The 57,671-nt window shown below is 40.8% G+C and carries 53 protein-coding genes, 1 tRNA gene and 1 pseudogene (1 of these 55 running past the window's edge); 30 read left to right on the top strand and 25 right to left on the bottom strand.

Features of this window, described 5'->3' with window-relative positions:
- From ORI98_RS11210 to ORI98_RS11190, 6 genes are all read left to right on the top strand, one after another.
- On the top strand, nucleotides 1-309 hold the final stretch of the coding sequence (locus ORI98_RS11210) for a cytochrome c (RefSeq protein WP_371931157.1). It extends 333 nt beyond the left edge of the window; 309 of the gene's 642 nt are visible here — the last part of the coding sequence; the start codon falls outside the window, past its left edge; its stop codon occupies nucleotides 307-309.
- 9 nt (nucleotides 310-318) lie between these two features.
- Complete coding sequence (locus tag ORI98_RS11205; RefSeq protein WP_371931156.1) at nucleotides 319-1,374, top strand: c-type cytochrome; 1,056 nt, start codon at nucleotides 319-321, stop codon at nucleotides 1,372-1,374.
- 88 nt (nucleotides 1,375-1,462) lie between these two features.
- Nucleotides 1,463-1,720 carry a cysteine-rich CWC family protein gene (locus ORI98_RS18155; protein ID WP_371931155.1) on the top strand — a complete coding sequence of 86 codons (258 nt, stop codon included), beginning with the start codon at nucleotides 1,463-1,465 and terminating at the stop codon, nucleotides 1,718-1,720.
- Nucleotides 1,721-1,811: 91 nt separating this feature from the next.
- The gene (locus tag ORI98_RS11200; RefSeq protein WP_306135265.1) at nucleotides 1,812-2,351 is read left to right on the top strand and encodes an SRPBCC family protein; all 540 of its coding nucleotides are present in this window, start codon (nucleotides 1,812-1,814) and stop codon (nucleotides 2,349-2,351) included.
- A gap of 197 nt (nucleotides 2,352-2,548) precedes the next feature.
- Complete coding sequence (locus ORI98_RS11195; protein WP_306135264.1) at nucleotides 2,549-3,913, top strand: sodium:alanine symporter family protein; 1,365 nt, start codon at nucleotides 2,549-2,551, stop codon at nucleotides 3,911-3,913.
- A gap of 60 nt (nucleotides 3,914-3,973) precedes the next feature.
- Nucleotides 3,974-4,363: a hypothetical protein gene (locus ORI98_RS11190; RefSeq protein WP_306135263.1), complete on the top strand. Its 390-nt coding sequence runs from the start codon at nucleotides 3,974-3,976 to the stop codon at nucleotides 4,361-4,363.
- A gap of 182 nt (nucleotides 4,364-4,545) precedes the next feature.
- Here the strand turns inward: ORI98_RS11190 and ORI98_RS11185 are convergent, their stop codons facing one another.
- A complete protein-coding gene (locus tag ORI98_RS11185) occupies nucleotides 4,546-5,901 on the bottom strand; it encodes a flavohemoglobin expression-modulating QEGLA motif protein (RefSeq protein WP_306135262.1) in 1,356 nt (451 codons plus the stop codon).
- Between the two features lie 226 nt (nucleotides 5,902-6,127).
- On the opposite strand from ORI98_RS11185, the gene ORI98_RS11180 reads away from it, so the two are divergent.
- Entirely contained in the window at nucleotides 6,128-7,093 is a 966-nt protein-coding gene (locus tag ORI98_RS11180; RefSeq protein WP_306135261.1) for a general glycosylation pathway protein, read from the top strand.
- A 97-nt stretch (nucleotides 7,094-7,190) separates the two neighbouring features.
- Here ORI98_RS11180 and ORI98_RS11175 read toward each other — a convergent pair whose 3' ends face one another.
- The 5 genes from ORI98_RS11175 to ORI98_RS11155 all read right to left on the bottom strand — a co-directional run bounded on the left by ORI98_RS11175 (nucleotide 7,191) and on the right by ORI98_RS11155 (nucleotide 10,459).
- Entirely contained in the window at nucleotides 7,191-7,367 is a 177-nt protein-coding gene (locus tag ORI98_RS11175; protein WP_306135260.1) for a PA3496 family putative envelope integrity protein, read from the bottom strand.
- 421 nt (nucleotides 7,368-7,788) lie between these two features.
- Nucleotides 7,789-8,475, bottom strand: a complete 687-nt coding sequence (locus tag ORI98_RS11170) for a TorF family putative porin (RefSeq protein WP_261298860.1) — start codon at nucleotides 8,473-8,475, stop codon at nucleotides 7,789-7,791.
- A 304-nt stretch (nucleotides 8,476-8,779) separates the two neighbouring features.
- Nucleotides 8,780-9,052 carry an HU family DNA-binding protein gene (locus ORI98_RS11165; RefSeq protein ID WP_188840938.1) on the bottom strand — a complete coding sequence of 91 codons (273 nt, stop codon included), beginning with the start codon at nucleotides 9,050-9,052 and terminating at the stop codon, nucleotides 8,780-8,782.
- Between the two features lie 124 nt (nucleotides 9,053-9,176).
- A complete protein-coding gene (locus tag ORI98_RS11160) occupies nucleotides 9,177-9,974 on the bottom strand; it encodes a response regulator (RefSeq protein ID WP_261298859.1) in 798 nt (265 codons plus the stop codon).
- Nucleotides 9,975-10,051: 77 nt separating this feature from the next.
- Nucleotides 10,052-10,459 carry a hypothetical protein gene (locus ORI98_RS11155; protein ID WP_261298858.1) on the bottom strand — a complete coding sequence of 136 codons (408 nt, stop codon included), beginning with the start codon at nucleotides 10,457-10,459 and terminating at the stop codon, nucleotides 10,052-10,054.
- Between the two features lie 65 nt (nucleotides 10,460-10,524).
- Here ORI98_RS11155 and ORI98_RS11150 point away from each other — a divergent pair, with 65 nt between their 5' ends.
- Nucleotides 10,525-11,034, top strand: a complete 510-nt coding sequence (locus ORI98_RS11150) for a DUF4240 domain-containing protein (RefSeq protein ID WP_306135259.1) — start codon at nucleotides 10,525-10,527, stop codon at nucleotides 11,032-11,034.
- Between the two features lie 45 nt (nucleotides 11,035-11,079).
- On the opposite strand, the gene ORI98_RS11145 is transcribed toward ORI98_RS11150, so the two are convergent.
- Entirely contained in the window at nucleotides 11,080-11,376 is a 297-nt protein-coding gene (locus tag ORI98_RS11145) for a hypothetical protein (RefSeq protein ID WP_306135258.1), read from the bottom strand.
- Nucleotides 11,377-11,670: 294 nt separating this feature from the next.
- Between ORI98_RS11145 and ORI98_RS11140 the strand changes: the two genes are divergently transcribed.
- A complete protein-coding gene (locus ORI98_RS11140) occupies nucleotides 11,671-12,213 on the top strand; it encodes a DUF3016 domain-containing protein (RefSeq protein ID WP_261298855.1) in 543 nt (180 codons plus the stop codon).
- On the opposite strand, the gene ORI98_RS11135 is transcribed toward ORI98_RS11140, so the two are convergent.
- On the bottom strand, nucleotides 12,210-13,958 hold the full coding sequence (locus ORI98_RS11135; RefSeq protein WP_306135257.1) for a GGDEF domain-containing protein: 1,749 nt from the start codon (nucleotides 13,956-13,958) through the stop codon (nucleotides 12,210-12,212). The genes ORI98_RS11140 and ORI98_RS11135 overlap by 4 nt on opposite strands.
- Nucleotides 13,959-14,382: 424 nt before the next feature.
- Here ORI98_RS11135 and ORI98_RS11130 point away from each other — a divergent pair, with 424 nt between their 5' ends.
- A complete protein-coding gene (locus ORI98_RS11130; protein ID WP_306135256.1) occupies nucleotides 14,383-15,561 on the top strand; it encodes a BamA/TamA family outer membrane protein in 1,179 nt (392 codons plus the stop codon).
- A gap of 224 nt (nucleotides 15,562-15,785) precedes the next feature.
- On the opposite strand, the gene ORI98_RS11125 is transcribed toward ORI98_RS11130, so the two are convergent.
- On the bottom strand, nucleotides 15,786-16,097 hold the full coding sequence (locus ORI98_RS11125; RefSeq protein WP_306135255.1) for a prephenate dehydrogenase: 312 nt from the start codon (nucleotides 16,095-16,097) through the stop codon (nucleotides 15,786-15,788).
- A gap of 86 nt (nucleotides 16,098-16,183) precedes the next feature.
- Here ORI98_RS11125 and ORI98_RS11120 point away from each other — a divergent pair, with 86 nt between their 5' ends.
- Nucleotides 16,184-17,095 (top strand): TraB/GumN family protein, encoded by a 912-nt coding sequence (locus ORI98_RS11120; protein WP_306135254.1) that lies wholly within the window; start codon nucleotides 16,184-16,186, stop codon nucleotides 17,093-17,095.
- A gap of 30 nt (nucleotides 17,096-17,125) precedes the next feature.
- Nucleotides 17,126-17,749: a chemoreceptor glutamine deamidase CheD gene (locus ORI98_RS11115; RefSeq protein WP_261298850.1), complete on the top strand. Its 624-nt coding sequence runs from the start codon at nucleotides 17,126-17,128 to the stop codon at nucleotides 17,747-17,749.
- Between the two features lie 10 nt (nucleotides 17,750-17,759).
- Here the strand turns inward: ORI98_RS11115 and ORI98_RS11110 are convergent, their stop codons facing one another.
- Nucleotides 17,760-18,527, bottom strand: coding sequence for a methyltransferase domain-containing protein (locus ORI98_RS11110; RefSeq protein WP_261298849.1), 768 nt, complete (start codon nucleotides 18,525-18,527; stop codon nucleotides 17,760-17,762).
- Nucleotides 18,528-18,777: 250 nt separating this feature from the next.
- Here ORI98_RS11110 and ORI98_RS11105 point away from each other — a divergent pair, with 250 nt between their 5' ends.
- Nucleotides 18,778-19,614, top strand: a complete 837-nt coding sequence (locus ORI98_RS11105) for a MaoC/PaaZ C-terminal domain-containing protein (protein ID WP_261298848.1) — start codon at nucleotides 18,778-18,780, stop codon at nucleotides 19,612-19,614.
- A 67-nt stretch (nucleotides 19,615-19,681) separates the two neighbouring features.
- Here ORI98_RS11105 and ORI98_RS11100 read toward each other — a convergent pair whose 3' ends face one another.
- Both ORI98_RS11100 and ORI98_RS11095 read right to left on the bottom strand, forming a co-directional pair.
- Nucleotides 19,682-20,572 carry an aldo/keto reductase family oxidoreductase gene (locus tag ORI98_RS11100; protein WP_261298847.1) on the bottom strand — a complete coding sequence of 297 codons (891 nt, stop codon included), beginning with the start codon at nucleotides 20,570-20,572 and terminating at the stop codon, nucleotides 19,682-19,684.
- A gap of 124 nt (nucleotides 20,573-20,696) precedes the next feature.
- Nucleotides 20,697-22,352 carry a mechanosensitive ion channel family protein gene (locus ORI98_RS11095; protein WP_306135253.1) on the bottom strand — a complete coding sequence of 552 codons (1,656 nt, stop codon included), beginning with the start codon at nucleotides 22,350-22,352 and terminating at the stop codon, nucleotides 20,697-20,699.
- Nucleotides 22,353-22,578: 226 nt separating this feature from the next.
- On the opposite strand from ORI98_RS11095, the gene ORI98_RS11090 reads away from it, so the two are divergent.
- Nucleotides 22,579-22,899, top strand: coding sequence for a hypothetical protein (locus tag ORI98_RS11090; RefSeq protein ID WP_306135252.1), 321 nt, complete (start codon nucleotides 22,579-22,581; stop codon nucleotides 22,897-22,899).
- 5 nt (nucleotides 22,900-22,904) lie between these two features.
- On the opposite strand, the gene ORI98_RS11085 is transcribed toward ORI98_RS11090, so the two are convergent.
- Entirely contained in the window at nucleotides 22,905-23,030 is a 126-nt protein-coding gene (locus tag ORI98_RS11085) for a hypothetical protein (RefSeq protein WP_261298844.1), read from the bottom strand.
- Nucleotides 23,031-23,249: 219 nt separating this feature from the next.
- Here ORI98_RS11085 and ORI98_RS11080 point away from each other — a divergent pair, with 219 nt between their 5' ends.
- From ORI98_RS11080 to rraB, 6 genes are all read left to right on the top strand, one after another.
- A complete protein-coding gene (locus ORI98_RS11080) occupies nucleotides 23,250-23,537 on the top strand; it encodes an ABC-type zinc uptake system zinc chaperone (RefSeq protein ID WP_371931158.1) in 288 nt (95 codons plus the stop codon).
- 119 nt (nucleotides 23,538-23,656) lie between these two features.
- Nucleotides 23,657-24,895, top strand: a complete 1,239-nt coding sequence (locus ORI98_RS11075; RefSeq protein ID WP_306135250.1) for a hypothetical protein — start codon at nucleotides 23,657-23,659, stop codon at nucleotides 24,893-24,895.
- Complete coding sequence (locus ORI98_RS11070; protein ID WP_261298841.1) at nucleotides 24,879-25,787, top strand: metal ABC transporter solute-binding protein, Zn/Mn family; 909 nt, start codon at nucleotides 24,879-24,881, stop codon at nucleotides 25,785-25,787. The genes ORI98_RS11075 and ORI98_RS11070 overlap by 17 nt, the downstream gene beginning before the upstream one ends.
- A 3-nt stretch (nucleotides 25,788-25,790) precedes the next feature.
- Entirely contained in the window at nucleotides 25,791-26,573 is a 783-nt protein-coding gene (locus ORI98_RS11065; protein WP_261298840.1) for a metal ABC transporter permease, read from the top strand.
- A 142-nt stretch (nucleotides 26,574-26,715) separates the two neighbouring features.
- Nucleotides 26,716-27,450 carry a 1-acylglycerol-3-phosphate O-acyltransferase gene (locus tag ORI98_RS11060; protein WP_306135249.1) on the top strand — a complete coding sequence of 245 codons (735 nt, stop codon included), beginning with the start codon at nucleotides 26,716-26,718 and terminating at the stop codon, nucleotides 27,448-27,450.
- Between the two features lie 55 nt (nucleotides 27,451-27,505).
- Nucleotides 27,506-27,940: a ribonuclease E inhibitor RraB gene (gene rraB / locus ORI98_RS11055; protein WP_306135248.1), complete on the top strand. Its 435-nt coding sequence runs from the start codon at nucleotides 27,506-27,508 to the stop codon at nucleotides 27,938-27,940.
- 82 nt (nucleotides 27,941-28,022) lie between these two features.
- Here rraB and ORI98_RS11050 read toward each other — a convergent pair whose 3' ends face one another.
- Nucleotides 28,023-28,988, bottom strand: a complete 966-nt coding sequence (locus ORI98_RS11050) for a sensor domain-containing diguanylate cyclase (RefSeq protein ID WP_261298837.1) — start codon at nucleotides 28,986-28,988, stop codon at nucleotides 28,023-28,025.
- Nucleotides 28,989-29,006: 18 nt separating this feature from the next.
- A complete protein-coding gene (locus ORI98_RS11045; protein WP_261298836.1) occupies nucleotides 29,007-30,002 on the bottom strand; it encodes a response regulator in 996 nt (331 codons plus the stop codon).
- 381 nt (nucleotides 30,003-30,383) lie between these two features.
- Here ORI98_RS11045 and ORI98_RS11040 point away from each other — a divergent pair, with 381 nt between their 5' ends.
- A complete protein-coding gene (locus ORI98_RS11040) occupies nucleotides 30,384-31,190 on the top strand; it encodes a crotonase/enoyl-CoA hydratase family protein (RefSeq protein WP_261298835.1) in 807 nt (268 codons plus the stop codon).
- Between the two features lie 78 nt (nucleotides 31,191-31,268).
- Here ORI98_RS11040 and ORI98_RS11035 read toward each other — a convergent pair whose 3' ends face one another.
- Entirely contained in the window at nucleotides 31,269-32,135 is an 867-nt protein-coding gene (locus ORI98_RS11035) for a DUF3530 family protein (protein WP_306135247.1), read from the bottom strand.
- Between the two features lie 158 nt (nucleotides 32,136-32,293).
- Nucleotides 32,294-35,197 carry an RNA polymerase-associated protein RapA gene (gene rapA / locus ORI98_RS11030; protein WP_261298833.1) on the bottom strand — a complete coding sequence of 968 codons (2,904 nt, stop codon included), beginning with the start codon at nucleotides 35,195-35,197 and terminating at the stop codon, nucleotides 32,294-32,296.
- 302 nt (nucleotides 35,198-35,499) lie between these two features.
- On the opposite strand from rapA, the gene ORI98_RS11025 reads away from it, so the two are divergent.
- The 3 genes from ORI98_RS11025 to ORI98_RS11015 all read left to right on the top strand — a co-directional run bounded on the left by ORI98_RS11025 (nucleotide 35,500) and on the right by ORI98_RS11015 (nucleotide 43,350).
- On the top strand, nucleotides 35,500-36,894 hold the full coding sequence (locus ORI98_RS11025; protein WP_306135246.1) for a PhoH family protein: 1,395 nt from the start codon (nucleotides 35,500-35,502) through the stop codon (nucleotides 36,892-36,894).
- Between the two features lie 277 nt (nucleotides 36,895-37,171).
- On the top strand, nucleotides 37,172-40,879 hold the full coding sequence (locus ORI98_RS11020; RefSeq protein WP_306135245.1) for a response regulator: 3,708 nt from the start codon (nucleotides 37,172-37,174) through the stop codon (nucleotides 40,877-40,879).
- A 68-nt stretch (nucleotides 40,880-40,947) separates the two neighbouring features.
- A complete protein-coding gene (locus ORI98_RS11015; protein WP_306135244.1) occupies nucleotides 40,948-43,350 on the top strand; it encodes a zinc-dependent metalloprotease in 2,403 nt (800 codons plus the stop codon).
- Nucleotides 43,351-43,421: 71 nt separating this feature from the next.
- Here the strand turns inward: ORI98_RS11015 and ORI98_RS11010 are convergent, their stop codons facing one another.
- Nucleotides 43,422-45,230 (bottom strand): protein kinase, encoded by a 1,809-nt coding sequence (locus ORI98_RS11010; RefSeq protein WP_261298829.1) that lies wholly within the window; start codon nucleotides 45,228-45,230, stop codon nucleotides 43,422-43,424.
- Between the two features lie 172 nt (nucleotides 45,231-45,402).
- On the opposite strand from ORI98_RS11010, the gene ORI98_RS11005 reads away from it, so the two are divergent.
- Nucleotides 45,403-45,759: a hypothetical protein gene (locus ORI98_RS11005; RefSeq protein ID WP_306135243.1), complete on the top strand. Its 357-nt coding sequence runs from the start codon at nucleotides 45,403-45,405 to the stop codon at nucleotides 45,757-45,759.
- A gap of 75 nt (nucleotides 45,760-45,834) precedes the next feature.
- Nucleotides 45,835-46,494 (top strand): thiopurine S-methyltransferase, encoded by a 660-nt coding sequence (locus tag ORI98_RS11000; protein ID WP_306135242.1) that lies wholly within the window; start codon nucleotides 45,835-45,837, stop codon nucleotides 46,492-46,494.
- A gap of 104 nt (nucleotides 46,495-46,598) precedes the next feature.
- On the opposite strand, the gene ORI98_RS10995 is transcribed toward ORI98_RS11000, so the two are convergent.
- Together ORI98_RS10995 and ORI98_RS10990 are read right to left on the bottom strand one after the other, a co-directional pair.
- Nucleotides 46,599-47,630 (bottom strand): porin, encoded by a 1,032-nt coding sequence (locus tag ORI98_RS10995; RefSeq protein WP_306135241.1) that lies wholly within the window; start codon nucleotides 47,628-47,630, stop codon nucleotides 46,599-46,601.
- Nucleotides 47,631-48,046: 416 nt separating this feature from the next.
- Nucleotides 48,047-49,099: a porin gene (locus ORI98_RS10990; protein ID WP_306135240.1), complete on the bottom strand. Its 1,053-nt coding sequence runs from the start codon at nucleotides 49,097-49,099 to the stop codon at nucleotides 48,047-48,049.
- Between the two features lie 395 nt (nucleotides 49,100-49,494).
- Here ORI98_RS10990 and tcdA point away from each other — a divergent pair, with 395 nt between their 5' ends.
- On the top strand, nucleotides 49,495-50,295 hold the full coding sequence (gene tcdA, locus ORI98_RS10985; protein WP_306135239.1) for a tRNA cyclic N6-threonylcarbamoyladenosine(37) synthase TcdA: 801 nt from the start codon (nucleotides 49,495-49,497) through the stop codon (nucleotides 50,293-50,295).
- 243 nt (nucleotides 50,296-50,538) lie between these two features.
- Here tcdA and ORI98_RS10980 read toward each other — a convergent pair whose 3' ends face one another.
- Nucleotides 50,539-52,173, bottom strand: coding sequence for an ATP-binding protein (locus ORI98_RS10980; RefSeq protein WP_306135238.1), 1,635 nt, complete (start codon nucleotides 52,171-52,173; stop codon nucleotides 50,539-50,541).
- A 190-nt stretch (nucleotides 52,174-52,363) separates the two neighbouring features.
- Between ORI98_RS10980 and ORI98_RS10975 the strand changes: the two genes are divergently transcribed.
- Nucleotides 52,364-52,975: a superinfection exclusion B family protein gene (locus ORI98_RS10975; protein WP_261298822.1), complete on the top strand. Its 612-nt coding sequence runs from the start codon at nucleotides 52,364-52,366 to the stop codon at nucleotides 52,973-52,975.
- Between the two features lie 141 nt (nucleotides 52,976-53,116).
- On the opposite strand, the gene ORI98_RS10970 is transcribed toward ORI98_RS10975, so the two are convergent.
- Entirely contained in the window at nucleotides 53,117-53,254 is a 138-nt protein-coding gene (locus tag ORI98_RS10970; protein WP_188840902.1) for a DUF3149 domain-containing protein, read from the bottom strand.
- 316 nt (nucleotides 53,255-53,570) lie between these two features.
- Here ORI98_RS10970 and ORI98_RS10965 point away from each other — a divergent pair.
- A tRNA-Leu gene (locus ORI98_RS10965) sits at nucleotides 53,571-53,657 on the top strand.
- 128 nt (nucleotides 53,658-53,785) lie between these two features.
- Here the strand turns inward: ORI98_RS10965 and ORI98_RS10960 are convergent.
- The 3 genes and pseudogenes from ORI98_RS10960 to ORI98_RS10950 all read right to left on the bottom strand — a co-directional run.
- A pseudogene (locus ORI98_RS10960) lies at nucleotides 53,786-54,016 on the bottom strand (DUF1508 domain-containing protein); the annotation flags it as partial.
- 227 nt (nucleotides 54,017-54,243) lie between these two features.
- A complete protein-coding gene (locus ORI98_RS10955; protein ID WP_306135237.1) occupies nucleotides 54,244-54,939 on the bottom strand; it encodes an FRG domain-containing protein in 696 nt (231 codons plus the stop codon).
- 656 nt (nucleotides 54,940-55,595) lie between these two features.
- Nucleotides 55,596-56,477 carry a hypothetical protein gene (locus ORI98_RS10950; RefSeq protein ID WP_306135236.1) on the bottom strand — a complete coding sequence of 294 codons (882 nt, stop codon included), beginning with the start codon at nucleotides 56,475-56,477 and terminating at the stop codon, nucleotides 55,596-55,598.
- A gap of 280 nt (nucleotides 56,478-56,757) precedes the next feature.
- On the opposite strand from ORI98_RS10950, the gene ORI98_RS10945 reads away from it, so the two are divergent.
- The coding region (locus ORI98_RS10945; protein WP_306135235.1) for a DmsE family decaheme c-type cytochrome at nucleotides 56,758-57,671 on the top strand (914 nt) is incomplete at its 3' end.

Below are 57,671 nucleotides of genomic sequence, written 5' to 3'. Positions count from 1 at the left end.
GTAGAGGTTGGCTTGCATTATCGTGGCGATAAAGTTGTGATAGAAAACCCGGCAGAGAAACTCGCTTACCAAGGAGATTGGTCGCGCGATCTGCCTGCGTGTTTTTCATGTCATGGACCATCAGCCGTTGGTGCCGAACTATTTCCTCGTTTAGCGGGACAGCAAGCGAGTTACCTTAAAATCCAGCTTGAAGCGTGGCAGAAAGGAACGCGTAAAGGTGATGCCGATAATATGATGGCTAATGTTGCCAACAAATTAACCGCAGTAGAAATAGATCAACTTGCGCAGTATTTTGCCTCACTTAAGTAAGGATACACTATGAATTTTCAAGTAAAAAATATCTTAGGTGCAATGGTACTAATCGGTTTAAATACCAATGCTTTAGCAGGTGAGTTGCCAGACCGTCAACAAGCTTTACCTTCAGTGCAAAAGCAAGCCGAGCACCTATATTTACAGTCAGCGGCCTTAGCTGATATTCCCGCTGGTGAATTTGGCGATAAGGTACGTTTGGGTTATCAATTATTCGTTAACACTCAGCAGTTGCGCGATAAACATGTGGGTAATGAGCTAAATTGTGTTAATTGCCACTTAAATGCTGGTAACAAGGCTAATGCATCACCTTTGTGGGGGGCATATTTTGCTTATCCAGCCTATCGCAAAAAAAATGACAAAGTGAATAGCTTTGAAGAGCGCTTACAAGGCTGTTTTACTTATTCTATGAATGGCAAAGCACCAGAATCGGGCAGTAAAGAGTTAGTGGCATTGTCTGCTTATTCATATTGGCTGGGAATGTCTGGTTTAATGCTGCAACATAATGTGGCAGGTCCTGTACCTGAGTTAAGCGACAGTGAATTAGTTAAAGGGGCAAAGCGTGATGACTTTATTTTACCTGAGGCCATCTCAAGTAAAATGGATCAAAATGCTTTAGCGCAATTACCCGGTCGTGGTTACCCTGCAGTGCCTAAAGCTGAACAAGCTTATTCACCAGAGCGCGGCGCAAAGGTTTATCAGGCGCATTGCCAATCTTGTCATGGTGACGATGGCCAAGGGCAAATGATTGCTGGCATTGCCGCTTTACCACCGTTATGGGGACCGCAAAGTTACAACTGGGGGGCGGGTATGCATCGCGTAGGCACCGCCGCAGATTTTATCTATGAAAATATGCCGTTAGGTAAGAGTGTACAGCTTACTCCCCAACAAGCCTGGGATGTTTCGTCATATATTAACTCGCAAGAGCGCCCACAAGATCCGCGCTTTAAAGGTCAGGTTACTGACACTCAAAAGCAATATCATCAGCATGATGGCTATTATGGTAAAACGATTGCTGGTCAGGTTTTAGGTCACGACTCATCAGCTAACTTCCCTAAAAAATAACCAACGGAAATTAAATTAGATCTTCAACACGCCCTAAAATAATAAGTTTTATTTCTAGGGCGTTTACGTTTTTGCACGCCGTTATGGAGTGTTTGTATTGTCTGAAAATTGTTGTCCCATCTGCCAGCAAAATAATCAATGCTCCATGGCTAATGGTCAAAGTATTGCAACCTGTTGGTGCATGAATACGGGGTTTTCTGCCGTCGATTTAATTAAACAATATTTGCATCAACACCCTCAAGTTTCACTTAACAAACAACAATGCGTGTGTCGTGACTGTTTAGAAAAAATGGCCGCGTCCCAGTTAACAGCTCAAACGAGTGTGCAAATTTATATTTCTGAGTAATTCCCTCACATACATATTAGTTATTTGTTGTTAACGATATGTTGCTGAGTATACTCATACCGTTATTTGCCATATAAAAGAGAGCATGAGCATGTTGAAAAAATTTATCTTTGTATTGGCCATTATTGTGGCTATTCCGTTTGTTACCGCGTTATTTATCAAAAAAGATTATCAAGTCGAAAGAGTGGTCGTTATTAATCAGCCAGTTACTGAGGTTTTTGATTATGTAAAATACCTTAAAAATCAAGATAACTTTAGTAAGTGGGCGTCGATGGATCCCGATATGCAAAAAACCTATCGAGGTACTGACGCAACGGTCGGCTTTGTGAGTGCTTGGGCGAGTGATAATCCAGATGTAGGTGTTGGCGAGCAGGAGATTAAGGCGATTACAGCGGGGCAACGTATTGATTTTGAATTGCGTTTTTTATCACCATTTCAAGCAACCGAACCTGCCTATATGACCACGGCTGCCGTGGGTGATAATCAGACAGAAGTTCGATGGGGTTTTAGTGGTCACATGGATTACCCGATGAATTTGATGTTCTTATTTATGGATTTTGAAGCCATGATAGGTGCTGATTTACAGCAAGGCTTAGACACATTAAAAGTGATATTAGAAAAGTTACCCTGACCTTAATAAGTTAATAAATTAGCGGTAAACGGTTTGGTTAATGCAATTTTGAATGGCGGATTGTTGCAAAAAATACGTTAATCAGGGTACTCTAAAAAATTGCTGCAAATACGGCCTTAGATTCGATTTGTTAACAGCATAGATAAAGCATAAATAACTATAAAGATAATAACTTAGCTAATCATGAGGTTTTTTGAATGGAAGCGGTCACCAGTTTTGTAAGTACAATTAATGGCATTGTGTGGGGAATCCCCATGCTGGTAATGATTTTAGGGGTAGGCTTGTTCCTGTCGATTGGTTTGAAGCTCATGCCAATTTTGAAATTGGGGACAGGATTTAAATTGTTGTGGTCGGGCCGAACTGTCACTGATGAGAGCGAAAAAGGTGATGTGAGTCCTTTTAACGCCCTAATGACCTCGCTTTCAGCGACCATAGGAACAGGTAATATTGCTGGCGTGGCAACCGCAATTGTTATTGGTGGACCGGGCGCATTATTTTGGATGTGGTGTACTGCATTAGTTGGTATGGCGACTAAATTTGCCGAAGCCGTATTGGCTGTGAAATTCCGTGAAACAGATTCCAACGGTGATCATGTCGGCGGACCAATGTACTACATCAAAAATGGTTTAGGACAAAAGTGGGCCTGGCTAGGAACGGCTTTTGCTTTTTTTGGTATGTTTGCTGGATTTGGTATTGGTAATACCGTGCAATCTAACTCTGTTGCCGATGCATTAAGCAGTAATTTTAATGTGCCTAGCTGGGTCACAGGCTTAGTACTTATGGTTCTCGTGGGTGCCGTATTAATGGGCGGTATTAAACGAATTGCGGAAGTTGCGGGTAAGTTAGTGCCGCTAATGACGGTATTTTATATTACTGCGGGTTTAGCGGTTATAGTGGTGTATATTGATCAGATCCCTGCAGCATTTGAATTAATTATTCACAGTGCATTTAATCCAGTGGCCGCTCAAGGTGGTTTTGCTGGAGCAGCTGTTTGGGCGGCAATTCGCTTTGGTGTGGCCCGCGGTGTGTTTTCAAATGAAGCGGGTTTAGGTAGTGCGCCTATTGCCCACGCTGCCGCGAAAACCAATAACCCGGTAAAGCAAGGGCTAGTGGCTATGTTAGGTACGTTTATTGATACCATCATAGTGTGTTCGATTACCGGTTTAGCCATTATTGTCTCTGGCGCTTGGACATCCGGTGAAAATGGTGCGGCGTTAACTTCTTATGCTTTTTCCCATGCTTTACCTTTGGGTAATTATATTGTGGCAATAGCCTTAGCTATTTTTGCCTTTACCACGATTTTAGGCTGGAGCTTTTACAGTGAAAAATGTGTTCAATATCTATTCGGCGATAAAGCCGTAAAACCATTTCGTTTAATCTTCACCTTAGTGGTGCCTATTGGTGCGATTAGCTCATTAGAGTTTATTTGGTTATTAGCTGATACCTTAAATGCCATGATGGCGTTACCAAACCTTGTCGCGCTTATGCTACTGAGCCCTGTGGTCTTTGGCTTAACCCGCGAGTATTTTGTTAAACAAAAAGCGTTAAAAAAAGCTGTATAAGGGAATGATGCATATTTAATTGGGTTCAATTAAATATGCAGTTATAAGGATATAGGAATAATGCGAAAATTAAATAGTGTATTGATACTACTAATGTTGTCGGTTGTTGTTTTGGGCTGCTCTTCGCTTCGGTTTAATACCAACGTTTTAGAAATTGGCGAACGAAAGGTGAGAGCAAGTAAAGTGGAGGTGTATAGTCAGCAGTTTGTATTTAATCGTGAATATACAAATGTTGGTAATGTATCAGCCACGTATTGTCATGATGCACCTTTAAGCCAGCAAGATATCAAACCGATCCCCAGTGATGAAGTGCTGATAAAGTCTTTGAAAGCTCAGGTGCAAAGTCGAGGGGGAAATGCACTGGTATTTCATCAATGTAGGCGTTCAAATACCGGCCAATGTTCAGTATTTATCGATTGCACTGGTACTGGTTATTCAATCGATGTTTAAGTGTTAATAGAACTGAAAATGGGAATAACAGTTGTTATTCCCATTTTTTATGGCGTAATTAACTTGCAGGGTAGGTTAATGCTCTGCCTAGATGTTAATTCATCATGTTCATAAATGATGAACTCTCTTTTTAGTTAATATTCATATATTTGATTTTATCGTGATTTTATCTTTCGATAGACTTAATCCGAGTTATTGTCAAACTCCGCATCTTCAAACAACTCAGCTTCTTGAGTATTAATGGACACTTTACTGAATGAGCGAGCAAAGTGGCGCTGCACCCCTTTCAAATCAATATTGCCAATACCCGATGCAAACCCAAACCAAGCATATAATCCACTAATATCGGCAAACATTGGCGGCAGATATTTAGGTCCGGCAATAATACCTTCTTGATATGCTTGATATAAAACGGGGATATCTTCGATAGCTAACTTACCTAAAAATAGCATAGGGATCAGTTCTGGTAAGCCTGTGCTGATGGCGCTGCGGATAAAGTTAATGTTTTCAACATAACCGCGTACATATGAGATATCTTTGGTAAAAAAGCTGCCGCCTTGCACCATTCCCCCGCGAAAAACCCGCTGAGTGACGCGGTAGCTGTCTTTTGAGCTTAAGTGCAGATTTCTGAAATAGCGATAAACCTCGATAAAATCGGCACCCTGTTCAGCCATGTCTACCGCAGATACGCGGTCACTAATGCGTCTTGCTCGTCCAGGATTGGAACTTAGGGTAAGCATTTCCATTAACACCGCTAAACCCTCCTGTGAGGCCGTAACGCGAGGAGAACCTACACTTAGCCATGTTGCATGGGGTTGTGCCCGTCCATTGAGTGTGGTGCCCACATGCACCCAGCCTTCGTGTACCTCATAAACATTCATGTCAGATTCACTGAACATTGCACGGGTGTTTATTTTTACCGTATCACCACCAACAGCGGCATCAGACACAATACCGTCGCTGAGTTTTACGTGGATTTCATCCTCATGGAAGTAATTCACTAAACGCTGGCTGAGATGATCAACTGCCTGTGGGGCTGTAATAATTTTGGGGTGTTGTTTACTCATGTGCCTCGCGGCGGGCAATGAAAAAATGTGACTTAATCTATCGCCTAATTGGCGAAGGGTATTGCGATCGCCATGTAACTTATGACTAGCGCTGCCGTATAGCTCTTGGCTCAATTGACCAAAGGTTGGTTTACCACGATTTTTAAGCATATCAATAACAATGCGATATTGATCGACGTTCGCAATCAAAATTTTACCCAATTGATCTTTTTTTCCCAAACGCTTCTCAATCGCGGAGCGAAGATCTTTTAGCTCTTGTTGGGTTTTGTCGGTATTAAATGACAACGGAATTGAATCGTAAAAATTGGCACTGATCTCAGGGAGTACTTTGGTTTGTTTTGCCAAAAATTTATCTTCAATTTCACGGGGCCATTTAATCGTATCGAGGATTTTAATCGGCGTTTGTACACGAATTAATTCATCTGAAAAACGACGAATATCTTGTTGATAGCGAGATACAGCATCAGACATGGCATTACCTATGGAGTGATAAATCGTAGCGAATTTAATGAATATTCGCATTTATTGCGTGGATTAACCAATTGAAAATTTCTACATAGTTGGCGTTATTTCGGTGCAACTGCACTAGTTTCGCCTGCGTCAATGTAGTGCGCTAATTTTAACTTATTGATTTATTTTACTTAATTACTTGGCACATTCACTGCTTTAGCTATTCATCATGTTAAAGGAGTAATGTATGGCTGCAATGAGTTTTTTAAGTGTTATTGAGCGTTATCATGAACATGAGAGTGTTATTCATGAATTACTTGACTCTATTTTACTGGGATTAAGTGATGCAACACTGTTTCAAAATGGGTTATCAGATAAGGTTTTTAGCGAATTAGCTAAGAGCTACCCTTTTGTGCAACTACTGTATTTGCTAGACCAAGATGGCGTGCAAATTAGTGATAATATTCTGGTGTTAAACCAAAAAGTTAACCGAGAAAAATACGGTCTTAATACTGATCGTAGTCATCGTCCCTATTTTACTGGCTTAATTCACCAACAGGATAAACGTTACATCACCAGCCCGTACCTGTCTAATACCGGTGCAGGTTTATGTATTAGTGCCTCGAGGCGGCTAATCAACTCCGTGGGAGATACCCAGATTGTCGTCATTGATATTAACTTAACCCAACTCATTGAGTTCATGATGGGAGACAGTGCTAGACGCAAAATGATGCCTATTTTTAAGGGGGTTTATAGCGTGATAGTGTTGGGGTTATTCGTGTTAGTCAGTGTATTGATGTGGACTGTGATAAAAGATATTTATGTCCTATTTTCTCAACCTGCTAAAAACGACCCCTTGCTGCCTTTTGGGATCATTATCTTTCTTACGCTTGCATTGGCTATTTTCGATTTAGGAAAAACAATTTTGGAGGAAGAAGTGCTAATGCATAAAGATATTTTTCGACACAGTTCCACTAGGCGCACCATTACACGGTTTATTTCGACCATTTTGATCGCAATTTCCATTGAGGCATTGTTAACCATGTTCAAAGCATCTTTGGGAGAAAAGCAATATTTACAGCCAGCGATAATGATGATGCTTGCCGTAGTTGGATTATTAGTTGGATTAGGGATTTATGTGTATTTAGGAGCAAAGGCTGAACAGTTATTAACGCAAAATCAGCAGCATAGATATAACAAAACGTCAGGTTAAGCTTGAAATCTATTTAAACATCATCACACTACTCAGGGGATTGAGTAGTGTGAACTATTCATACTAAGGCGTGATGTTTGCTGTAAAGCACTTTAGGTTAGAAAAAATCGTCATCACCAATCGCTTTTCGCAATTGTGCTTGCTCAAGATAATCTTCTAGTCTGCGTTTCACTTGACGTTTGTGTTGTAAATTCTCATCGCTTTTACTGTTTCTAGGTGAAGTCATAGCTTCAATTTCAGTATCGTCAGGAACTCTTTCAGTAATATTAGCCATAATAAAACCCTCAAAACCAATGGTAAACCACAGAATTAAACCAATGAGCACTTTCTAACTAAAAAACAACGATTAGAAAAGCAAAATATATTGTCCGCAATGGGCAAATGTTTTGACCTTACCTGTTTGAGCTTAGCAGTTATTTTTGAGGGTGCTAAAAAATACGCCTCAAAGCGAAATGGCGAGTGAATGGCTTAGATGATGTTTAAACCCATTTATGTATATCAACATGGATGCATAACGATGACATAAAGGAGTTGAGTGAAGAGGATTCGTTCGTCAAAACCACAAAGCCTCTTTTTTAAATCATAATTGAAGCGGTTAAGTCTCAGTATTTGACTGTAAATAACAAACGCCACCCGAAGGTGGCGTTTAAGGTCAGATTGTCAGTGCGACCAGAGAATGCGAATAATGTTTCAGGTTAAAGATCGAAGCTGTATGAGTAACCTAATACCACTTTTACATCATCTTCATCTAAATCAGTATCAGAAGCCATAAAGGACACAGTACCTAGGTCGGTATCGGCACTTAATGACACATTATAATCAGAGTAGCTGTCGCCAAATAAGTCTTCTATAACATCGCCTTGTGAATAACCATAATGGATACCCAGACTTAACTTTTCAGTTAATGGAAAGCTGGCATTGGCCTGTAGATAGCCCCAATCCGTTTCGCTATCGGCACCCGATACGTCAGAATCTGCGTTGACAACATGTGAGTAACCCAGTTCTAACCACTTCCAACCGAGTAATAAAGTGACTTCACCAAAGTTGTAGTCACTATCTGAATCGGGGTAAGCATAATAAAGATAGCTGATATCGTAAGTGAAATCTTGAGCGAACTCACCACCATAACCCGCATAGAAATCCGCTTCGTAAGTTGCTGCATCACCAAAATCAACATTTGATGCCCATGTGCCTGCATAAAAACCAGACTCGTGTGCGTAATCAAGACCACCTTGAACCGCTACCGCATCGTCTGTTTGAGTGACACCGCGCCATAAGTAATTTGATGTGGCACCAATATTTGCTGAAACTTCAGCAAACGCTGTACTCGTTAATAATAACGTACTTGATAATGCGACGGCTTGAATTAGTGATTTGTTCATCTTTATCCCTCAAGGTTTTATTGTGCATTTTATGTCTTGTATGTCAGGGCAATACATAAAATGTTTGTTTGTCTGAGGTATGCAAAGCGAAGCTTGTGCCAGTTTTAAAAGTTAATATATATCAGACGCTTAATGTATAATCGGTTGGGTGACAATAGGTTTGTTGCTTTGTAATAGTGCGTCATTGCACTTTATGTGTGCAATTGATGGTGGTGTTCACTCAGGTCATGAGCGGATATGAACAATATCAAGGCATAAAAAAACCTCCATCAGGAGGCTTTTGAAAAATGCGTTTTACAGAATATTAGTTAACGCTATCTTTTAATGTCTTGCCTGCTTTGAACTTAGGTACAGTTGCAGCAGCAATTTGAATTTCTTTACCCGTTTGTGGGTTACGGCCAGTACGTGCAGCGCGTTGTGAGGTTTCAAATGAGCCAAAACCAACGATAGAAATTTTTTCGCCATTTTTCATTGCTTCAGTTACCGCGGCTTCAAATGATTTTAATGCACGGCCAGCTTCAGCTTTAGTTAAATCTGCGTTTTCAGCAATTTTTGCAATCAGTTCACTTTTGTTCATATTGGTATTCTCTGCTTTCCATAGAAATGTTTATTAAAAACGTGGTTAACATGCCATAAGCGTTGGCGGTTTAAAAGTATTTTGTCCGATATAAACCGAAAAAGAATACTAAATGCGCGCTAAACTACTCTTCCAACAGCTTATATAATATTTGTTTAACTAAATTGGGCTCAAATGGCTTGTCACAAAGGGCGTTGACCCCAGCGCTGGATACATTACTTAAATGGGTATCATTTGCTTCGGATGAGACCATTAAAATAGGAATATGCGACTGCTGGCTTTCGTTACGGATATATTGCGTTAAGGCTAATCCATCAACACTTGGCATGTTGTAATCGGTGATCACTAGGTCGTACATATTGTGTTGCATCAATGCAATTGCCTGAGCACCATCTTCGGCTTCAGTGATAATTTGAATACCTAAGTTGCCAATAGTGCGTTTAATCACGTTACGAGCCATACGGCTATCATCAACCACTAGCACACGTAGGTTGTGCACATCAAAATGACTCAGATCAAGTTCATCATGGCTAATAAGATCGATGGTTGAGTTTAACGCGCGGGCTAAATGATCAGCATTAAAAGGCTTAGGTAAAATAGCCACTACCCCAGATTGTCTAAAAATCTCAAGTTGTTCACGACGACATTCGCTGGATACCAACATAAATTGGATATCTTGAAATTCAGGCTTTTGTTTAATATACATCAATAAATCAGTAGCTTCGCCATCAGTAAAGTGCAATGCACTGGCGATTAAGTCTGGTTTGTGGCGAGTAATAATTGCCTTTGCTTCAGCCAAAGTGGTGGCCGTTTGAATGCTAATGACGCCTTCTTGTTGTAAACGAGACATAATAATTTTTCTTTGTGTCTCAGAAGGTTCTAGCAATAATATGGATAATTCACTTGGTGATAAATTGTGCATTTTGTACTCTTATTATTTTTTTAGCTTAAATAAACTATAGCATACGTATGTTAGCTTCTTGCCATGAAAAGGTGTCATCACGCTGTTGTCGAAATACCTTGAGTATTAAGGTATGCGCGGGTTTTAAGATGCAATGCTGCCCACCATTGTATGGCCAGCAAACCTATCGCACAGCCGACGGCAAGTGCTATGGGAATATTGTGCCCGGCAAATTCCAGTTTCACATCTTCAGGGGTAATTTGGTGCGCAATAACGGCTGTTGTACTTAGTGCTACAAACACTAAGGTTTGTAAGCCTAAATGAAAAAACAACACTACTTTTGCCCATCTTGCTTGTATCAAAAGACCCACTAATACCGGAAGTACACCCATAGTTAAAATATCAAATGAGGCGTATTGGGTGGCTCGCCAAAGTGCAATGAGGGTAAAGAGGCTGTATAGCACTATCAACAATAAAATACTAAATGGTCGCTTGTTTTGTGTCATTTTGTTCACTTGATGAGACTGATTTGCGGTAGAATATCGCAATTTTGTAGGCAGGGGGAAGTGCGATGACTGAAACACAATTTTGGCAGCTGGTTACGCGCAGTCATGCAGACCAATCGTCAGAGCAATTGGCATTGCAATTACAGCAATCATTAGCTGAATTAGATAACGAATCATTAAAAGCGTTTGATAAAATTTTCGGTCAACAATTACGCCGCAGTTACACCTGGTCAATTTGGGGCGCCGCTTACATTATCACTGGTTGTGATTCCGATTATGCTTTTGCTGAGTTTCGCTGCTTTATTCTGTCGTTGGGTCAGCAATGGTATGACAAGATTGTCAATGAACCTGATTGTTTAGGTGATTTAGCCGAGTGGCCTTTGAAGGATAATTATGCTTATCCTTTTGTTGAAGACTACGATTTGATCGCGGGTAAGCTTTATGAGGACCGCACTGATGAGGAATTACCTTTTGTTCCGTCAGGCAGTAAAACGCCAGCGGGGAAAAAGTTCTCGACTAAACCTAAAATACTTAAGCAAACGTACCCTAAGTTAAGTGCACGATTTCCATTTTAACAAAAAGCCCTGAAATATCAGGGCTTTTTGTTATAAGACTTTGGGTTAACGACGACAAGTTGATGTTTCGTTATCGTAGGGTAGATCATACTGTTGACAAATTTGTGCCACATATTGGCTTTCAGCTTTGGCTACTTGTTGCGTTAACTTCTTTTCTAATTTCAATTCATATTGCTGTTCGTTTTGCATGACTTGTTCATTTAGCTGTGCGGTATGTTGTGCCAGAGTGTCATTTTCGATTTCACTTGCTTTGCTTGGACTGGCGATGGCCATACCGACAACAGCAGTGGCAAATATGGCGGCTAAAGAAACACGTTTTACAGCATTATTCATTGTTTTCATAGTATCTTATTCCGTAGGATGAGTAGCAATTCGTTACGATGTTAGATCCTTGAACAGTCGTTAACAGTGAAGGTGTTTAATTGTCGATACCGCATACTAGCCTAAGTTTATTGAACGAAAGCTGAACAATTGTGGCATTTATATCAGACTGACTATTTTAGCCATTGCAGCATAACTATGCCTTGGTCAAAAACGGTTATTAATTTAGCTTATGTTAAGCAACGATACAGGTTGTGTTTGTTAGAGTGATGATATTGCCTAAATCGGCCGATTTATGAATCTTGGAGACATTTTATGAATATGAACTATTTACTCATTGCTGGTGTACTTATCAGTAATCTTGCAATCGCTGATGAAGCTGAAGTAACTAGCCCAGTAACCGAGAATGGTATTGTTAAGGTTGAGTGGCAAGACCCTGCAAGTTATCGCGATATTAAATCCTCTAATGAATTGCAATCGCGTTTTGAAAATCGCTTTTTTGAAACCATGACCAAAAATATCAACAAAAAAGCGGAGAAAACATTAAAGCCAAATCAGAAGCTTGTGATGCAGGTCTCGGATGTCGATTTGGCTGGCGACATGCGCCCAACCTTTGGTGCTACTCCGGGTGATTTGCGTGTTGTTAAAGAACTCTACCCACCAAGAATGACTTTCACTTATCAAATTTTAGAAGGTGAGCAGGTCATTATGGCAGGTGATGAAAAATTAACCGATATGGGATTCATGCAACGACTTAATCGTGTCAATGAACGCCCATTTCGTGCAGAAACAACGATGATTGAAAACTGGCTAACACGCACAGTTGCCCCACAGCTTAATCAGGAGATGAGCAATTAGGCGACATTCATACTAAGTGTTGGCTGTGAAAACAGGTAAAGTCCGCTATCAGCGAGTTTTGCCTGTTTTTTTGCTTGTGCACTTAATGTCGATAATTCATGTTCAGTCGCATTGGATGTCACACAAGGGGGCAAAATACCGATACATAAAGAAATTAATGGATGATGTAAGAGCTCTCCTTTTCTATCCTCAGCAAGCATGCTTTGACTCTGCCAATGTTCATCTTGATAAAATGCCTGTTTATGTTGTTCGAACTGGGCAATGATTTGCTGACTATGGTTAAAAGTGCTATCGCAGGTGCATATCATTACAAAATCATCACCGCCAATATGGCCGACAAAACATCGTTCATTTTGATGTGGCATTAAGAGTTTAGCAACAAGTTGAATCACCTCATCACCACGACAAAAACCATAAATATCGTTATATGGCTTAAAGTGGCATAAATCTAAATAAGCCAAGTAAAACGGCTTTTGCTGTGTGCGCAACAATTTCAATTCTTCTTGGATAGGAACATTGCCTGGTAAATTAGTTAATGGATTAGCATGGCGGGCCATTTTAATTCTGTGTTCAGTTATCCGTTGTAAAAGATCTTTAGTGTGGCCAATACCAATCAACTTTTGATTGCGGGTAATAATAAATTGCTGCGCGACAGTGTGCGCCTCTTCAGATGTTAATAATTGACTGACATACGATAAAGGCTCGTTAGCATCAATTTGTAATACCTGTTTATCCATGACCGCGCTTGCAGGGTGGGTTTCATGCAATGCTCGTCCGTAGGGTGTGCTAAATAATTCCAGTAATGTGGCACGATTAATAATGCCTTTGGGGGTATTATCCTCAACAATTACAATTGCTTGTAGTGCAGGCTGCTCAATAAACTGCTGACTTAACTGTTTTAGTTGTGTTTTTGGGGTGGCGACAATGGCATTGTGGCAGATGCTGTCTGCCGTTTCACAATATCGGGTGTGAGGTAATGAAGCCATCACTAACGGCGCTTTAATGTATTCTCTATTCGGCTCTAATTCTGGTCGTCCTAATAAGTATCCTTGACAATAACTCACACCTAACTGAGACAGCATAGTTAACTCAGCTTCAGTTTCTATTCCTTCAGCAATGACCTTGCAGGTTAAGCTTTGACACAAATCAACAATTGATCGAACAAACTCCTGTTTTACCGGAGTAATATCAATTTGATGAATAAAATGACGATCGATTTTGACATAATCGGGGGCTAATTCTGACCATAATCGCAGTCCTGAATATCCAGCTCCTAGATCATCAATTGCGGTTAGAAAACCCTGATTTCTGTAATGATTCAAGCAAGATTTTAATAGATCTATATCGTCAGCGGGATATTGTTCTGACAATTCAATTACGACATCGCTAGGGGATAAGCCTAATTGTTTAATAAGCTTTAAGGTACTGCCTTTAGGATGATTGGGATCAAGTAAGGCCTTTGGCGAAATATTAATGAACAACTTTCCTGGCAACTGACGTTTTTTAAACGCAGTTAATGAAATACTTCTGCAGAGGGTTTCAAGTTCACTGAGTTTACCAAGGTGTTCTGCAGTTTTGAATAAAGGCACAGGTAAATGCAACGGACTATGATCAGGGCCTCGGCTTAGTGCTTCAAAGCCGTGGAGTTTGTTGTTTTTTATATTGAAAATTGGCTGAAAGACGGCATTAATCGTTTGTTTATCAAGAATACTGTCTAAGGCTTGGGATAAATCAACTGAAGGCATAATCTGATCTAATGATGACTGTTAACTCATCATAATCATCATTTATGACAGAATAATGTCGTACTTTAGGGGGATACTTGAATAAATTTAATGATGAATTACTGTGGTTGGCAGAAGTATCCTGCAACAGGGCAACCGCATGAGTGTTCATTAATTGTTCGCCATGCTGAACCCTGCATTTAATACTCCTCTAAGTACACCGTTTTCATCCATGCTCTCTTGTCGATTGTTTGTCGCCGCGTTGATAGGAGCCTCTCAAGGTTTTGCCATCAATCGCAATCAGTTGGCCTTGAGTAATATGATTAAATTTGTACTATATTCAGATGGATATTAAAAATTAAATTTGCAACAAGAAAAGCTTAACATGATGGTGTTATGCTGAAATTATGCGCTAAATGATGGTGAATTGTTTAAAGGAATATATATGAAAGCTATCAAATTGAATCCTATCGTTTTAGGGATATTGGGAGTGATGCTGGCACCTGCAGCCGTTTTTGCCGCCAATGATGATATTGTCAATGAAAGTCAGAGCGAAAAGAGTCAAGCGCAAGAAACGACTGCCAGTGATCCAAGTTCAATAGTGCCTAATTTAAAAGAAAACAAAGCACCTCTAACGGTTAATAAGGGCAATTTTGTTGCCGCCCCTATTCCATTTTCAAACCCTACCATAGATTACGGTTTAGCAGGCCTTGTTGGCTATTTTTATCCACAAACTGACGAGCAAAAGTCGGTTCAACCTCCTTCGGTTACCGGTATTGCTGGCTTTTACTCTAGTAACGAAAGTTGGGGGGCCGCCGTTGGTCATGCCAGTTATTGGGATAATAATAACTGGCATTTAAAAGGGGGGGTTGCCTATACCGATTTAAAACTGCCATTAGTTTCAACTGAATTGATTGGCATACCACTTGCGGTTGATTGGGACATTACCGGGTACGGGGCCTTGCTTGAATTAGAGCGCCGTATTAGTGGAAACTGGTTTGTCGGGCTAAATGGCGTTTTTATTGATTTTGAACAGGATTTTAGTGTTGATTTTAGTTCTATTCATTTTGACTTACGCAATGAAATTATTTCAGCAGGGTTGGGATCAGGGATCATTTATGACTCTCGGGATATGCCCACAAACCCATACGACGGCTACTATTTTAAATTAAATGGCACTGTTTTTAATGATGCCATTGGTAGTGACACTAACTTTGAATCGTATTCATTAGAATTTGATGGTTACTTCCCTGTGCATGAATCCGTCACCGTAGCATATAAATTAAAGGGCTGTATGAAAGAGGGTGAAGTCCCATTATGGGCGGCGTGTCGCTTAGGCTTGCGTGGTTTCTCTGCAACACAATACATGGCGTTAGGCGCAATAGAAACTGAAGCGGAAGCGCGTTGGCGTTTTCATAAACGTTGGGGATTGGTTGGTTTTGTTGGTGCAGGCAAGTTGGATGATGTCAATCATGTTGATAAATCCGACGATATTATTCCGTCATACGGGATTGGTGTGCGTTTTATGTTGCAACCCGCTGAACGAATTAATTTACGCTTAGATTATGCTCGCTCATCAAATAATAATAGTGCGGTTTACTTCTCAGTCGGCGAGGCGTTTTAGCTAAACGGACATAGGTGTGTAATTGACAGCGCTACCGCATGAGTGATTGGATTTTATACAAAGCGTGAAAATTTATTAAACGAAACGCCGTAAAATCATCCATTATGGCTTAAAAACTGCGTCCATGCAGTTGATATTCGATTAATAAACTTCCACTAATTGAACGGAAAGTATTCGCGATCTCACCCTGTATCCTGCAATGTTTATACATTGCAGGAATAAAACTATTTACTTTGTAGTTTAAAGACTTGTAATGTTTGTAACAGCATTGCCAACTTTTTTACAAACGCTTCTAATGTTTCTGGTGCGGTATGAACACTTTCTTGCATAGTTTCAAACTCCGTAGCAAGTTCTTGTACATAGGGTAAGAAACGATTACTTTTTTGAGTAAACCCTTGTTCTTCATTAAAAATAGCGACAAACTTACCATGTCCAGCCTTGCGAAGTTCATCTAAACGATTATCACAGTCAATCGCTTGTCTGTAAGCGACCTGGAGGTTTTCTTTTAACTGTTGCATGACTTTGGTATACGGCATATACATCTCTAAATCTAACGGCACATTTTAGTAAATTATAAGGTTCAGCAATGGATGCAACAAGGAAAATACGCAATTGTTTAAATATGAAGATCACTTTAATGCATTGCATTGGCCGTGATGTCCTAAATTTTATGATGCAAGGCAAGCTAGTTTTATGGCTGATATTCGCCATACTTAGCGTGCCATTTTCTGCCAGTGCTGCACCTGAAGACAAACCGCCATTTTATAAAATCAGCTGGCATGGGCAATACGCTTTCTTACTTGGATCTATTCATGTCGGTAAAGCTGATTTTTATCCTATGGCTTCACCAATCGAGAAAGCTTTCGCCAATAGTACCGCTTTGGTGATTGAGGCTGATATAGAAAAAGCCGATACGGTAAGTCTGTTGGCACAATACGGCACAGCATCACCAGAGATGCAGCAAAAAGCACAGCAAAACACTGCTCATTACTGTCAAAAAATGCAGCCTTTGTGTAACGCTATTCAACCCTTTGCTCCGTGGCTACAAGCGGCACAGATTAGCATGGTACGTTTTGCTGGTTTAGGTTATACCGCTGAGCAGGGGGTTGATGCTACATTTTCTGCTAACCGCCAATCAAAAGCATTACTCGAATTGGAAAGTGTGGCCTTCCAATTTGAACTTATTTCCTCTTTTAAAGAAAAAACACAGTTACAAATGCTCGATGAAGCGGTTAATGCTACCGATCATGAAATGATCGAATTAATTCAAGCCTGGCGAACAGGAGATGAGGTCGGGTTAGCCGCTATTATGGAACAGCAAGCGGGTGATGAAGATGAACTGTTAAGTAAGTTATTGTGGCAACGAAATCATAGTATGAGCGATAAAATGTTACTGATGATGCAGCAACAATCAGATGAGCAACTATTCTTTATTATTGGAGCTGGTCATTTAGTAGGGCAACAAAATATACCTGATTTATTGCGTCAACAAGGGGCGACAGTACAGGCCTGTTGGCAACAGCGTTGCATTTAGTCTGTTAAGCCTAGTTGTTAAGGAAATTACATGCCTCAAGAACTAAACCATCAACTGAGAGTATCGTCAAAGAGTCAGGTGGGTTTGAGTGGTCATCAACCTATTATTCGAGTTGATCCAGGTGAGTTTTATATCTCTCAAGCAGATGAACTTATTTATACCCGATTAGGCTCGTGCGTTGCCGCCTGTATTTGGGATCCTGTTGCTGGCGTGGGCGGGTTGAATCATTTTTTAGTCCCAGAAAAGCGCTCGCAAAATGAGTGGAAAGAGTTAACCAGTTTTTCTTGCCGTTATGGTAATTGGGCTATGGAGCAATTAATTAACGCCATCATGTCTAAGGGGGGCAGTCGAAAACGCTTACAGGCCAAAGTGTTTGGTGGTGCGCAAATGACACCGCATATCAGCATACAAATAGGCCAGGCCAACATTGATTTTGTACGGCATTACCTTGGCTTAGAAAATATCCCTATTGTCAGTGAAGATATGGGCGGGATTTTGCCTCGTAAAGTGTTATTTCACCCTTTATCAGGTAAAGCTCTGATGAAGTCGCTGCCAATGAGTATTGTGTCTAAAGTGAATCATCAGGAGCAAGATTACCTGCAAGCATTAGATAAAAATGATCAAAGCACACAAAATGATATCGAGTTGTTTTAAGTTAAATCGCTTAGGGATTTTTAGCTAAAAAGTGCACATAGCGACCCAGCGATAAGTAGGGCTCTCGCTGTGAATAAAGCAACTCCATCTCTATTAACTGCTGAGTATCAAAATTTGGCGGTAAATGATGCTTTAAATAATCATTGATCACTCTGACACCCGACTGGCATATCATTGTAAGCTGCCATTGATTAAACCACTGACGCACATCCTCAATATACAATGGGTGTGTTGGGGTTAATCCCACCTTCTTTTTGACTTTCATATCACGCATAACATAGTCGAAATTGCCTGACACAAGGCTGTGAAAACGCATGGCTTCTTTGTTATAAAACATCAATGAAAATAGGCCTTGCGGTTTTAATAAGGTCAATAACCCCTGTAACGTGGTTTTGGCATCTATTAGCCATTCAGCCACAGCATGACATAAGATGATATCGAATTGACCGTGCTGTGCAGAACTAAGAGCCTGAATGGGGCTATGGACTAAGGTAATATTGAGTTGCACCTCAGACGCCTCGATTTGTTGTTTTGCTTGGGCAAGCATTTGCTCTGAAATATCGCACAACACGACTTCGTGCCCCATTGCCGCCAGTTTTTGGCTGAGAAAACCAAACCCACCGCCAGCATCAAGAATACGCAGTGGTTTATCACTTAAGGCTGCTATCTGCGGTGCAAGATCCCGCCACAATACAGCGGCTCTGATTTCACCTTTTGGTGTGCCGTAAATATTTTTAGCAAATTTCTGACTCAGTTTATCGAAGTTTTTATCTTGCACTGCAGCATTTCATTAGTAAAAAGAAGCGCTATTTTGCTACGACATTATTAGTCGGTAAAGCAAAATATAATCGGTAAAGTGAAATATGACCGCAAAGTTAACTTTGATTAATATAATTGCGCTTGTATTGTGCTAACAATTTCAATTTTGATGAAATTCTGCGTTATAATGCATCATTGTGGCGCAAACAGCGCCGTTTTGAAAAAGGGTATACACGTTGAGTTTCGATTACAAAATGGATTTAAAAGCGATGCCTTCGCTTTTTACACTTTATCGTAAAATATTTTTTAGTCGTAAGCCTGGTTGGGATCAAAAACCACTGCCAAGTATTGCGATACAAGCTGATAATGTAATGTTATCTGACGATAAGATCCGTCAATACGCCAACGTGTGTGGTTTTGATTTTAATGGCAAAGTCGTACCACCGACATACCTTTATGTGCAGGCTTTTAGATTGCATGCAGTGATATTTACCCATAAAGCGATTACCTTTCCTTTGTTAGGTATGATCCACCTTAAAAACAGTATTAGTGTATTTAGACCTGTTAATTGTAATGAAGTTTTTTCGGTTCAATGCCAGCTACTGAACAGCACCGAAACCGATGCTGGCTTAGAGTTTGTGCTGGAGTCGAATATCTATGTAGGTGATGAACTGGTGTGGCAGGCGCATTCAACTTATTTATATCGCATTGAATCGGCAAAACGTCGTCCTCGTCCGCCCCGCGCATCGGATATGGTCTGGAATGATGTGCAGCAATGGCGTTTAACCGAAGACCTTGGGCGTAACTATGCAAAAGCCTCTGGGGATTATAATTTAATTCACTTGCACCCATTATTGTCAAAACGTTTTGGGTTTGAAAGAGTGCTTGCCCATGGCATGTGGTCTAAAGCAAGATGTATGGCGCATTTGATGCAGTTTGTTGGCGAGCGACCTTTTAAGGTTGAAGTGGAATTTAAACTACCGGTATTTATGCCCTCTGAAGTCACCTTTGCATATGAGTCTCTAGAAAACGGTAAGCGTTTTGAGATGCGAGATGTCAAAGCTAAACGCCCACATTTATATGGACAAATGACCTATTTAGATTAGATTTGATTAGATTATTTGTTTTAAAAAGCACTCTACCGACATGGTCGATAGGGTGTTTTTTTATTGGCTAGGGCACACTGTGTCCCGTAGAGGCTTGCCATATACTAAACCACTGTTGCTTATCCAAAGTGAGGTTATCTGAAGCGACAGCGGTGCGAATACGTTCAATATTACCACTACCAATAATAGGTACAGGTTGACTCGGCAACATTTTTATCCAAGCATAAATAACTTGGCTAATATCTTTAGCGCCGACTTGTTCAGCAATTAAGGTTAAACAGTTTCTTAATCTCACGGCTTGTTCTGTTTGAGCACTGAATAACTCCCCACCACCTAAACATGACCAGGCCATAGGTCGAATACCTAATTGCTGACATTGATCTAGCACGCCATCGTGGATATGCGTCAAGCATTGAACTGAAACTTCAACTTGGTTGGTGATAAGCGGGAAACTTAATTTAGACTGCAATAAATTAAATTGCTGTGGCAAAAAGTTAGATACACCGAAATGCTTTACTTTGCCCTGGTTTTTTAATTGAAGAAAAGCTTCAGCAACTTCATCCGCTTGCATTAATGGATCGGGTCGATGGATAAGTAATGCGTCTAAATAATCGGTGTTAAGTGAGGTTAACGAGCGCTCAACACTCGTAATGATATGTTGTTTACTGGTGTCGTAGTGGTTTACATAACGATTATCAAAGCCACCAAACATGGGCTTAATGCCGCATTTGCTGATAATTTGCATTTTATCTCGCAGATGTGGCGCGATAGCTAGTGCTTCACCAAATAATGACTCACATTCATATACGCCGTAAATATCGGCGTGATCCATACTCGTTACATCTAATTCTAGATACTGCTCTATCAATGTCAGGCGTTGTTGAACATTCATGTTCCAAGCATTCATCCGCCAAAATCCAGCGACAAAACCTGAGAATTCAAAATGAGAAGCTATCATGTCATCCCCTAACTTGAGTGGCTTAATAATGAACACACCCATTAAAAAATGGGTGCGGAATATCTATCTATGTCTTGTATTACCTCAATAGAAGAATATCAATGCCTATTGAGGTTCAGTAACCCTATTTTTGATAAATATGTACATCGCGTTGTGGGAATGGAATGCTAATGCCTTCAGCATCAAAGCGCATTTTCACCGCGCGTGTGATATCCCAATATACATCCCAGTAATCATCTGGCGAAACCCAGGGTCTAACAATAAAGTCGACAGAGGATTCACCTAGCGTATGCAGCTTAACAATAGGTTCAGGAGTGGCTTGTACTTTAGGGTGTTGCTCAACAATGTCCTTTAAAATGGTTTCAGCATGTTCAATGTTATCGCTATAACTGATACCAAAAACCAAATCTACACGGCGCTGATGTTCGGCGGTGATGTTATTGATAGTATCGCCCCAAATCTTGTTGTTAGGCACAATCAGACGTTGGTTATCCAATGTTTTAATTGTGGTAGATACTAAGCTCATGTGACTCACTCGGCCTGTTACACCAGCTGCATTGATTAAATCACCCACATCGAATGGACGATAAATAAGGATCATCATGCCCGATGCAAAGTTAGATAACGTATCTTGTAATGCAAAACCAATAATCACACCCGCAATACCAAAACCGGCTAATAATGGTCCCAATTCAAACCCAAGTTGAGATAATGCGACTAATAAACCAATGGCAAATATGGCTTTACTGGATAATGAAATAAAGAAATCTTGTAATAGCTTACTAAATCTAAGTTTTGACGAGCTAACCGCTTTAGTGGCGATACGTGTTACGACCTTAGCAACCAGACTGCTTAAGAAAATGATTAAGGTAAAGACCACAATTTTGAATGTCACACTTGGGCCATTGTCTAGCGCTTGATCTTTAGCAACATTCATCCAATCTTCAATTAGGCTTGAAGCTACATTAAAGTTCAATACATCTTGAGTAATATCGCCCGACACACTGAACAGGGTTTGCTTTATATGTGCGGTGTCGATTTGTAACTGGTCTAGCAGTTCAGCAGCAATAGATAAACTGGTACTGTTTTGCTTGAGGCGTTCTTTTAAATTACTCACTCGCATTTTTTGTTCTGCACTAATGTCTATACCAGCAGCGGTCGCTTCGGCTACAGCATTTTGCAGTTCATTTTGAGTGTAGGTCACTAGGGTTTGTAGTTTATCCGCACGAACGATCAATCTTTGACGTAATGCTTGTTTAATATTACTGACATCAATATTGACCTTTTCAGCCCAATTGATGGTTTGTAACTCAGCTTTAAGGTAATGATCGCGTTCAAACTCACGTGCAGATACTTGCAATAATATCGCTTCGTCATCACTTGAATTTGTCACTGAGCTTTTTAGACGGATAATATCGTTATTGAGGTAATCACCGACTTTGTCTAAAAACGCGAGCTGTGATTGCACTAATGGGGTCACAAAGGCGTAATCAATATTTTCAGCTTTGACCAACTCATCTATTATGCTGCGTAACTCTATGGTTTTATTTTCAATTCTGTATTCAGCAATAGATTTAATTTCACCTTTCGATTGAGGTAATAAATTAACATCTTCTTGGATCATTGCTGTCAACGATGCAATTTTTTGCTGAGTATCAGCACTGACTTGAGATACCTGCTCAGTCGCTTGTGCTGGTATGGCAGGGGGTTCAGCGTTGACGTTAGTTGCCCCGAAAAGGCAGGCTAGGGTTAATCCTAGAGTCAGAACCATGTTACGCATATCGATTTTCCTGTGAGTCGTCTGGCATTTAAGCCGATTTTATAAATAAGAAACTGATAGGAATAATCATAAAGTGTTTGTATTGCATTACCAATAAGCTTTTGGCATTAACGCGAAGTTTACCGCATAATACCCCGCAGGATCAGGCGTCACCATTGAAAAAGCATGCATGTATCTCTTTGTTGGACGTTATTATCATTATTAGATTTAATCAAAAGGATTCAATATGTTATTGCAGTGTGCTTATTGTCATAAAAGCTTTTCGGTGGCAAAGGTAACTCAAACCCGTGGCAAGGGAATTGGTGCGCAAATTCAATGCCCTAAATGTCAAGCTTGGTTGGGACGACATAAAAGTCTTACTGTAGGAAAAATAGCGGGCTTTTATATTGCAGCCTTTGCTGGAGTAGCTGGATATTTTATGGATAACGTGATGCACATTGTTACCCCAACAATTATCTTAGGAGTGATATTGGTTGGGGTTATGCATATAATGGATCATTTAATTTTGATAGAGGCGCCAGAAGATGCCTCGTCACAAGATATATAAAATAATCAGGAAATGACCTGCTCTTGGCTAGCCAAGGATGCTTCAACCCAATAAATTCCGCCTAGCACAACAACACCAATTACGATCATGGTGATGATAATGCCGATGTTTTCACGTAGAAAGTTAGCCATGGTCAGTCCTCGTCTTACAAATTACCAGAATATGCTGTAATTTTACGGAGATGAGCTTAAGTTTATCTTAAATCTCGGCGGCCGCTGGTGTAATTGTCTGTGAGTGCACAAAAACAGCCAAAAAGTGATTTGTAACAATCTAGAGGTTGCTTTTTTTTGCGGGTCTTCTAGAATTGTGGCCTTTATTCCACCACCTCTGATTCAGGTATATCTGTGAGATTGAGCATTCAGTTGAAGCAACATATTACTATTTGGCTTTGTGCCATATTGGTGGTATTGGCTTTTGCTGCGTCAAATCACAGTGCCCAGCATCATCAAGATGGTGTAAATTCTCATCACTGTACCTTGTGTTTTCACCAGCACCAGCTGAACAAAACACTGACTTCCTTTTCGTTTTCTATTCCGATTCAAAAACAACAATATCAAGTTGATGATGTTATTTTTTCTGATTTTGAATCTGTCAGCCAGTTTTATTATCACAGTCGCGCCCCTCCTTCCGTCTCGTAAACCCACAAAAAATTATTATTGATTATTTTATTGAATCGTCAGCAACGTTTGCTTTGGCGATCGTGAGTTTATGGTTTTAGCGCCGTTTTAATCGGTTGCGCTAAAACGTAGGAGAATGTATGTCTGTTTTAAAAACACCTTTATCATTAGTTGCTATCGCCTGTGCTTTTGCCCCAATCATTGTAATGGCTGAAGATTCAAGTTTAACTAACCCTAATATCAGTGCTGTTCTTGATGGTTATTATCAAACGGGTGATAGAGGCCTAGATGGTCGTGGTGAAGGGTTTGGGCTTGGAGAAACTGAATTAGCAATCAGTGCCAATATTGATGATTTGTTTTATGGCAAAATGACTGCCATTCTTGCTGTTCATGATGATGAAACAGAAGTCGAATTAGAAGAAGCCTTTATTCAAACAATGGGTTTGGGTGCCGGTTTTGATATTCGTGCAGGTCGCTTTTTATCAGATGTAGGTTACTTGAACAACCAACACCCACACTCGGATGCCTTTGTTGATCGTCCAGGTGCTTACCGAGCCTTTATGGGCGGTCATTACTTTGATGACGGTGTTCGCTTAACCTATGTTGCGCCAACAGAGTTATTTTGGACCATGGGCGTAGAGGTTTTTAAAGGTAGTAAAATGCACGCTGCTGAAGAGCATTACGACCATGACGACCATAGCATGGAAGAAGAACATGCTGAGCGTGATTACAAAACCATTGGTGTTTACTCGGCTTTTACTAAGCTAGGTGGTGATATTGGTGTCTCTAGTTCTTGGCAATTAGGGTTAAGTTACTTGCGTAACGAAAATGGTATGGGCTTCATTGAAGAAGAAGGTGATCATGAGCCGCATATTGAAGCAGAGGATGATCATAGTGGTCATAACCATAATGCTGCTTTCACGGGTGAAAACACCTATATTGCTGATTTTGTCTTTAAGTGGGCACCAGATGGTAACTATAAATATCAGCATTTAACATTAAGCGGTGAATATTTTCGCGTCACTGATATTTTCTCATTTGAAGAGCATGAACACGACCACGATATTTTAAGCACTGAGAAGAGTGATGATTATCATCAAGGCTGGTATGTCAGCAGTGTGTATCAATTTAGCCCAAATTGGTCGGCAGGTTTACGTTATGGTGAAGTGGATACTCATGAAGCACATGGTGATCATTTAGATTCTCAAAAGTTAAAAGAAACGGAATTGAGCCTTGCGTGGCATCACAGTCATTTCTCTACCGTTCGCTTACAGTATACCAACCAGAAAGGGACAAACTTTGATGGGTTCGAAGATGATAACATCATCACTCTTCAATACGTTATGACATTAGGAGCTCACGGTGCGCATCAATTCTAAACTGATAAAAGCTGCTGCGGGATTTGCTGCATTAGTCTGCTCATCTGCGGCTCATGCCCAGCTAAATGTATTTGCCTGTGAGCCTGAGTATGCTTCGTTAGCCAAATCTTTAGCCCCTGATGCTGATGTGTATTCAGCAACAACAGCGATGCAAGACCCGCATCAAGTGCAGGCTAGACCTAGTTTGATAGCTAAAATGCGCCAAGCAGACTTAGTCGTCTGTGCTGGCGCGGATTTAGAGATAGGCTGGCTGCCAATGCTGCAAATGAAAGCATCAAATCGCAAGGTTCGTTCAACTGACGAAGGGTTATTTTATGCCGCAGAGCATACTCAAACCTTAGATCAATTGGACAACGTTGATAGGTCAATGGGGGATGTGCATGCCAAAGGTAATCCTCATTTACATTTTGACCCAAACAAAATGCTTGAAGTGGCTGAAGGTTTATCGGCGAAATTAATACAATTAGACCCGCAAAACAAAACCCAGTATGAAACGGCTTTCACACGTTTCAGTGAGCAGTGGCAAGCTAAAATTCCACAATGGCAAGCTCAAGCTGAGACATTGAAAGGTAAAAAAGTGATCGCTTATCATTCTAGCTTTCGCTATTTATTTCAATGGACTGGAATTGAACAAGTGGCAGATCTTGAGCCTAAGCCAGGTTTAGCTCCCACAAGTAGTCATTTAGCCACCTTACTTGCTCGTGCTGAAAAGGGCGATATTATGGCGATTATCGTTGCCTCATATCAGGATGAGCGAGGGGCAAATTGGTTAGGTGAACGTGCCAATTTACCTGTACTAACCTTGCCAATGTCAGTAGGTGGCAACGAACAAAGTACCGATTTAATTAGTCTTTACGATAACGTGTTGGTGCTATTGAACGGGGTGCAATAGCCTATGTTTGATATTGAGCTAGTCTCTATCCTGTTACCTGCCTTTGTGGCAGGTTTGTTGGTGCTTTCAACCCATGTGGTTTTAGGGCAGCAGGTGTTAAAGCGTGGCATTATCTTCATTGATTTAGCCATAGCACAAGTTGCGGCATTGGGCGCCATTGTGTCGCACATTGACCATGATATTGAACAGTTGCCTTTTTCACACGTGTGGATGCCAGCGTTGTTTGCTTTAGCAGGTGCAGGAGTCATTGCTTGGATGGCAACTAAGTTTAAAGGCGAGCTTGAAGCATTTATTGGCTGCTTTTATGTTTTGAGTGCGGTGGGGGCCATGTTGTTGTTGGCTAATGATCCCCATGGTGCTGAATTATTAAAGCAGTTAATGTCAGGGCAAATTCTATGGGTGAGTTGGTCGCAATTATTGTTACCAGCTATTGTTTCTGCGTTGATATTAGCGGCAATAGCCATTAAACCTGATTTGCTAGATGGGATTAGCTTTTACTTTTTATTTGCTATGGTCATTACCTTATCTGTTGAGTTAGTGGGGGTATATCTTGTATTTAGTACGTTAATTTTACCTGCATTAGCTTTAAACAAATATTTAGGAAAAGCCAAGTTAGCGTTAGCTTACGGTGTTGGGGTAATAGGGTATATCTTTGGCTTGGCATTATCTGCCAGTTATGATCTCCCTAGTGGTGCAGCGATTGTGGCCACTCTTGCGATAAGTGCCCTTTTGTTTAGGATGACCATATCTCGCATTAATCAGTCCAACGCAGAGGTAACCCGTTAGGCAGCAATTCAGTAACCTTCTTAGGCGAAATCGACATGTTTATTCGGTTTCGCCTTTTTCAGCTTACACATGTATGCAAAATTGATTGAGTCAATTTGCAGCCCTCGTTATACTGTCGCCAATTAATCTGCAGGAGTCTGTTGTGCTGCTAATCGCTCGTTCGTTAATACTAGGCATACTATTGTTTTTAGCTTTTGTTTTTGCAATGGTTTTATGTATCGTCCGCCCAATGCATCGTGACAATGTTCACGTGATAGCAAAAATATTTGCTTCCGTATCCCCTGTGCTAGGTATCAAGGTTATTACCCGCCATGTACAACCTGATGTGGTTAATGAGCAAAACATTTACCTGGGCAATCACCAAAACAATTTCGATTTATTTACCCAAACCTCAGCGGTACCTAAAGCCACGGTGAGTTTAGGCAAAAAAAGTTTGGCGTGGATGCCGTTGTTCGGCCAAATTTACTGGCTGACAGGCAATATCCTAATCGATCGCAAAAACCGTTCTAGTGCATTTGATACCATGGCTAAAACCGTGAAAAAAATGCAACAGAAATTGCTTTCTGTATGGATTTTTCCTGAAGGAACCCGTTCTCGAGGACGTGGATTATTACCGCTTAAGGTTGGTGCATTTCATACCGCTATCGCGGCTCAAGTGCCTGTTGTACCTGTATTAGCATCTTGCCAAAAGCACATTAAAATGAATCGCTGGAACAATGGTGTGGTGATTGTTGAAATGATGGCACCCATCGCGACGCAAGGATTAGATAAAAACGACGCTAAAACTTTTGCGACTCAAGTGCACGGGATTATGGCAAAGCGTTATGAAGAGCTAAATCAAGAAGCCGCAGCATTAATGGCTAAACCTAACGCTTAAGTTAAAGTATAATAGTCAGATTAATTTTTTATAGTTACGTTATTCGGAGTATTTCATGTCTATCGAGCGTCAGTTAAAAGAGCAGTTAGCCGAAAATCGCGAAATTGTTGAAGCCCTTATGGCTGATGGTTCAGAACCTGATGCTGAATACACCATTGAGCATCATTTTTCATCAAGCAACTTTGACCGCTTAGAAAAAGCGGCTGTTGATGCCTTTAAACTCGGTTTTGAAGTCAATGATGCTGAAGAAATGGAATTGGATGACGGTGAGATTATCTTCTGTTTTGATGCCATAGCGTATCATAAGCTAGAAGTGCCTTTACTGGATAAAGCTTGTGAGCAATTGCTTGCGCTTGCTGCAAAGCAAAAAGTGGATTACGACGGCTGGGGCACATACTTTGTCGGTGATGTTGAAGATGACGACGAAGATGAAGATGAAGATGAAGATGAAGATGACGAATATGATGAAGATAGTGCGCAAATGCATTAATACTATCTCAACTGATAGCAGAAGATAGTCGATACAAAAAACCACTCAATGAGTGGTTTTTTAGTAGTTATATCAAGGTGATTTAGTTTTGAGTAGTAAATACAACACTTTGATTACGACCATTTTGTTTGGCTTGATATAAGGCTTTATCGGCACCCGATAACCACACAGAACTATTGTCACTATTAGGCTTTATTTCATTAATACCTAAGCTTACTGTGACTTTAATAATGCGGTTATCACAAATAATTTCCGACGCTTCTATTTTCTTTCGTAGTCGCTCGGTGAAATACAGGGCATCAGTATCACCTGTTTTAGCTAACACAATAGCAAACTCTTCACCGCCATAGCGGCCAGCACAATCCGTTTCACGTAACGACTGCTTTAACAGATGGGCAATATGTTGGATGACTTTGTCACCGGCAGGATGACCATATTTGTCGTTTATCTGTTTGAAGTTGTCGATATCGATCATGATTAAAGAAGCTTGATCTTGATAACGAGCAAAGCGTTCAAACTCCCGCTCCATGCACTCTTGCCAATGTCGACGGTTATGCAATTGAGTTAAGCCATCGGTTTGGCTTAACTCTTCAAGCTGTTGATTCATTGCTTTAAGTTGTAGCTTGTTCACTGCAATGTCACTGACATCATAAACAATAATACTGATGTGGGTGATGCTGCCAGTTAGCGATGCTAAAGGGAGCAAGGTAATGTTTTGGTACATAAAATCAGCTCGCCCGGTAATTGGGCGATAGTTTTTAAATTTAAACACGTACGGACGTTGTTCCCAGCTAATAAAGGTACGGTTTTTGAGTAAAAAAACCGATTCCATTTTTTGTTTTAACCAGTCCGCAGGGATGTCGGGTAACTCTGTGAAAAGATTTTTTCCTTTGATGGAATTAGGCGAAATACCGCTATGGTTTTCCATAAAGCCATTCCACAATTGGATGTTGTAATTACGATCAAGCACTATCAAACCGACTTCAATGGTTTGCACCATATCGATAAGCCAGTGAAGTTCATTCATCGCATCGAGATCATTTGACATATTAGCAATATCCAATCTTTAATCGAGAAGATAACCAAGCTTAAAGTTAAGCGTGGGTATCGAATCTTCGGTAAATAGAAGTAGTAAGTCGCATTGGATATTGTAATCTTCAATACGGTAATTAATTTCCATGGCAAGGGTGCGTTGCCATTTTTCAGAGCTGGCATGAATAAGATCGTTAACGGTACAGTGTTGCCCCAAAACTACAGGGTGACTTTGGCTGAATTTCATATCCAGCTGCTCTGATATACCACTTAAAAATGCGCCGATAAGCACGTTACCAGTGTCAATTAGCACTTCTACTTCGGTATGGGTTTCTTCTTCGCGATTAATTTTCATAAGCTTCGCCATATCGGCAAAACTTGAATCATGGAAGAGTAATAAGGCTTCACCAGCAACACCTGCGCCAATAAATCCCTGACACAGAGCTGAGATAGTCGATGATTCTTCCGTTGCTTTTAACGCCATAGTCAGCTCACTGACTTCAAGTACATTAACATTCGGAATAGGCAACACTACAAACACATCAAGTAACTTAGCAAGAAGATCTGCAGCACGTCCCATAGCCACGTTGGCTATCTCTTGGCAGGCATCTCTAAGGTCAACTTTGACCATAGGTTGAGTATCGGCTTCGATACCTTGAGTTAGGGTTAATATGCCATATTCTTGCAAAATATTGCTGATGGCATCTGCGCTAACAGGTTTTTGAATGAAATCTAACGCCCCTAAGGCTTTTACGCGTTCATGGGCTTTAATTTGAATGTCACCCGACACCACGATAATTAGTGCGGGTAAATCTTGTTGTTGAACGGTTGCCAATACTTCATAACCGTCCATGACTGGCATGTTTAAATCGAGAAATACGATTTCGCCTTTACCCGCTCGAATAGCGTCAAGGCCTTCAGCACCATTAGTGGCAAACGTCACTTCTACATCCCAATCTTTTGGGAGTGTTCGCGCCATTTGTTTTCTGGCTAATGCAGAGTCATCACATATTAATACGGGAATGGTCATCTTGACTTGTTGTCCTTATTTCGCCCTAGATAAAGAATGTACTGCTGAATAAAATCAATCGCTAACACTTTTAGGGCGTTCATTTATTATTATAAGACGTTTTATCTTATCTTTTATTCTAGGATACTCATCAATAACATGCGAAATTAATCTGATTTTCATGTTAAATATGATTGATATAGGCATCCAAGCATGGGGTTATGTAACCTTTTGCTCTCATAAATCTCATTTTGCAGAGGTCGGCAAATTGAGGGTTTAATGGTAACAACATGGAGTGCCATTTAATTGACTATGGTCAATTAGTCGACATGTTATAACTATTAGCAAAATACAACAAACATGATAGTCTAAAATCTGGACTGACCAGTAAGGAAATATTTCATGACAACGGAATTAGTGACGCTCGATATTCGAGATGGTATTGCTTATGTTTGTTTAAATCGACCAGAAAAAATGAATGCGCTTAACTATGCTATGTTTGTCGCTATAGATAAGACTATCAAACATATTGCCAAAAATCGCAATATCAAAGCCGTTATTGTTTCGGGAGCGGAAGGCAATTTTAGCTCTGGGTTAGATGTCAAAAGTTTAGCTAATGACCCTATTAAAGGCATTCCTTTATTGTTCAAATGGTTACCTGGTAATGCCAATTTAGCACAACGAGTTTCAGTTGGATGGCAACGTTTACCTGTACCTGTTATTGCGGTACTGCAAGGCTGTTGTTATGGCGGCGGAATGCAAATTGCACTCGGTGCCGACGTTAGAATTGCCGAGCCAACCACGCGTTTATCCATTATGGAAGCCAAATGGGGCTTATTACCTGATATGGGCGGACTCGCGAGTTTAAGGCAATTAATGTCGAAAGATAAAGCACTGCATTTAACCTATACCGCGCAAGTGTTAGAAAGTGAGCAAGCATTAAATTTGGGACTGGTTTCAGAGGTGGTAAATGATGCCATGACTCGCGCGCAGACACTTGCTGAGCAATATATGCAGACATCGCCCGATGCCCTCGCAGCGATTAAACACAGTATTAATCGCAGTTGGAGTGGTTCGATTAGACAGTTATTAAGTCGTGAATCATTAAGCCAGATAAAAGTGTTAGTAGGTAAAAATCGTGTTATCGCGGCGATACGTCAAACTAAAGACCCTAAAAAGCCTTACCGTCCAAGGCAAGGCTGGTGGTGATCGCGTCACTCATCAACACACCCTAAGTGTTCAACCTAGGTCACCATACTTTACCAACAAGTATGCTGCGAGGAAGTGTTATCGATTGATAACACTTCTTGAAAAGCCTTCAATCCGCGTTAATGCCTCTTCCCAGCCCCCTGAATTGTCTAAGTCTAAGCTCAAATAATACTGGCGATAGTACTTAGTCGGTTTGACGCTATTATATTGCTTGCGGATAGGCGCATTTTCTAATGCCAATGGATTAGCATCATTGGAGATTAAATCCAGTATTGGCACTGACATCATCACCAATTGTTCAGCAATCGGTTTACGTTGAGCAGATTTCTCTATCAGTTGTTCATATTCTCGATAGGGATTAACCAGAATAACTAAATCAGGGGTCGGGATTTTTTTCTCGTATAACAAATTGGTGATCATGCCTGCGCTATCGTCAAAGGCAATAATCATTCTTGCTCCTGGATAGGGTTGTCCTAACGTGGTTAGTTGGTTAAGCGCTTCAGTTAAATTAGCTTGCTGAAAATTTCTTAGTTCCAGTAATTGTTCAGAATTGTATTTAGGCACAGCCTGGTTTGCCTTTAAGGTTAGCTGAGCCTCACCAGCTTTTTTGATTTCTTCACTTTCAGTCATAAAGTTAGGGCGATATAAACCTTTAGGTGGGGTTAAGCTCAGCGTCGCCCAACCTTTAGCATTTAATTGATGGCGTAAAAAACCACTGAGTCCCAAACTTTGAGCTTGTGTATCCGATGCGCCAACTATAATGGCTAAGCCAAGTTGTTGTTTGCCGCTCCAGGATCTCAACAAAACCTCAGCGGGTTTACCGTCTAAGGTGATGGTCTGAATTTCAGCGGCTGGGATTGGGGTAAAATCGACTTGCGCCAACAGTAAACTTGGCATTAATAACAGACTCAATAATAAAAGCGATAAAGTACGTAGTGGGCGCAAATTAACCTCTTTGCTGAAGCGTCGTTAGGGTTTTGATAATCTTGGTTATCAATCGTTTGTGTCATCAATCATAGCTTAATCTACTAAAAAAATAAGCACATGCCGGTTAATCGGTCATGTGCTTATTGTTATTAGGCGCTTACCTCAGTTGAAAGGTGTTACACGTGACTTACTAATACCATTCGGATCGCATCAAGTTGTAGCTGACTATCGTCAATGTAATCATTCAGCTCATTGATTTGATTGCGAATATAATCTAATTCAGCATCACGTATGTTGGGGTTAACCGCTTTAAGTGCTTCAAGACGGTTTAATTCAGCGCCTAATTGATGGCTCATTTTATCTTTTGCTGCTGCAACTAATGTCGATAACGCCGTTTGAGCATGGGTTTCACCATGGGCAAATAGCGGATGCAATATCGGTTGAGAGGCATTGACTAATTTACTGGCAATATGACGATTAACCGCACTGAGCTGCTTATCAAAACTCTGATAATCGACTTTGTCTGACATGTTATTGCCGCTTTTATCCAACAATATACGAATAGGCGTTGGCGGCATATAACGGTATAGCTGGGTTGATTTAGGCGCTGAAGCATCTGCCATGTAGATAAGTTCTAAGAATAAAGTACCAGCAGGTAAGGCTTTATTTTTCAATATCGCGACACTTGTGGTACCCGTTTCTGAACCTGTGATCAAATCTAGGCCGGTTTGCACAATAGGATGCTCTTGCGAGATAAACGCAATATCATCACGCGATAATGCGGTGTCGCGATCAAACGTTACCGTTACGCCATCTTCAGGTAAACCTGGATAAGTAGGGTAAAGCATGTGCTCACTTGGGCGTAATACTATGGTATTTTCACCACTGTCTTCTTGATCAACACCTATGATGTCCCACAAGCGAATCACACTACCGATAAGATCCGTACTACTGTCATTATCAGCCAGACGTTTGATCAGTGCATTGGCACGTTCACCGCCATGTGAGTTGATTTCTAATAGCTTATCGCGACCTTGTTCCATCGCATGCTTGAGCTGTTTATATTGTTGTTGAGTATGATTCAGTAACAAAGTGAGCGCATCTTGATCATCATTGGCCAGAACTTGGGTCAGCTCTTCTGCAAATTGATTAAACAATACGTGTCCGCTAGGGCAAGTGAGTTCAAACGAATTTAAACCATCATGATACCAACGCATTAAGCGCTCTTGTGCGGTACCGGCTAAGTAAGGTAAATGAATTTGAATATCATTTTTTTGGCCAATACGGTCTAAACGACCAATACGCTGTTCAAGTAAATCAGGATTGAGTGGTAAATCAAATAGTACTAAGTGGCTGGCAAACTGGAAGTTGCGACCTTCAGAGCCAATCTCAGAACAGATCAGTGCCTGTGCGCCGCCTTCTTCCTGCGCAAAGTAAGCACCCGCTTTATCACGTTCGATAATTGACATTCCTTCATGGAACACCGTAGCTTGAATACCTTCGCGGGTACGTAATGCTTCTTCAAGGCTTAATGCCGTTTCCGCTAAACTAGCGATGATCAGCACTTTTTTACTGCGGTGACTTTTAAGGAAACCAATTAACCAGTCTACGCGAGGATCAAACTTCCACCATGAGCTGTCATTCTCAAAAGCCTGATATAGCTTTTCAGGGCTTAACGCTTGCAAGGCTTTGGCTTCAGGTGTTTTGGCTCCACCCATCATGTCGTTGACGCGCTGAGCGGTAACATATTGTTCCGGCATCGTTTGTGGGTAAGCATTAAAATGACGCTGCGGGAAGCCTTTTACAGATGCGCGACTGTTACGGTAAAGCACTCGGCCAGTACCATGACGGTCTAACAACTCTTGCAATAATTCATCGCGGGCTTCCTGTTGTTGACTGGCATCAACATCGCTGGCCTGAATCAGACGAATATTAGGCTCAATATCTTTTTCTGATAATAGCTCAGTTAAGCTATTGATAGCTTCCTGGCTTAACTTACCTTGAGATGCTAACGCGTGGGCGGCATCGGCCACATCTTTATAGCTATCTTCTTCTGTTAAGAATGCGTCGTAATCATAAAAGCGATCGGGGTCAAGTAAACGCAAGCGGGCAAAGTGACTTTGATGGCCTAACTGATCTGGCGTTGCGGTTAACAGCAGTACCCCAGGCACTACTTCGCTGAGGGCTTCAACGATTTTATAAGCTCGGCTAGGGGCATCTTCAGACCATTCTAAATGATGCGCTTCATCGACCACTAATAAATCCCAGTCGGCATCTAATGCTTGATCAAGGCGTTTCTTTTTACGTAGTAGTTCAAGTGAACAAATGACTAATTGTTCAGTGTAAAAAGGATTGTCGTTATCAGCATAGGCTTCAACACAACGGTCTTCATCAAAAACCGAAAAACGTAAATTAAAGCGGCGAAGCATTTCAACTAACCACTGATGACGCAAGGTATCAGGCACAATCACTAATATACGTTCAGCACGGCCGGTAAGCAGTTGTTGATGGATAATTAATCCTGCTTCAATGGTTTTACCTAAACCGACTTCATCAGCCAGTAACACGCGAGGTGCGTAACGACGGCCAACTTCATGGGCAATCCATTGTTGGTGAGCGATTAAGCCAACACGCGGACCTTGCAGCCCCAGTAAATCGGAGGTGGCGAGTTTATGACGCAGTAATTGACATTGATAACGCACACCAAAACGTTCTAAACGATCGATTTGCCCTGCAAACAGGCGATCTTGCGGCTTATTGAAACGAATATTATGACTTAATAATGTTTCCCTCAAACTCACCTTTTCTTGGGTTTCACTGTGGATCCCGTGATAAACGATAATTTGATTTTTTTCTTCAACTTCTTCAACAGTAAGTTGCCAACCATCACCACTTTCAATGTTATCGCCAGGATTAAATATTACCCTAGTGAGTGGCGCATCAGTACGGGAGAACATGCGGTTCTCGCCTGTTGCAGGAAATAATAATGTGACCATACGGCCTTCAACTTGCACAACAGTGCCTAATCCAAGTTCTGACTCGGTATCACTGATCCAGCGTTGACCTAAAGCAAACGGCATTTTTAATTCTCATGTTTGAAGCGGGGAAACAAAAAGGGGGCGTATATTATCGTAAACCCACCCAGATTTAAAATTTTAGCACTTAATTTAACGGATATTTTCAAAATATCGGCCCAAGTGTCATAGGGGTGTCATCAAGCCTCCATATAAATGTCATGTAGCAGGTAACAAATAGTTGAGCTTTTGCTAAGCCACTGCCATATTTAAAGGGTGATGTTTACAAACTGCTCATTCAAAAATAAGGTCTTAAGTAAGGCCATTGTTAGCAGATGAATTTGATAAATCAGCACAGCGGAGGCGCCATGGAACTAAACGACAGAAAGTTGTTTGTATTGGATACCAACGTGTTACTACATGAACCATTAGCGATTTATTCGTTTAAGGAACATGACGTAATTGTCCCTATGACAGTATTAGAAGAACTGGATAGCATAAAAGATAGAAAGCGCGATGTGAGCAGAGATGCCCGGGTTGCGATTAGGGCCTTAGAAGACATCTTAGGCGGTTCAACCACCCCAGAACAAATTATTCAAGGTGTACCTTTACCCAGTAGAGAGGGCCACTTAGACGCATCAGGCAGTTTATCCATTTTCCCCGACCACCAAATTGACTTCACCATGGGCGCTTTACCTGGTGACAATAATGATAACCGTATTATCAATACCGCGCTTTACCTTCAAAAGCAGCATCATCCCCGCACCGTTGTGTTAGTCACTAAAGACATCAACATGCGCCTAAAGGCCAAAGGTGCGGGTATTGAGCGAGTTGAAGATTACCGTACCGATCAGCTTATCGATGATATTCGCTTTCTTGCCAAAGGCTTTTATCAGTTCGATGGCGACTTTTGGAGCCAAGTCGATAAAGTCTCGACAGACAGAGTCGGACGTCACACTGTGCACCAAGTCCCCCTTGAGCATTTAGGAAAAGAGCCGTTTTATATAAACCAGTATTTGATAGATGAAGCATCTGATTTTTGTGGCAGAGTAGCTGCTAAAAATGATAGCCAACTGGATATCATCGACCGCGGACGTGAGCGGTTAATGCACCATGAAGCATGGGGAATTAAGCCCAAAAATATCTATCAAGGTATGGCCCTAGATGCACTGCTAGACCCTGATATTGAATTGATTATTTTAACCGGCCCAGCGGGATGTGGCAAAACCCTACTCGCGATGGCCTCGGCACTTGAATTAGTGATAGAGAAAAAACGCTACGACAAAATTATTGTGACCAGAAACACTCCAGACATTGCTGAATCAATCGGATTTTTACCCGGCACCGAAGAGGAAAAAATGGCGCCCTGGTTAGCGGCCATCACAGACACATTAGAAGTGCTGCATAAAAACGATGTTAACCCAACTGGTAGCGTGAATTACATTATGGAAAAAGCCAATATTCAGTTCAAATCGATTAACTTTATGCGTGGGCGCTCTATTCAAAACTCTGTGGTCATTTTGGATGAATGCCAAAACTTAACCGCATCGCAGATAAAAACCATGATCACTCGAATGGGAGAAGGTACAAAGTTAATCTGTAGTGGTAATTTAGCGCAAATCGATACCACTTATTTAACGGCAGTCACATCAGGTTTAACCTACATAGTTGAGCGTTTTAAGGATTTTGAAGGCAGTGCGAATGTGTATTTAAATGGCGTAGTACGTTCACGCTTGGCGGAATTTGCTGAAGAGCATCTTTAAGCAACTTAGTATGATGGCTTAACAACAACCAAAGTAGAAAATTAAGGCTACAATAATCCTTGTAGCCTTAGTTTTATCACTGCATTTTGTCGTTTGTTCTTGATTAGCTTGATCTAGCTCCACCTAATCGAAATAGATTTAGATTAAAGCGTGTGATTGCGACTATGTTCCTGATAATATGAACCTTGTCTTAATTTATTGCGTGCGTGATAGCCTACTCTGATATTACGCCGACACCTGCTCCTGAATAAAAAGGCGCTGTCGCAAAGGGTATGGAATGAAACCAACAGAGCCAGATTTACAGCTAAAATCACCGATCCAACGTAACTATAACCGCGCGGTTTTTTACACCTATATTGGTGTAATCGTTATGTCATTAATTTCTGCGGCCATTTTTTATGAACGCCAGAAAGAAGTGCAAATAGAACAGCGTGAAGATCAGGTTGCCCGTCACGTTTTACAAATCGATTTATTACTTGAGTCCAGTATTCGTGCCGTAAAAAGTTTACGAGATGTCGCCATTGATCATCTGCGCTTAGGTGAGCAAGTGCGTAAAGATCGCCTGCCTCAATATGAAAAGTTTAATGCTGACGGCCAATATTTCAGTCTCGAACCCAACTATGTCAAAAGTGGTGAACCCTTTACCAACATGGGGCGCATCACGGGTATGGGCTCACTCGACGGCCGCAGCGAGCAATTTTATCAAGAGCTAGAAATGCTCTTTGAATTATCGCTTTCCTTCCCTGTCGCAAAAGAGGCAGCGCCAAAAGCCTCGTCAATTTATTATGTATCCAAGCGAAAAATGATGTCTTACTTCCCCTGGAATAATAGCGATCAGCGCTTTAGGGAAGAACAATTAAACAAACAGCAATTTCAATTAGCGACCCCAAAACTTAATCCCCAGCGCAATGCGTTTTGGAGCCCCGCTTACGTGGATGGTGGACAGCAGGGGTTATTAACCACTTTGGGCTTACCGGTTTATCTTGAAGATGATTTCATCGGTACCATTAATCTGGACATGACCTTAGCGTCACTTGCTAAGCAAATTCGTACATATTTCAAAATGCCGGGCACAGTTATCCTGTTGGATCAACAGAATAATATCTTATCCCACAGTGATTTTGACTCTAATGAAATGAACCGGGTCTACCACATTAGCCAACGTATTCCGGCAGAATTACATTCATTATCTGAGTCTGAATTGTTTGATGCCCATGAAGGAATTTTACGAAATGGCCATTATATTCACTCGGTGGCATTGCATAATGCCCCTTGGCGCTTGTTGTATATTCAAGAAGAAGGCGCACTATTTAAAGACTCGTGGGAAAAGCTACAGCTGACGTTTATTATGGTGGTATTGGCGCTGTCGGTGTTGGTTACCATAGTGCATTGGCAAACTCGCCGCGCCTTCGTCAGCCCAGCTTCTAGACTATTGACCCATTTGGAAGCTTGTTCACAATCTCCTTTAGCACCACCAGAAAAAATGAGCCCAGGTTGGGAGCCGTGGTTTTTACTGGTCAGTCGTATTTTTGAAGAGAACCAGCAATATACACGTCACTTGGCCGAGCAGAACAAACGTCTTGATAACTTAGTGGCTAGCCGTACCCAAAGGCTACGTGACACCACTGAACGTCGAGAACGAGAATTTGCGTTATTAAGGTCGTTAATTGACTCCTTACCAGAAGCAATTGTCTTTAAAGACAAAGAGGGAAAATACCTTGGGTGTAACAAGTCAGCTGAGCGCATGTTAGGCGTGAATGAAAGCGATATTATTGGCTTAACCACAGGTGACTTTACCAGCCCAGAACAAGGTAAACGTATTCTGGCTGAAGACAAAAAAATCTTAGATGATAAAAACTCTTTACAGTACAAAGAGCGCATTGAGATTGCCGGCAAGCCGGTATTACTTGATGCCTTTAAATTACCGTTTTATAACCGCCGTAATGAATTACTTGGGTTAATTTCTATTTGGCGAGACATCACCCGCGAGTACGAGTCGGCTGAGCAACTGCGTTTATCAGAAGAGCGTTACCATATGGCGATGGATGCGGTAGAAGATGGTTTGTGGGATTGGTATATAGATTCAGAACAAATTATTTGTAACCCTGCTTTTTACTCAATGCTGGGTTATAAACCCAATGAGTTTCCGGCGTTATTATCCTCTATTGATGGCTTAACACACCCAGATGACAGGGATCGGGTGCAAGAGTACCGTAGCCAGTATTTACTTGACCCGATTGATGCCTATGAAATTGAATTCAGAATGAAAGGCAAACTCGGTGAATACCATTGGTTATTGTCACGTGGACGTGCGGTAGAGTTTTCTGACTCAGGCCAGACCAAGCGGATGTTAGGTACACATAAAGACATTACACGCCAAAAGAGTAACGAGGTGGCCTTGCTTGAAGCTAAGCAAGACGCGGAATTAGCGAACATGTATAAGAGTGAGTTTTTGGCCAATATGAGCCATGAAATTCGCACTCCTATGAATGCGATTATTGGCATGTTGCAGTTAGCCCAGCGCACGAGTTTGACTCCACAACAAGAGGATTACCTCACTAAAGCCGGATTCTCAGCACAGTCATTACTGCGGATCATTAATGACATTCTCGATTTCTCTAAAATTGAAGCCGGTAAATTAGAGCTAGAGCGGGTCGCTTTCCCGTTAGACAAAGTACTTGATCATGTATTAGATATGAATGCCATCAAAGCCCAAGAGCGTGGTGTCGAATTATTACTGTATGCACCTGTTACAGCTGGGCTAATTTTAAATGGCGATCCACTGCGTCTGGGTCAGGTGTTGGTTAACTTACTCTCTAACGCGGTTAAATTTACCCAAAATGGTGAGATTGAACTGGGTTGTGAAGATGTCGGTGAGCGTGATCATCGTATTACCTTGAAATTCTGGGTCAGAGACACAGGCATTGGTATTAGCAAAGAGCAGCAATCTAAATTGTTTGATGCGTTTTCTCAGGCAGACGGCTCAACTACCCGAAAATACGGTGGTACAGGGTTAGGTTTATCAATCAGTAAACATCTTGTGTCTATGATGGGCGGCACCATGCAAGTGGAGTCTGAAATCAATCAGGGCAGTACTTTTAGCTTTACCATTAGTTTTGAAATTGCTGAAGAAAACATCGTTGAGCCATTGGTGGTGCCAGAGCAGTTGAATAATTTAACCACATTAGTGGTGGATGATAACCCGAGTGCGTTGCAAATTTACTCTGCGCTAATGAAAGATTTCAGTTTTGGGGTGCGCACCGCGGCCAGTGGTCAGCAAGCGTTAGATTGTCTCGCAAAACAGCCAGTTGATTTAATTTTGTTAGATTGGATGATGCCTGAAATGGGCGGTTTAGAAATGCTCACTAAGGTTGATGAAATGGTCGCCGACGGTCGTTTAACAAAGCGGCCGATTATTATTCTGATGACCGCATACAGTGCAGAGCCTTTAGCCGACGATGTAGCCGATAGAAACATCCACGCTATTTTGCAGAAGCCTTTTAAAGCGTCAGCTTTGTTTGATGAAATCATCAGCGCTTTTGCTAAAGAACCGAAACTGAATGTGCAGTCAGTGCCTAAAGAAGATGTGCAAGAGCAGCAATCTGGATTGGTTTTATTGGTTGAAGATAACTTTATAAACCAACAAGTGGCATCTGAGTTATTAAAAAGTGCTGGTTATGAAGTGGTTATGGCTGATAACGGCCAAATTGCATTAGATCTGATAGATACTCGACCATTCGATGCCGTATTAATGGATATACAAATGCCGGTTATGGACGGGTTAACAGCATCGAAAGAATTGCGTAAACGCTACAGTGCTGAACAAATGCCGATTATTGCCATGACAGCCCATGCGATGTCGGGCGACCGAGAAAAAAGTTTAGCCGCGGGCATGAATGCGCACATTACTAAACCGATAGTGTTAAATGAGTTATTTGACACCTTATCTTATTGGATTGAATATAAAAACAACAATAAAGCCTAATGATCTTTTGTGTTATGCGTAACGGATGGCATTGTGACTTAGGCTAGAATTAACACAAGGATTAGAATATGAAACCACGTCAGCTCTCTTTGGCAATACTGTTGGCTATTAGCCCCGTGTTGTCGTTATCAACATTATCGACTCAAGCTATCGCAGCTGAAACCGCCGAGAAAGTGATAAAAAACAGTCAAGCTGCCGAAGGTTTTATTAATCTTTATTATGACAATGTTGAAGGCCAGCTCTATTTACAGGCTAATAAGTTGAATCAGCCTTTTTTATTGTTAACCAGTTTACCCCATGGTGTGGGCTCAAATGATATTGGATTAGACCGAGGGCAGTTGGGGCGCACACGAATGGTGCAGTTTGAACAACATGGTCCTTACATCGTCTTGAAACAGCTTAATACGTATTTCAGAGCCAGCAGTGATAATCAAGCCGAACAGCAATCCGTTAAGCAGGCTTTTGCGGAATCTATTTTGTGGCGAGGAAAATTGCTTCAAGGTAAAGCCGCATTAGTGCCGATTAATGATCTGGTGATTAATGATTTACATGGTGTTTCCGATGTTTTAGCTGCAACAAAACAAGGGGCTTATTCACTTGATGCGCAGCGTTCAGTTATCATGCCTGAGCAAGTCAAATCATTTGCCCAAAATGCGGATGTTGATGTCAATCTTACTTTTACTGCTCAGCAACCAGGGCCGCAAGTTGCCCAAGTCACTCCCGATGGCAAGTTTATGTCAGTGAGGATGCGTTATTCGTTTGTCGCTTTACCCGAGGCGGGTTATCAACCGCGCGCTTATCATCCAATGAGTGGTTATCTTTCTGAAGAGTATTTAGATTATTCAACCCAAGTCGATGAGCCTATCGTGCAGCGCTATTTATTGCGGCATCGCCTTGAAAAAGTCACCCCTGGGGATGCCCCGAGTGAAGTCATAAAACCGATTATTTATTATCTTGACCCAGGAGTGCCTGAACCGATCAGAACGGCACTTTTGGACGGCGCACGTTGGTGGGAAGACGCTTTTAATGAGGCAGGATTTATTAATGGCTTTAAGGTTAAAATCCTCCCCGAAGATGCTGACCCACAAGATGTTCGTTACAACATGATCCAATGGGTACATCGTGCCACGCGTGGTTGGTCATACGGGTCGGCAATTACCGACCCTCGAACAGGCGAAATCATTAAAGGTCATGTCACCTTAGGCAGTTTACGCGTAAGACAAGATCACCTTATTGCCCGTGGATTAACCGCAGATTGGCCGGATAGAGACGCCGCGGCTGATGCCGCGATGGCATTATCATTAGCGCGTATTCGCCAATTATCGGCCCATGAAATTGGTCATACGCTGGGCTTTGACCATAATTTTGCAGCATCAACAAATCAGAATGCATCGGTTATGGATTACCCACATCCTTACGTGCGTTTAGAAAACAATGCCATCGCCATTGATTCGCCCTATACCGAAGGCATTGGTGAGTGGGACAAATACACGGTGGCGTTTGGTTATGGCCCGCAGGCTAATCAGGACACCTTGTTGAGCCTAGCCATGAATAAAGGCTATCGTTATATTGGCGAAACTGACTCACGAGACATCAGTGCTAGTCATGTTTACGCAAGCCTATGGGATAATGGCAGTGATGCGGTAGCTGAGTTATTGCGTTTAGAAACCGTGCGCCGACATGCGATTGAGCAATTTAATGCTCAGGCCTTATTAAAAGATGAGCCGATGGGCGAGCTTGCCGATGTATTTGTGCCTATGTATTTGCTTACGCGCTATCAGGTTGAGGCTGCTGCCAAATGGCTGGGTGGAACAGAGTACAATTACCAGCAATTAGGTGCGGGATTAAGTTGGCATTATGCCGCCCCCACAAAACAGTTTGCGGCATTAGATGCATTAGTTGCCAGTTTATCGGCACAAAGTTTAGCTGTTCCTGAAAATGTATTAACCGCCTTGGTACCTAAAGCGGGCAACTACCGTAAGACTCGGGAGAGTTTTAACGGTAATACTGGCGTGGTCGCAGATGAATTAGGGATGGCTGAAGTGCTCAGTCGCCATATCGTCAGTCAAATGTTAGCGCCGCAGCGTTTAAATCGAATTAACCAAGGTTTTATGCAAGATGCTGAGCAGCTTTCAGTGGCAAGTTTGTTGGACAAACTGATTGGCGCGACTGTTTATCAAGACTTGAATAGAGGGGCGACATTAGGCATTAAGATGCGCGTGAATGCTGTGGTGATTGAAGGGATATTAAAGGCTTATCACGATAGCCATACCACCGCTGAAGTGAAGGCGCAATTACTTGCTAAACTTGAATTTACCTTAAAACAGCTTAAACGTCGGAGTACTCGTGCCAGCGAATATCAGGCTGCACATTATGATTGGTTATATGCAGGCATAGAAAAAGGTCTGCAAGCCCCTGAGTTTAAATTAATCGCTGAGCCTCTGGCTATGCCGCCAGGTTCGCCTATTTAACGTTATCGTCTAACACTTTCGTTGACTATAAATTAGGAATAACAAAACCGAGTAACCTTAGGAGCTCGGTTTTATTTTGCTTGTTGTTTGGGGTTTTTAGGGTAAAACAGATCTGGTTTTCTTTCTAAATGAGAAAACTGGCGGGTGTTTTTATAGGGTAACTTCATAAATCCACTGATCCCATGGCCTTGGATTTTGCTTGCGTTGGCAATGATTCTGTCAAGGCTAGCTCTAAACGCAGCTTGTTTGCGCGGGTTAAGTAAGCGTAAATAACTGTGAATTTTTAAGTGTGTTGGTAAGGCTTCAAAGATAATACAACCAGTATGATGTATTTGATTCAACCAGCCTAATTCGGTCATGATTTCTGCAGGAAGTTCGAGGTTCTCTTCTGGATCTTTACCATCTTCAAAATAAGAATGTAATCGTGATTTATCCTCTAAAGAGGGAACATCGCCAACTTCAAATGGTAGCTGCATTTCACCGCCGACTTCAAACGGCATATCAGGGCTACTGCGCTCGATATGTAATGTGTCTTTGGCATTAAAAAAGCACGCCTTAAATACCCCAATGCGTTTTATTCCCCTGGCCATAGTAACCATGTTATTGACCGCTACGATAAGCGCCGCTTTTTGAGAGGGGTCATAAGTGGCTAAATTTGAATCAATATAAACACCTGTCGATTGCCAATGTATCGCCAACCCTCCGACAATAGGATATTGCGCAAGCCGGCCTACGGCGGCAATAAAGCCTTTTTCTGTGTCTGCCATGCCCACCATAAAGTTTCGGTAATACTTATCAACTTGCACATCGTCGATGTCAGCGATGGGATCGTGATCATTGTGTTCTTTTAGAAACGATTTACGAGAGCTATAGCTGACGGTTTCAATGGCTCTGGTCCGAGGTTGAACCCAAACAGGAATGTCAGATTTCGTCGGAAGATAGCTGATGGCAGGTAAGTGCATTCGATGGCTATGGCGCATACTCTTTAAAAAGTAATCACCGGCACGACAGCGTAAATCGGGATCGTCGCTTAACATTCCATCTAAGGTTTTTGCCAATTCAATGGGTAAGCCTATGCTGGTGGCGGGAATGATTTTAGTTCCAAAACGGCTGCTTTGCCCTGAAGCTAAAGCATATAATGTTCCCGCAACGCCTTGCTCATCAAATCGAGCCGATGACAATGCACCATTAAGCTGCGCATCTCCAATAAAGTAAACATCGCCCATACGAGCATTGGTTTGATGCTGATCGCTAGACATTAGTGACATGACATTGTCATCCACGGGTCGATCGTATTCGTCACGCTGGGCAAAAACCGCCGAGCCCCAATCGATTAATGATAGTCGGTCGGTTTCGATATCATAAACCAAATTAGATGGCTTAATATCACCATGAACCAAAGGCTTGCCTTTACGTAAGTAGTACAAAATATTAGCCAATTGCCGAGCAATACTGACAATCATCGATGCTGGCAAAGCACCCATTCGCTGGCATATTTTATCTAAATCTTCCCCCTTGGCGCGCTCCATAACCAAAATGCCTTGCTTGCCTACGCGCTCAAACTTAATGGCAGCTGGCACATTGGGGTGTTTAACTAAACTGAGCATGTAGGCTTCTTCTTCCAGCCTGTCTTGAATATTTTGCGGTAAGGTTAAGCGTGAAAACTTAAATACATGGGATTCACCGACACTGTTTATTCCAGCAAACACAAAGCCGTAAGCGCCTTTACCAATAAATTCGATTTCACAATAACCTAGTTTGCTGAGCTGCTGCTTACATAAGCGTACCCACGCTTTATGCTTGCGAGCATCATTGGCTTTGAGCAAATAAATCGACTGTTCTTCGTTAATATAAAACTGCTGTAATTGCGGCGTTTGCAAATGATATCCCCTTAATGTGCTTCAGTTATTTAATCCTTATCTGGCTTTGACTTCAAGGGCTTCCTAACTAATTTTATTGGTTAAGTAAACCTTGATGTGTATCAATTTAGTTAACACATGTAATCGGTAAGATTAAGGTAGATTCAATCAAAGCTTTTACAGGGAGACACTTATGTCAAATATCAAAAAAGCAGATTTAATTCAACTATTTGACTTTCCTCGAGCACGTATTTTGAAGTCGATGGAAGTGACTCATTGTCCCCATGCCGTATTTTTTAATTCTTCAGATGAGCAATGCGTTACCTGCCATCAGGGAGAAGAGTGTGTGTGGATTAATCATAATGATGAAATGGTCGCCATGGAGGAGAAGTCTATAGAAGATTTGAAGCAGCAGATTCTAGTAGCGGTTGATTTTGTTGATTCGAGTTTGTCACCGCACCATTTATCACGTCGAAATTGTCAGTGTGAAAATTGTGTCTGGTTACGTAAAGTTCAGCTAACCCTGAAAGGGGAGTCGTTAAACGAATAGCAAGATGATTAAGTTGCTTCTGTTGTTTCAAGCTTATAAAGTGAGCCAGCAAATTTATTCGCTGGAGAAACAAAGATGGACCCTCAGTTTTGGCATGAAAAATGGCAGATGCAACAGATTGGCTTTCACCAGCCGCAAGTGAATCCTTTTTTAATTCGCTTTTGGTCTGAATTAGGCATGGCTGCAAACAGTAAAATTTTTGTCCCGCTATGTGGTAAATCGTTAGACATGTATTATTTGGCTGAGCAAGGGCATCAGGTGCAAGGTTGTGAACTCAGCCAAACTGCCATAGAGCAGTTTTTTGAAGAAAACCAGTTACCTTTTCAAGTAGAGTCTAAACATCAACACCAATTTTTTAGCGCTGATCAAATTGAGCTTATTCAAGGGGATATCTTTACCATTGACCCTAGTGAAACTGCCGATATTAGGGGCTTTTACGATCGAGCTGCATTAATTGCCTGGCCTGAAACTATGCGTCAGCAATATGCCACAACCTTAGCAAAGCTGATTCCTGCCAATGTGTCTGGACTGCTGATTACCTTAGATTATCCACAAGATACCTTAAAAGGGCCACCATTTGCGGTCAGCCAAGAGTGGATTGAACAATATTTAGCACCGTATTTTGAGGTCACATTGCTGTGTTGTGAAGATGTGTTGGCTGACAATCCGCGTTTTGTAAACAAGCAAGTACCTTGGTTAAATGAAGCGGCTTATCGATTGACTCGTAAAGTATAGCGATTGCAAAGGTATAGTTAACCTTATAGGTTTTACTCAACCCCAAAATGTACCAATAAAAAGGCGACCAATAGGTCGCCTAAATGCTTTAATCTTTAATAAGATTAGAAGTCGTAACGTACGCCCACAGAGAATACGTTGTCATCTTTTAAATCAGTTTTAACGTTGGCATCTGTAAAGTCACCTTCGTACATTGCATAGTGAGCAAATACTAAGGTTGATTTAGCGATACGATAGTCAGCACCAAGAGTGACATTTTGTACGTTGATATCATCAGCACCTGCTTGACCTAATGATTTGTAGTACTTACCAAAGCCAGCTTCATCTTGACCATACTCTACTTTTAAGTTTACACCATTTATGTTGTAAACAGCATTAACAAAGTAAGTGTTCCCGTCGATGTCACTATTAGTTACGCTTTCTGAGTTTTGGAATAAACCACCAATTTTAAAGTCGCCTAACTTAACTTGAGCTACAGCGCGGTATGCATCAACACCACCGATAGCTTTATTGTAAGCTCCCGCTAAATAGTAGATTTGCTTAGCTAGTGCTTTGTCACCTATTGTAACGCTTAATGCATATTGAGAATCATCAGAATCTTGATTATCTTCCATTAAGTATGTTGCATTCAAGGTAAGTAAGTCAGCAATAACTGGTGAGTAGTACCAAACACCATCTGCACTACGAGTTTGACCACTAACCAAGCGGTCTACGTCAGCGTTAGTATTACCAAATACGTCTACACCACCTTCAGCTTGCTTGAATACAGTGTCATTACGACCCACTAAAAGTGAACCAGCAGCAGTTTTTAAGCCTAAGAAAGTATTACGAGCTTTGAAAACGTCACCAGAACCAGAGGTGTTTTCTACTTGGAATTCCATTTGGTATAAAACTTCAACACCATCAGCAATCTTTTCGGCACCTTTCACACCCACGTTTGAAAAGTTGTTTTCAAAATAAGTACCACTTTCGCCTACAGTCACACCATTGGTACCGCTCTGTAAGGTTGCGCCTGTATCGGTAGTAGTTACAGCAAGCTCTAAGCGACCATAAAAGTCAGGGCCGTCAGCAAGTGCACCAAATGAGGTGATTGCTAGTATTGATGCCACTGATGCAGATAGTAAGGTTTTTTTCATCTTTCATACTCCCAGAACAAGATGTTCTATGATTCCATTTTAAGAATGGTTTTAATATTGACTTATGCCGTAAACGACTATGTAACAATCTAGTATGGGATTTTACAGTTTTGAAGATGACAAATTGTGGTATAGATCAAATTTTTTAATCTTGAGTTAAGAATTATCGCCTAAATGTGATCGGTTAGATCATTTGTTGCCGTTATTAACACCTTGATAGCATTTTCTACTATTCAGGCTGTGATTGTTGAAATAACATTCTGTATCGTCGAGGTAGCATTCAAAATGGGGTAGATTGTGATAAATGTACGCTAGCTAAATAGCAGTTTGTGTGCCAGGCCAGTACGGCTCTCCAGTTAGATATAGATATAAAAAAAGCGGCCAACTTGGCCGCTTTAATCAAAAAGGTTTAGTCTTTAGAAATCAAGACGAAGACCAACAGTAACGATATCATCGTTAAGATCTGCGCTGAATGTATCAACTAGCATATCGCCATCATATTTAGTGTAATGACCGTACACTAACGTATTTTTGCTTAAACGGTAGTCTGCGCCTACGCTGAATTGTTTTAAATCAACATCGTTAACATTGGCTAGATTGTCATTGTTTTGACCAACAAAACGGCTGACATATTTGCCTAAACCTGAATCATCATGACCGAAAGATGCTTTAAATTTCCAATCACCCATTAGGTACGCACCGTTGATAATATAGCTATTACCTTTTAGGTGTTCTAAATCGGCATCGTTGCTTTCGCTGTGTTGGTATAGACCACCCACAATGAAGTTACCAAATTTACCCTGAACAACACCACGGTATGCTTCGATGTTGCTGATACCATCTTGATAGGCTGCTGCAGCATAGAAATTATGTGATTTTAAGGCCTTATCACCTAATGTTGCACTAAGGGCATACATAGAATCAGCAGAAGTCTTGTTACCTTTTGCATCAACATGGTTATCATCCATCAGGTAAGTTGCGTTTAAAGTGACTAAATCAGCAAGTTTTGGTGAGTAATAACTGATGCCATCCGCTTCACGGTTTTGGCCAGCAACTAGTAAGTCAATATCTGAGTTGGTATTGCCGAATAAATCAAAACCACCTTCTGCAGATTTGAATACCGTGTCGTTACGACCAACTAATGCAGTACCCGCAACGGTTTTTACACCAATAAAGCTATTACGCGCGGCAAAAGTGTTACCTGAATTATCAAAGTTAGATACGCCGAATTCCATTTGGTAAAGAATTTCAACGTCATCGTTAATTTTTTCAGAACCCTTTACGCCCAACCATGAAAAATTATTTTCAATGATGGTACCGTCTTTTTGGTTCTGGGTTGCAACACCTAAGTCTGAATTGGTGAATGCTAAATCAGCGCGGCCATAAAATTGAGGACCTGAAGCGAGTGCACTAAAAGAGGTTAACGCGGCACATGAAAGGATTGCACTCGTGATTAGGTTTTTTTTCATTTTCATCTTCCTTTATAAAGGTAGTGATTATTAGATGGTCTGAAGACCTATAATTACCAGGGCTATATCAGCACTAGCGGATATTTTTAAGCGACATCAGTCTGACATAAAAGTTTTAGCAAAAGTGCACTTTATTTAAAAAATATATATTTTTCAATAAATTAGGTGGTATATATTAACTGGCGCGCAACGGTCGTTTTACTAAACTATTGCAATGCAACTCAGTTTTTTGCTAATTGATAACCTTTGGGCAATCTTATTTACTAAGGTTTCTTTGGCTAGCGAGGTTTTTAGCGGACGGTTATCGCCGATTTATAAACCTTGAGCATTTAGCTTTACTGATGAGTCAGTTAAAATAGGCGACTGGAAAAAATGAGCTATTTTAGGGTATCAAGATGTTGTCAGAAGCATATGTAAATCGATTTGCGGGTATTGGGCGTTTGTATGGACAAGCGGCATTGAATACCTTTGCTGAAGCACATGTTGTTATTGTGGGGATCGGTGGTGTAGGAACATGGGTCGCTGAATCGCTAGCTAGAAGCGGAATTGGGCAAATGACTCTTATCGATTTAGATGATATTTGTGTCACTAATACCAATCGTCAAATTCATGCTACTGCAGACACAATTGGACGGTCAAAAGTTGAAGTAATGGCGCAACGTATTTTGGCTATTAATCCTGAATGTAAAGTTAATGAGATTGAAGACTTTGTTACTTTAGATAACCTCAATGATTATTTCCCCCGCCAAGATCCTCAACATAAAACCATTAGTTACGTGGTTGATTGTATTGATGCGGTTAAACAAAAAGCAGCGTTAATTGCCCACTGTAAACGGAATAAATTACCGCTGGTGACGATTGGTGGTGCTGGTGGCCAAACAGATCCTAGTCAAATTCAAGTAACCGATTTAGCAAAAACAGTACAAGATCCATTGTTGGCAAAAGTACGGAGTATTTTGCGCAAAGAATATGGATTTAGTAAAAATGTTCAACGACGCTTTGCTGTAGATGCCGTGTTTTCTACTCAGCATTTAGTTTATCCGCAAGCCGATGGTAGTGTATGTGCGACAAAAGCGACAGCAGAGGGAAGTATGAGAATGGATTGTGCTTCGGGTTTTGGCGCTGTCACTATGGTCACTGGCACCTTTGGCTTTATGGCAGCAAGTAGAGTGTTAGCAAAGTTAGCAGCCAAATAGTCACTAACTTTAATTCGCTAACGAATGCGAATCAATCAGCCTGTTGCACCACTCGCAGCCTTTGATTCACTCACAATCGACTCATTACTGGCACGTAAACTCGCTTTGTTATCAGTGTAAACCTTGGCTGTCAGTCATATGATTAAATCTTGTGTCAATCTTATTTCTTACCTGGCTTAAGTTTTTGAAAGTGAGTCGCGTTGCTGGGTTAATTAATGGCTAGGTTAATCAATTGCTTGGTGATTAATCCAGATTACCGTCATCAACAAAAACGCTGTCATCATTATATAGTGGGTGCAAAGTATAGGGGAAACTGACAATAAACATAGGCCCACCTAAAGGAGAAAGTGGCTCAAAACGAATACTTCCCTGGATCAGTGTCGCTGCATTAAAGGCGGCCGCCAATCCTAACCCAATCCCACCTTTGTTACGGGTAGTAGTAAAAAAAGGTTCGAACATATGATCGGCCACTTCTTTGGGAATGCTTAAACCATTGTTTTGAATTTCAATGTTTATCATATCATTATCAATACAGGCATTTATGAATATCCGACTATCTTCTATTCCTCTAAAAGCATGGGTGTAAGCATTTGAAATAATGTTACCGATAATTTGATTGAGCAAATTAAGGTTACTATTTACCTCTAACTCAGCATCAACATTCATCTTGATATCAACGTGCTGCGGTGAAAACATAATCTGTGTGGAGTCAATAATGTCTTCGAGTTGCTGTTTGAGATTAAATTGAGTATTTTTTTCATGTCGTTGTTCAGCTGCGACGGTTTTGAATTTTTGAATTAAGGTGCTGGCACGGGTTATGTTGTTAACAATCAGTTGACAACTTTGTTGGTATTCTTCCAGTATTCGATTTATTTCTTCTAATGTAGCGTGTTCACTGTGAATAAGCTTAATGAGATCTTCAACATGCGATAACTGGGAACTTGCCGCTGTGAGGCAAATGCCTATAGGGGTGTTAATTTCATGGGCTAAACCTGATACTAAACCACCAAGAGCGGCCATTTTTTCTTGCTCAACTAACACTTGCTGCGCGCGCTTTAGGATCAGTAAAGATTGCTCTAACTCTTTAGTTTGCTCTTTAACCTGTCTTGCTAACTCGTCTTTGTAACTACGTTCTAGCTTGAGTAAGCGTTCGCGATCTTCTAATGCATTTTGTAGGGCATTTTTAGATTCTTGCACATCAGCAAATGATGCTCGAACTTGTTGCTGCATGGTGTTGATCGCATTAGCAACTAAAGCAAATTCATCTTTGTCTTTATGAGCAAATTGCAATGGTTCGAATGGCTTTTCTAGGCTAATCCGGTCGCAATATTGACTGAGCTTTAATAGGTGTTGGGTAATATTCAGCCATACCAAGAAAAGAATGAAACCTGCCACTAAAAAAGTTTTTATCGCATTGGACAGTAAAATTAAAATGGCTTTGTCATAGAGTCGGTCGTAAATAATGTTTAAGTCAGCTTGAACATACAAAGTACCAACTTTTATATCGCTAGAATTGGTATAAATAAGATCGAATTGCTTTTCAATCGTGGAGGTTTGTTGGTATTTACCGGCTTGCCATTCTTGGCCGCTATCGTCTTTGATGGAAATATAGGTAATGTCAGGTAATTGACTTAAACCGTCTATCTGAGTGTTGATTAATCGCTGATCGATAACCCAAATACTGGCAGCGAGTACTTCTAAGTTTACTTTTTCAATGCTTGAGAATGCTCGGTCAATTCGGCTGACATCGCCATTGTAGTCATTGAATAGCTGATAAACAGTGGTAAGCAGAGTGATGAGAGAACTAAAAAGCACAATCGAAAGCATTAGCTTGCGACCAATAGGGCTAGTTAATAGTTGTCCTGAAAATCTTAGCATGGCATTTATTTAATTATTCTAAGTGCTTATATAAATAAGTTAGTGCATAAAAACGTTTTAAGCCACCTTTAATTAGACTCTTTAATCTCGAAGTTTAATGTTCAATTTTAATTGTTTTTGATATATCAATGTGGCATTACTTTTGCTTTAACACCGTAGGCGTTCAAAATTCTGACACTGTGGGTGGTATATGAAAGAAGTGATGATAAAAGCGATTAGCTTAAGCAATGCAAAGCGCACTTTTATGAGTGTGATGTTGTGGTTGGTCATTGCATGTTTGGCATTGTTATTTTCTCCGAAAGCCTTATTAGAAAAATTGGCTTTAGCTGAGGTCGTAACCCAATATAGTTTTATTATCGGGTTTGGGTTAATCGTTGGCGCAGCATACTTTTTAAGCCAACTCGTTAGCTTTGTTGCTGATGAATCAATTCAATATTTACGCCAAAAACGCACCGTTGAAACCATTGAAGCGAAAGTAAAGTTACTTGATCCTGCAGAACGCGCACTATTAAGAGAGTTTTTCCTTCAAGGTGCAACAATATTAGCATTACCGCAAAATGAGTTAGCGGTAAAAAGTTTATTGCATACTAATATTCTGGAAAAATTGGGTAACGAGCGTCATTACGCCATTCAAGGACCTACTGCTGAGTATAAGATTTCGATGGCGGCGAGAATTTACTTAAACCGTGATGTGCTGCGCTTACCAGCAGGAGAGCCAACCCAAGAAGAACTGTCACACTTACTTAAGGCCAGACCCCATTTTATCAGTGGACTAGTTCAACCGCGTAAACATGCCGCTTAATGAGGATTTTAGACTGAACAAAGTTGAATTTTATATCAAATGAGCAAGAAAAAAGGGGCTAAATTAGCCCCTGAAATGGTTCAGTTTTACTTTAAAAAACAGCAATTAAAAACTAAGAACAAAGACTACGCAGCAAGCAAATCACTCATTATTGCCCGGTGCTGACTTCACAACGAACATCCACATTAAGTAAGAAATAATTCCCAAAGTACTGAAAATGACAATCATTGAGAGTAAACCAATTGGGTTACCGAACATTAAATCTAACCAAAATGCCATGATAAAATTCCTTGTAATTGTGAAGTCCTAGTTATCATAATGCTGAATTAAATGAACAAAACTGATCTCGATCAATGTTCCTGCCTATAAATGGGTATAGATGTGGTTTAAATGTGATCACTGTTACATTTGTATGGAAGTGATACTTGTCTGAAAGCAGAATTGTGATAATTGGCGCCTTTGAGGGGAAAGATACGATTGGAATTTAAGCGCTTGATATTTTTTGTTGGTAAAGTCTGGTTAAAGGGCTTGCCATTGTCATAAGCATGGGTATAATTCCCGTCACTTGATTGATACTGTTCAATTATGTGATTGTGCCAGTGTGGTGAAATTGGTATACACAGGGGATTCAAAATCCCCCGCCTTTAAAAGCGTGTCGGTTCGAGTCCGACCACTGGTACCACTTCAAAGCCGACCTTAGTGTCGGTTTTTTTGTATCTAAAATTCAGTCATGTTAGATACTTACCAACTCGCTACCTTGCTAGAGTTCATCACTTCCTTCCAGCAAAATACCACACTTGGCATGTTGGCCTAGGTCAAATCTTTGATGGTGGTTGTTTTCCCATTTTCCATCACCGACTTAATCCCGTTATCCCTCGCGGCAGTGCTCGAATACATTTGGCTAGTGCCAATGATTTGGTGATTGGCTGCTTTGAGGTTGAAATATGGTTTATCGTTCTTAGCCACTTCTTTGGCATATCGGGCTTCGGTTGGTGAGTTGGTTTGTACGGATTCAATACCGTTCAATGCACCACTCTTACTGTAGTGGCATAGTTATTTTGGCCATCTAAATAGAGGTAATATTATTGCCTCATAGATGACTTTAGGTTAAGCGCTAAAAATGCACTTTAATAAACATTAAAGTGCAGATCTTATCTCAAATCAAAAAAATGCAGTGTGATTCACATTCATTCTATTAATGTGAGCAATTTTTGTAGAAGTAAACTGCCACGCGGTGCAAGTCAGGTTAAATTGTTGGTTATATTTAGTTAGCTAAAACCTTCTTTGAGCATTTTCGAGATTCCATCTAAACCTGGGTAGATAGTTCGGTGATTAATCCCCAACTTATTTAGCTCATGCCGTAACTGCGGTTTAGCCTCTTTTGGGATTAAAACTTTTTCATACCTAAGAAGCTTAGATGTATCAATATCTAAGCTATGGGAAAAATCGTCTTCCTCGATGTTTAGGTATGGTAACGAAAATGCACCTTCCTGAGCTGAAATACGATCATTAATGTAGCTTGAGCAGAAAAACTGAGTTCCCTTTCCTTCATGAACGTCACTTGTAGAAGGTGCTATTTGGTTTGGTGTGCAAAGATGTAAGGCACCATCTAATTCTCCATGTTCACGATTTTCAACCGCAAAGAATAGTGCTTTTAAAGGGTTCTCGCTCCAATCTAGCAATCTTGTTGGTAGCCCATGATGTTGAGCATGAACTAACCAGTCAAACTGATTTTGAGGTTCATTTTTAAGATAGGGATAAGAAAACTTCCTAAACTCGCGGATCAAATATGACTCGAGATCAAGCCACCCTCTGAGCGACATTGAATAACAGTTATCTGGATGCTTTATTCGAGCCACTGATGGTTCCAATGTCCATTCAAAGTTACCTTGACCGCGAAAAAAAGAATGTGGAACCGGCTCTAACACTCGAAGCAGTTCTGAAATTGTTCTAATTTGGCTCATAATACTCTCGACAAATATACGCCTAATTAACAGGCGAAAATGGTTGGCTAAAAATCGCGACGAAGAAGCAAAAGCCAACTGTTTTTTGGCCTGGTTTAATTTCCTGTTATGATTCGGTCATTTACGTGTATAATTACCAACGAGAGAATTTAGGGCATTACGCACTGCTGAGCAGAATCCTAGCGATACCAAACTAACAAGCGAGGTAAAGCCGATGGAAAAACAATTTCAAGTTACACAACCTGGAAGCAACTCCATCCTATTAGTCATCTTCGGATGGCTAGCTTTCTTTAGCTCCTTCATGTTCCCTGACCTAATCGTTATAGCTATAATACTACAGTCTGTCGCTAGGGTTTTGCCCTAAATTCTTTTTATTCAAGCGTTCTTACTGATAACTACCAGTAAATTCTCAAATATACAGCTCACGAAATTCTGATTTAAAATCCAATAATCTAGCAAGCACATAGAAACAAACATTTGTATAGTGCGCATCCTCTTATATTTGGCAAAATGCGCATGCACATTTAATAAAGCTATTATTTTAGCCACACTTAAGAATAACTATTGATTAATAACTCCCCTACTATAGTCATGCTAAACACTAACGATTAAGCAATTTTTACGGAACGCTCAACCAACTATCAAACACTTAATTATTATAAATTTTTCAGAAGCTTACTTAAACCACTTGTATTAGCATACCCACATTCAAAAGATGCTTTTTTGAAGCAATTTTTATTTTTATTTAATGCTAAGTTTGCTTTGTCTTGCTTTATTTTTAATAATAAATCTTTTATATTAAGGTTGTATTTTTCACATTTCCTGCTTAAGGTAGTATTACTAACTCCCATTGTGTAAGCTATTTCCTTCATATTCAATTTGCACATCGAAATCTCATTGGATGCAGCTATTATCTGAGATTTTAAATCTATCTTAGAATTACCTGTTTCTATATGTTTATGTTGCTCGGAATTTATTGATAATGAAGTTTTTTCACTATTGAATTCTATACCTTCGAACACTTCAGTTAATCCGAATATATCATTTCTGGAAAATGATACATTTACAAAAACTTTGCTATCGTCTGTTTCGCATTCTAATATCTTAGATTTCGATAAATAAACTAGCAATAGGTCTTCGTATAAGGATATATGACTTTTACTGGTTGCAGGGTTAGATAATCTTATATAGGCGCCGTCATAGGATAGCTTCCAGTTTAAGTTAGAGTGATTGTTAGTATAAAAATGATAATACTCAGCTAGCTTGTTGCTTTTGTTATTGTGCCCTGAAATTTTACTTAAATAAAATTCTGACCAATCAATACTTATTGTATTCAGCATGTCAATAATAAAATACTTATCATCTGAGTTTCTATTTATAAATTCTATTATGTCACTTAAGAGATTAAATCTGGTTAGGTCGCTGTCTTTAAGGCTATTATATTTTTCATATGACTCATGGAGAGGGAAGTTTTTTTTATTACAATATCTAAAAACTGAATTAGATAAAAATGCTGTTCTTACTTTGTAATTTAACACCTTATTTCCTATTTAAGTTTTCTATGCAATGACAACTATAGAGCGCGATTAATTTTTAGTTGCATTTTAAGGTATAAACCAAAGTTCTACTCGAGTGAAAATCACAAATATTTATAATTGCTATCTTGGCACGTGATCTTTGTCACAAATGTTTTCTGGGAGAAAAAAAATCAAAGTTACAGATTTATAAACAATAGATAGCATCATATTTTAAATATCCCATGTCGAATATGAGAGTAGTTTTTTGTATTGGGCATAGTTAATCATAAAGGATTCAGAGATGTTGAAGTATATGTGCTCTCTTGTTTGGCTATTATTATCAATAACCGCCCAAGCCACCCCATGGGACGACCTTAGCGGTGAACAATTAGAACAACAATTAGTAGAAAAGTTCGCTGAAGGTAAGTATTCCCCTAAAGGCGCTGATAACTGTTTGACTTGTCACCGCAAAAACGAAACCGTCATGGCGTTATTTGGTGGCGTGCACGGCAACATTGCCAGCAGTGACTCACCTATGGCAGGCCTTCAGTGTGAAGCTTGTCATGGCCCACAAGGTCAACATAATCGCGGCGGTAAAGAGCCGATGATTGCGTTTGGTGCCGACAGCAAATTGTCTGCCCCAACCCAAAACACCGTTTGCCAAGGTTGTCATAACGACCCTGAGCAAATGGCATGGCATACCAGCACCCATAATTTAGAAGAAATTGCCTGTGCCGATTGCCACACCATTCACGCTGCCACTGACCCCGCGTTAGATAAGTTGTCGGTGAATGACACCTGTACATCTTGCCACACCCAAGAAAAAGCCGACATGAACAAGCGCTCATCGCACCCAATGAAATGGGACCAAATGACCTGTATTGATTGTCATGCGCCGCACGGCTCTATGAGTGAAAGTGCCCTGGTTAAGCCAACCGTTAACGATACCTGTTATAGCTGTCACGCTGAAAAACGCGGTCCATTCCTATGGGAGCACGCACCGGTTACCGAAAGCTGCGTGTCATGTCATAACCCGCACGGTAGCGTCAACGACAACTTATTAGATAACCGCGCACCGCAGTTATGTCAGCAATGTCATGCCGCAGATGGTCACGCTTCTCGCGTGGTACCAGAGCCGGGAATGGATGCCTTTGGTGGTGGAAAAAGTTGCCTTAACTGTCATAGCCAAATTCATGGTTCTAATCACCCAGCTGG

Origin of the sequence: Shewanella sp. ULN5 (assembly GCF_030731885.1) — a bacterium.
GTDB lineage: Bacteria > Pseudomonadota > Gammaproteobacteria > Enterobacterales > Shewanellaceae > Shewanella > Shewanella holmiensis.
Note: the sequence above shows the minus strand (reverse complement) of the source record. Positions and strands in the feature narration are given on the sequence as shown.

Bases quoted from the DNA above. Each gene is read 5' to 3' on its own strand.
- ORI98_RS11205 (WP_371931156.1), top strand. From the start codon at position 319: ATGAATTTTCAAGTAAAAAATATCTTAGGTGCAATGGTACTAATCGGT.
- ORI98_RS11200 (WP_306135265.1), top strand. From the start codon at position 1,812: ATGTTGAAAAAATTTATCTTTGTATTGGCCATTATTGTGGCTATTCCG.
- ORI98_RS11195 (WP_306135264.1), top strand. From the start codon at position 2,549: ATGGAAGCGGTCACCAGTTTTGTAAGTACAATTAATGGCATTGTGTGG.
- ORI98_RS11190 (WP_306135263.1), top strand. From the start codon at position 3,974: ATGCGAAAATTAAATAGTGTATTGATACTACTAATGTTGTCGGTTGTT.
- ORI98_RS11185 (WP_306135262.1), bottom strand. From the start codon at position 5,901: ATGTCTGATGCTGTATCTCGCTATCAACAAGATATTCGTCGTTTTTCA.
- ORI98_RS11180 (WP_306135261.1), top strand. From the start codon at position 6,128: ATGGCTGCAATGAGTTTTTTAAGTGTTATTGAGCGTTATCATGAACAT.
- ORI98_RS11175 (WP_306135260.1), bottom strand. From the start codon at position 7,367: ATGGCTAATATTACTGAAAGAGTTCCTGACGATACTGAAATTGAAGCT.
- ORI98_RS11170 (WP_261298860.1), bottom strand. From the start codon at position 8,475: ATGAACAAATCACTAATTCAAGCCGTCGCATTATCAAGTACGTTATTA.
- ORI98_RS11165 (WP_188840938.1), bottom strand. From the start codon at position 9,052: ATGAACAAAAGTGAACTGATTGCAAAAATTGCTGAAAACGCAGATTTA.
- ORI98_RS11160 (WP_261298859.1), bottom strand. From the start codon at position 9,974: ATGCACAATTTATCACCAAGTGAATTATCCATATTATTGCTAGAACCT.
- ORI98_RS11155 (WP_261298858.1), bottom strand. From the start codon at position 10,459: ATGACACAAAACAAGCGACCATTTAGTATTTTATTGTTGATAGTGCTA.
- ORI98_RS11150 (WP_306135259.1), top strand. From the start codon at position 10,525: ATGACTGAAACACAATTTTGGCAGCTGGTTACGCGCAGTCATGCAGAC.
- ORI98_RS11145 (WP_306135258.1), bottom strand. From the start codon at position 11,376: ATGAAAACAATGAATAATGCTGTAAAACGTGTTTCTTTAGCCGCCATA.
- ORI98_RS11140 (WP_261298855.1), top strand. From the start codon at position 11,671: ATGAATATGAACTATTTACTCATTGCTGGTGTACTTATCAGTAATCTT.
- ORI98_RS11135 (WP_306135257.1), bottom strand. From the start codon at position 13,958: ATGCCTTCAGTTGATTTATCCCAAGCCTTAGACAGTATTCTTGATAAA.
- ORI98_RS11130 (WP_306135256.1), top strand. From the start codon at position 14,383: ATGAAAGCTATCAAATTGAATCCTATCGTTTTAGGGATATTGGGAGTG.
- ORI98_RS11125 (WP_306135255.1), bottom strand. From the start codon at position 16,097: ATGCCGTATACCAAAGTCATGCAACAGTTAAAAGAAAACCTCCAGGTC.
- ORI98_RS11120 (WP_306135254.1), top strand. From the start codon at position 16,184: ATGAAGATCACTTTAATGCATTGCATTGGCCGTGATGTCCTAAATTTT.
- ORI98_RS11115 (WP_261298850.1), top strand. From the start codon at position 17,126: ATGCCTCAAGAACTAAACCATCAACTGAGAGTATCGTCAAAGAGTCAG.
- ORI98_RS11105 (WP_261298848.1), top strand. From the start codon at position 18,778: ATGCCTTCGCTTTTTACACTTTATCGTAAAATATTTTTTAGTCGTAAG.
- ORI98_RS11100 (WP_261298847.1), bottom strand. From the start codon at position 20,572: ATGATAGCTTCTCATTTTGAATTCTCAGGTTTTGTCGCTGGATTTTGG.
- ORI98_RS11095 (WP_306135253.1), bottom strand. From the start codon at position 22,352: ATGCGTAACATGGTTCTGACTCTAGGATTAACCCTAGCCTGCCTTTTC.
- ORI98_RS11090 (WP_306135252.1), top strand. From the start codon at position 22,579: ATGTTATTGCAGTGTGCTTATTGTCATAAAAGCTTTTCGGTGGCAAAG.
- ORI98_RS11085 (WP_261298844.1), bottom strand. From the start codon at position 23,030: ATGGCTAACTTTCTACGTGAAAACATCGGCATTATCATCACCATGATC.
- ORI98_RS11075 (WP_306135250.1), top strand. From the start codon at position 23,657: ATGTCTGTTTTAAAAACACCTTTATCATTAGTTGCTATCGCCTGTGCT.
- ORI98_RS11065 (WP_261298840.1), top strand. From the start codon at position 25,791: ATGTTTGATATTGAGCTAGTCTCTATCCTGTTACCTGCCTTTGTGGCA.
- rraB (WP_306135248.1), top strand. From the start codon at position 27,506: ATGTCTATCGAGCGTCAGTTAAAAGAGCAGTTAGCCGAAAATCGCGAA.
- ORI98_RS11050 (WP_261298837.1), bottom strand. From the start codon at position 28,988: ATGTCAAATGATCTCGATGCGATGAATGAACTTCACTGGCTTATCGAT.
- ORI98_RS11045 (WP_261298836.1), bottom strand. From the start codon at position 30,002: ATGACCATTCCCGTATTAATATGTGATGACTCTGCATTAGCCAGAAAA.
- ORI98_RS11040 (WP_261298835.1), top strand. From the start codon at position 30,384: ATGACAACGGAATTAGTGACGCTCGATATTCGAGATGGTATTGCTTAT.
- rapA (WP_261298833.1), bottom strand. From the start codon at position 35,197: ATGCCGTTTGCTTTAGGTCAACGCTGGATCAGTGATACCGAGTCAGAA.
- ORI98_RS11025 (WP_306135246.1), top strand. From the start codon at position 35,500: ATGGAACTAAACGACAGAAAGTTGTTTGTATTGGATACCAACGTGTTA.
- ORI98_RS11020 (WP_306135245.1), top strand. From the start codon at position 37,172: ATGAAACCAACAGAGCCAGATTTACAGCTAAAATCACCGATCCAACGT.
- ORI98_RS11015 (WP_306135244.1), top strand. From the start codon at position 40,948: ATGAAACCACGTCAGCTCTCTTTGGCAATACTGTTGGCTATTAGCCCC.
- ORI98_RS11005 (WP_306135243.1), top strand. From the start codon at position 45,403: ATGTCAAATATCAAAAAAGCAGATTTAATTCAACTATTTGACTTTCCT.
- ORI98_RS11000 (WP_306135242.1), top strand. From the start codon at position 45,835: ATGGACCCTCAGTTTTGGCATGAAAAATGGCAGATGCAACAGATTGGC.
- ORI98_RS10995 (WP_306135241.1), bottom strand. From the start codon at position 47,630: ATGAAAAAAACCTTACTATCTGCATCAGTGGCATCAATACTAGCAATC.
- ORI98_RS10990 (WP_306135240.1), bottom strand. From the start codon at position 49,099: ATGAAAAAAAACCTAATCACGAGTGCAATCCTTTCATGTGCCGCGTTA.
- tcdA (WP_306135239.1), top strand. From the start codon at position 49,495: ATGTTGTCAGAAGCATATGTAAATCGATTTGCGGGTATTGGGCGTTTG.
- ORI98_RS10980 (WP_306135238.1), bottom strand. From the start codon at position 52,173: ATGCTAAGATTTTCAGGACAACTATTAACTAGCCCTATTGGTCGCAAG.
- ORI98_RS10975 (WP_261298822.1), top strand. From the start codon at position 52,364: ATGAAAGAAGTGATGATAAAAGCGATTAGCTTAAGCAATGCAAAGCGC.
- ORI98_RS10970 (WP_188840902.1), bottom strand. From the start codon at position 53,254: ATGGCATTTTGGTTAGATTTAATGTTCGGTAACCCAATTGGTTTACTC.
- ORI98_RS10955 (WP_306135237.1), bottom strand. From the start codon at position 54,939: ATGAGCCAAATTAGAACAATTTCAGAACTGCTTCGAGTGTTAGAGCCG.